62 protein-coding genes and 1 pseudogene (2 of these 63 only partly in view) are annotated in these 53908 nt (G+C 63.7%); 32 read left to right on the top strand and 31 right to left on the bottom strand.

Annotated features, from left to right (window positions below; all coding sequences use genetic code 11):
• Nucleotides 1-772, bottom strand: the 5' portion of a protein-coding gene (locus tag FGL95_RS01705) for a cation diffusion facilitator family transporter (RefSeq protein ID WP_169584440.1). The gene continues 215 nt to the left of window position 1, outside the view; 772 of the gene's 987 nt are visible here — the first part of the coding sequence; the start codon lies at nucleotides 770-772; the stop codon falls past the left edge of the window.
• 41 nt (nucleotides 773-813) lie between these two features.
• Here FGL95_RS01705 and FGL95_RS01700 point away from each other — a divergent pair, with 41 nt between their 5' ends.
• Nucleotides 814-1449 carry a DUF1345 domain-containing protein gene (locus FGL95_RS01700; RefSeq protein WP_206071376.1) on the top strand — a complete coding sequence of 212 codons (636 nt, stop codon included), beginning with the start codon at nucleotides 814-816 and terminating at the stop codon, nucleotides 1447-1449.
• 13 nt (nucleotides 1450-1462) lie between these two features.
• On the opposite strand, the gene FGL95_RS01695 is transcribed toward FGL95_RS01700, so the two are convergent.
• Nucleotides 1463-2050: a TetR/AcrR family transcriptional regulator gene (locus FGL95_RS01695; protein WP_169584439.1), complete on the bottom strand. Its 588-nt coding sequence runs from the start codon at nucleotides 2048-2050 to the stop codon at nucleotides 1463-1465.
• Nucleotides 2051-2199: 149 nt separating this feature from the next.
• On the opposite strand from FGL95_RS01695, the gene FGL95_RS01690 reads away from it, so the two are divergent.
• The 6 genes from FGL95_RS01690 to FGL95_RS01670 all read left to right on the top strand — a co-directional run bounded on the left by FGL95_RS01690 (nucleotide 2200) and on the right by FGL95_RS01670 (nucleotide 6414).
• Nucleotides 2200-2610: an STAS domain-containing protein gene (locus FGL95_RS01690; RefSeq protein WP_338079677.1), complete on the top strand. Its 411-nt coding sequence runs from the start codon at nucleotides 2200-2202 to the stop codon at nucleotides 2608-2610.
• 39 nt (nucleotides 2611-2649) lie between these two features.
• The gene (locus FGL95_RS32700) at nucleotides 2650-2772 is read left to right on the top strand and encodes a hypothetical protein (RefSeq protein WP_277351725.1); all 123 of its coding nucleotides are present in this window, start codon (nucleotides 2650-2652) and stop codon (nucleotides 2770-2772) included.
• Nucleotides 2773-2934: 162 nt separating this feature from the next.
• Nucleotides 2935-3657 (top strand): Abi-alpha family protein, encoded by a 723-nt coding sequence (locus FGL95_RS01685; RefSeq protein WP_169584438.1) that lies wholly within the window; start codon nucleotides 2935-2937, stop codon nucleotides 3655-3657.
• A gap of 43 nt (nucleotides 3658-3700) precedes the next feature.
• Nucleotides 3701-5125 (top strand): DUF445 domain-containing protein, encoded by a 1425-nt coding sequence (locus FGL95_RS01680; RefSeq protein WP_169584437.1) that lies wholly within the window; start codon nucleotides 3701-3703, stop codon nucleotides 5123-5125.
• A 109-nt stretch (nucleotides 5126-5234) separates the two neighbouring features.
• The gene (locus FGL95_RS01675; RefSeq protein WP_169584436.1) at nucleotides 5235-5852 is read left to right on the top strand and encodes a hypothetical protein; all 618 of its coding nucleotides are present in this window, start codon (nucleotides 5235-5237) and stop codon (nucleotides 5850-5852) included.
• Nucleotides 5853-5868: 16 nt separating this feature from the next.
• Nucleotides 5869-6414 (top strand): type 1 glutamine amidotransferase domain-containing protein, encoded by a 546-nt coding sequence (locus tag FGL95_RS01670; RefSeq protein WP_169584435.1) that lies wholly within the window; start codon nucleotides 5869-5871, stop codon nucleotides 6412-6414.
• Here the strand turns inward: FGL95_RS01670 and FGL95_RS01665 are convergent, their stop codons facing one another.
• From FGL95_RS01665 to FGL95_RS01650, 4 genes are read right to left on the bottom strand one after another with little or no spacing between them, the layout of a single operon-like run.
• Complete coding sequence (locus FGL95_RS01665; protein WP_169584434.1) at nucleotides 6415-7959, bottom strand: AMP-binding protein; 1545 nt, start codon at nucleotides 7957-7959, stop codon at nucleotides 6415-6417.
• Nucleotides 7956-8834 carry an SDR family NAD(P)-dependent oxidoreductase gene (locus tag FGL95_RS01660; RefSeq protein ID WP_169584433.1) on the bottom strand — a complete coding sequence of 293 codons (879 nt, stop codon included), beginning with the start codon at nucleotides 8832-8834 and terminating at the stop codon, nucleotides 7956-7958. The genes FGL95_RS01665 and FGL95_RS01660 overlap by 4 nt, the downstream gene beginning before the upstream one ends.
• Nucleotides 8831-9439: a TetR/AcrR family transcriptional regulator gene (locus tag FGL95_RS01655; RefSeq protein WP_169584432.1), complete on the bottom strand. Its 609-nt coding sequence runs from the start codon at nucleotides 9437-9439 to the stop codon at nucleotides 8831-8833. Before FGL95_RS01655 ends, FGL95_RS01660 begins: the two co-directional genes overlap by 4 nt.
• Entirely contained in the window at nucleotides 9436-10530 is a 1095-nt protein-coding gene (locus FGL95_RS01650) for a lipase family protein (RefSeq protein ID WP_169584431.1), read from the bottom strand. Before FGL95_RS01650 ends, FGL95_RS01655 begins: the two co-directional genes overlap by 4 nt.
• Before the next feature lie 149 nt (nucleotides 10531-10679).
• Between FGL95_RS01650 and FGL95_RS01645 the strand changes: the two genes are divergently transcribed.
• Nucleotides 10680-12053 (top strand): NAD(P)-binding protein, encoded by a 1374-nt coding sequence (locus FGL95_RS01645; protein ID WP_169584430.1) that lies wholly within the window; start codon nucleotides 10680-10682, stop codon nucleotides 12051-12053.
• Here FGL95_RS01645 and FGL95_RS01640 read toward each other — a convergent pair.
• Complete coding sequence (locus FGL95_RS01640; protein WP_338079676.1) at nucleotides 12050-13654, bottom strand: Na+/H+ antiporter; 1605 nt, start codon at nucleotides 13652-13654, stop codon at nucleotides 12050-12052. The two genes, FGL95_RS01645 and FGL95_RS01640, sit on opposite strands and share 4 nt — an antisense overlap.
• 42 nt (nucleotides 13655-13696) lie before the next feature.
• Here FGL95_RS01640 and FGL95_RS01635 point away from each other — a divergent pair, with 42 nt between their 5' ends.
• The 6 genes from FGL95_RS01635 to FGL95_RS01610 all read left to right on the top strand — a co-directional run bounded on the left by FGL95_RS01635 (nucleotide 13697) and on the right by FGL95_RS01610 (nucleotide 19402).
• The gene (locus FGL95_RS01635) at nucleotides 13697-14623 is read left to right on the top strand and encodes a LysR substrate-binding domain-containing protein (RefSeq protein ID WP_169584429.1); all 927 of its coding nucleotides are present in this window, start codon (nucleotides 13697-13699) and stop codon (nucleotides 14621-14623) included.
• 22 nt (nucleotides 14624-14645) lie between these two features.
• The gene (locus tag FGL95_RS01630) at nucleotides 14646-15146 is read left to right on the top strand and encodes a glucose-6-phosphate dehydrogenase (RefSeq protein ID WP_169584428.1); all 501 of its coding nucleotides are present in this window, start codon (nucleotides 14646-14648) and stop codon (nucleotides 15144-15146) included.
• A 124-nt stretch (nucleotides 15147-15270) separates the two neighbouring features.
• Entirely contained in the window at nucleotides 15271-16452 is a 1182-nt protein-coding gene (locus FGL95_RS01625; RefSeq protein ID WP_169584427.1) for an NAD-dependent formate dehydrogenase, read from the top strand.
• Between the two features lie 86 nt (nucleotides 16453-16538).
• Nucleotides 16539-17513: an FUSC family protein gene (locus FGL95_RS01620; RefSeq protein ID WP_240962634.1), complete on the top strand. Its 975-nt coding sequence runs from the start codon at nucleotides 16539-16541 to the stop codon at nucleotides 17511-17513.
• Nucleotides 17510-17905, top strand: coding sequence for a thioesterase family protein (locus tag FGL95_RS01615; protein ID WP_169584426.1), 396 nt, complete (start codon nucleotides 17510-17512; stop codon nucleotides 17903-17905). Before FGL95_RS01620 ends, FGL95_RS01615 begins: the two co-directional genes overlap by 4 nt.
• Nucleotides 17906-18106: 201 nt before the next feature.
• Entirely contained in the window at nucleotides 18107-19402 is a 1296-nt protein-coding gene (locus tag FGL95_RS01610; RefSeq protein WP_169584425.1) for an HNH endonuclease signature motif containing protein, read from the top strand.
• A gap of 66 nt (nucleotides 19403-19468) precedes the next feature.
• Here the strand turns inward: FGL95_RS01610 and FGL95_RS01605 are convergent, their stop codons facing one another.
• Nucleotides 19469-19984 (bottom strand): OsmC family protein, encoded by a 516-nt coding sequence (locus FGL95_RS01605; RefSeq protein WP_169584424.1) that lies wholly within the window; start codon nucleotides 19982-19984, stop codon nucleotides 19469-19471.
• A gap of 81 nt (nucleotides 19985-20065) precedes the next feature.
• Nucleotides 20066-21007, bottom strand: coding sequence for an AraC family transcriptional regulator (locus tag FGL95_RS01600; RefSeq protein ID WP_169584423.1), 942 nt, complete (start codon nucleotides 21005-21007; stop codon nucleotides 20066-20068).
• Between FGL95_RS01600 and FGL95_RS01595 the strand changes: the two are divergent.
• A pseudogene (locus FGL95_RS01595) lies at nucleotides 20924-21742 on the top strand (alpha/beta fold hydrolase); the annotation flags it as partial. The gene FGL95_RS01600 and the pseudogene FGL95_RS01595 overlap by 84 nt on opposite strands.
• A gap of 210 nt (nucleotides 21743-21952) precedes the next feature.
• Here FGL95_RS01595 and FGL95_RS33090 read toward each other — a convergent pair.
• On the bottom strand, nucleotides 21953-22270 hold the full coding sequence (locus FGL95_RS33090) for an STAS domain-containing protein (protein ID WP_476726933.1): 318 nt from the start codon (nucleotides 22268-22270) through the stop codon (nucleotides 21953-21955).
• 246 nt (nucleotides 22271-22516) lie between these two features.
• Between FGL95_RS33090 and FGL95_RS01585 the strand changes: the two genes are divergently transcribed.
• Entirely contained in the window at nucleotides 22517-24037 is a 1521-nt protein-coding gene (locus FGL95_RS01585) for a catalase (RefSeq protein WP_169584421.1), read from the top strand.
• A gap of 30 nt (nucleotides 24038-24067) precedes the next feature.
• Here FGL95_RS01585 and FGL95_RS01580 read toward each other — a convergent pair whose 3' ends face one another.
• Nucleotides 24068-24442 (bottom strand): ANTAR domain-containing protein, encoded by a 375-nt coding sequence (locus tag FGL95_RS01580; protein WP_169584420.1) that lies wholly within the window; start codon nucleotides 24440-24442, stop codon nucleotides 24068-24070.
• A gap of 308 nt (nucleotides 24443-24750) precedes the next feature.
• On the opposite strand from FGL95_RS01580, the gene FGL95_RS01575 reads away from it, so the two are divergent.
• Entirely contained in the window at nucleotides 24751-25161 is a 411-nt protein-coding gene (locus tag FGL95_RS01575; RefSeq protein WP_338079675.1) for an STAS domain-containing protein, read from the top strand.
• A 3-nt stretch (nucleotides 25162-25164) separates the two neighbouring features.
• Here the strand turns inward: FGL95_RS01575 and FGL95_RS01570 are convergent, their stop codons facing one another.
• From FGL95_RS01570 to FGL95_RS01550, 5 genes are all read right to left on the bottom strand, one after another.
• Nucleotides 25165-25791 carry an SAM-dependent methyltransferase gene (locus FGL95_RS01570; protein WP_169584419.1) on the bottom strand — a complete coding sequence of 209 codons (627 nt, stop codon included), beginning with the start codon at nucleotides 25789-25791 and terminating at the stop codon, nucleotides 25165-25167.
• Entirely contained in the window at nucleotides 25788-26501 is a 714-nt protein-coding gene (locus FGL95_RS01565; protein WP_169585186.1) for a PIG-L deacetylase family protein, read from the bottom strand. Before FGL95_RS01565 ends, FGL95_RS01570 begins: the two co-directional genes overlap by 4 nt.
• Nucleotides 26502-26530: 29 nt before the next feature.
• Nucleotides 26531-27484 (bottom strand): acyl-CoA dehydrogenase family protein, encoded by a 954-nt coding sequence (locus FGL95_RS01560; RefSeq protein WP_169584418.1) that lies wholly within the window; start codon nucleotides 27482-27484, stop codon nucleotides 26531-26533.
• A complete protein-coding gene (locus FGL95_RS01555) occupies nucleotides 27481-28155 on the bottom strand; it encodes a glycosyltransferase family 2 protein (protein WP_169584417.1) in 675 nt (224 codons plus the stop codon). The genes FGL95_RS01560 and FGL95_RS01555 overlap by 4 nt, the downstream gene beginning before the upstream one ends.
• Nucleotides 28156-28237: 82 nt before the next feature.
• Nucleotides 28238-28708, bottom strand: coding sequence for a winged helix-turn-helix transcriptional regulator (locus FGL95_RS01550; RefSeq protein WP_169584416.1), 471 nt, complete (start codon nucleotides 28706-28708; stop codon nucleotides 28238-28240).
• A gap of 79 nt (nucleotides 28709-28787) precedes the next feature.
• On the opposite strand from FGL95_RS01550, the gene FGL95_RS01545 reads away from it, so the two are divergent.
• Complete coding sequence (locus tag FGL95_RS01545; RefSeq protein WP_169584415.1) at nucleotides 28788-29465, top strand: nitroreductase; 678 nt, start codon at nucleotides 28788-28790, stop codon at nucleotides 29463-29465.
• Nucleotides 29466-29480: 15 nt separating this feature from the next.
• Here the strand turns inward: FGL95_RS01545 and FGL95_RS01540 are convergent, their stop codons facing one another.
• The gene (locus FGL95_RS01540; RefSeq protein WP_169584414.1) at nucleotides 29481-29840 is read right to left on the bottom strand and encodes a hypothetical protein; all 360 of its coding nucleotides are present in this window, start codon (nucleotides 29838-29840) and stop codon (nucleotides 29481-29483) included.
• A 3-nt stretch (nucleotides 29841-29843) separates the two neighbouring features.
• Nucleotides 29844-30518: an HAD family hydrolase gene (locus tag FGL95_RS01535; RefSeq protein WP_338079673.1), complete on the bottom strand. Its 675-nt coding sequence runs from the start codon at nucleotides 30516-30518 to the stop codon at nucleotides 29844-29846.
• Between the two features lie 142 nt (nucleotides 30519-30660).
• Between FGL95_RS01535 and FGL95_RS01530 the strand changes: the two genes are divergently transcribed.
• From FGL95_RS01530 to FGL95_RS01510, 5 genes are all read left to right on the top strand, one after another.
• Nucleotides 30661-30924, top strand: coding sequence for a hypothetical protein (locus FGL95_RS01530; RefSeq protein WP_169584137.1), 264 nt, complete (start codon nucleotides 30661-30663; stop codon nucleotides 30922-30924).
• A complete protein-coding gene (locus FGL95_RS01525) occupies nucleotides 30921-31634 on the top strand; it encodes a HemK2/MTQ2 family protein methyltransferase (protein ID WP_169584413.1) in 714 nt (237 codons plus the stop codon). The genes FGL95_RS01530 and FGL95_RS01525 overlap by 4 nt, the downstream gene beginning before the upstream one ends.
• Before the next feature lie 43 nt (nucleotides 31635-31677).
• On the top strand, nucleotides 31678-31827 hold the full coding sequence (locus tag FGL95_RS01520; protein ID WP_169585184.1) for a CDGSH iron-sulfur domain-containing protein: 150 nt from the start codon (nucleotides 31678-31680) through the stop codon (nucleotides 31825-31827).
• A 17-nt stretch (nucleotides 31828-31844) separates the two neighbouring features.
• Entirely contained in the window at nucleotides 31845-32849 is a 1005-nt protein-coding gene (locus tag FGL95_RS01515; RefSeq protein ID WP_240962632.1) for an iron-containing redox enzyme family protein, read from the top strand.
• Between the two features lie 62 nt (nucleotides 32850-32911).
• On the top strand, nucleotides 32912-33793 hold the full coding sequence (locus FGL95_RS01510; protein WP_169584411.1) for an NAD(P)H-binding protein: 882 nt from the start codon (nucleotides 32912-32914) through the stop codon (nucleotides 33791-33793).
• A 4-nt stretch (nucleotides 33794-33797) separates the two neighbouring features.
• On the opposite strand, the gene FGL95_RS01505 is transcribed toward FGL95_RS01510, so the two are convergent.
• The 4 genes from FGL95_RS01505 to FGL95_RS01490 are packed head-to-tail and all read right to left on the bottom strand — an operon-like array spanning nucleotide 33798 to nucleotide 37008.
• Complete coding sequence (locus tag FGL95_RS01505; protein WP_169584410.1) at nucleotides 33798-34496, bottom strand: CPBP family intramembrane glutamic endopeptidase; 699 nt, start codon at nucleotides 34494-34496, stop codon at nucleotides 33798-33800.
• A gap of 2 nt (nucleotides 34497-34498) precedes the next feature.
• Complete coding sequence (locus FGL95_RS01500; protein ID WP_169584409.1) at nucleotides 34499-34972, bottom strand: nitroreductase family deazaflavin-dependent oxidoreductase; 474 nt, start codon at nucleotides 34970-34972, stop codon at nucleotides 34499-34501.
• A 10-nt stretch (nucleotides 34973-34982) separates the two neighbouring features.
• Nucleotides 34983-35762, bottom strand: a complete 780-nt coding sequence (locus FGL95_RS01495) for an Abi-alpha family protein (protein ID WP_169584408.1) — start codon at nucleotides 35760-35762, stop codon at nucleotides 34983-34985.
• A 10-nt stretch (nucleotides 35763-35772) separates the two neighbouring features.
• Nucleotides 35773-37008: a DUF445 domain-containing protein gene (locus FGL95_RS01490; protein WP_169584407.1), complete on the bottom strand. Its 1236-nt coding sequence runs from the start codon at nucleotides 37006-37008 to the stop codon at nucleotides 35773-35775.
• A gap of 74 nt (nucleotides 37009-37082) precedes the next feature.
• Here FGL95_RS01490 and FGL95_RS01485 point away from each other — a divergent pair, with 74 nt between their 5' ends.
• Entirely contained in the window at nucleotides 37083-39227 is a 2145-nt protein-coding gene (locus FGL95_RS01485; protein ID WP_169584406.1) for a thiamine pyrophosphate-dependent enzyme, read from the top strand.
• Nucleotides 39228-39409: 182 nt separating this feature from the next.
• On the opposite strand, the gene FGL95_RS01480 is transcribed toward FGL95_RS01485, so the two are convergent.
• A complete protein-coding gene (locus FGL95_RS01480; RefSeq protein WP_169584405.1) occupies nucleotides 39410-39805 on the bottom strand; it encodes a hypothetical protein in 396 nt (131 codons plus the stop codon).
• A gap of 22 nt (nucleotides 39806-39827) precedes the next feature.
• Between FGL95_RS01480 and FGL95_RS01475 the strand changes: the two genes are divergently transcribed.
• Complete coding sequence (locus tag FGL95_RS01475; protein WP_169584404.1) at nucleotides 39828-40025, top strand: hypothetical protein; 198 nt, start codon at nucleotides 39828-39830, stop codon at nucleotides 40023-40025.
• Complete coding sequence (locus FGL95_RS01470) at nucleotides 40019-40339, top strand: peptidoglycan DD-metalloendopeptidase family protein (RefSeq protein ID WP_169584403.1); 321 nt, start codon at nucleotides 40019-40021, stop codon at nucleotides 40337-40339. The genes FGL95_RS01475 and FGL95_RS01470 overlap by 7 nt, the downstream gene beginning before the upstream one ends.
• Before the next feature lie 8 nt (nucleotides 40340-40347).
• Here the strand turns inward: FGL95_RS01470 and FGL95_RS01465 are convergent, their stop codons facing one another.
• Nucleotides 40348-41880, bottom strand: coding sequence for an HNH endonuclease signature motif containing protein (locus tag FGL95_RS01465; RefSeq protein WP_169584402.1), 1533 nt, complete (start codon nucleotides 41878-41880; stop codon nucleotides 40348-40350).
• 4 nt (nucleotides 41881-41884) lie between these two features.
• Nucleotides 41885-42130, bottom strand: a complete 246-nt coding sequence (locus FGL95_RS01460) for a hypothetical protein (RefSeq protein ID WP_169584401.1) — start codon at nucleotides 42128-42130, stop codon at nucleotides 41885-41887.
• A gap of 174 nt (nucleotides 42131-42304) precedes the next feature.
• Here FGL95_RS01460 and FGL95_RS01455 point away from each other — a divergent pair, with 174 nt between their 5' ends.
• From FGL95_RS01455 to FGL95_RS01435, 5 genes are all read left to right on the top strand, one after another.
• A complete protein-coding gene (locus FGL95_RS01455) occupies nucleotides 42305-43132 on the top strand; it encodes an ABC transporter permease (RefSeq protein WP_169584400.1) in 828 nt (275 codons plus the stop codon).
• Nucleotides 43129-43911: an ABC transporter ATP-binding protein gene (locus FGL95_RS01450; RefSeq protein ID WP_169584399.1), complete on the top strand. Its 783-nt coding sequence runs from the start codon at nucleotides 43129-43131 to the stop codon at nucleotides 43909-43911. The genes FGL95_RS01455 and FGL95_RS01450 overlap by 4 nt, the downstream gene beginning before the upstream one ends.
• Nucleotides 43908-44900 carry an ABC transporter substrate-binding protein gene (locus FGL95_RS01445; RefSeq protein ID WP_338079672.1) on the top strand — a complete coding sequence of 331 codons (993 nt, stop codon included), beginning with the start codon at nucleotides 43908-43910 and terminating at the stop codon, nucleotides 44898-44900. The genes FGL95_RS01450 and FGL95_RS01445 overlap by 4 nt, the downstream gene beginning before the upstream one ends.
• 211 nt (nucleotides 44901-45111) lie before the next feature.
• Nucleotides 45112-46359 (top strand): diguanylate cyclase domain-containing protein, encoded by a 1248-nt coding sequence (locus FGL95_RS01440; protein WP_169584398.1) that lies wholly within the window; start codon nucleotides 45112-45114, stop codon nucleotides 46357-46359.
• Nucleotides 46360-47307, top strand: a complete 948-nt coding sequence (locus tag FGL95_RS01435) for an antibiotic biosynthesis monooxygenase (protein WP_169584397.1) — start codon at nucleotides 46360-46362, stop codon at nucleotides 47305-47307.
• On the opposite strand, the gene FGL95_RS01430 is transcribed toward FGL95_RS01435, so the two are convergent.
• Both FGL95_RS01430 and FGL95_RS01425 read right to left on the bottom strand, forming a co-directional pair.
• The gene (locus FGL95_RS01430) at nucleotides 47295-48071 is read right to left on the bottom strand and encodes a class I SAM-dependent methyltransferase (RefSeq protein WP_169584396.1); all 777 of its coding nucleotides are present in this window, start codon (nucleotides 48069-48071) and stop codon (nucleotides 47295-47297) included. The two genes, FGL95_RS01435 and FGL95_RS01430, sit on opposite strands and share 13 nt — an antisense overlap.
• 42 nt (nucleotides 48072-48113) lie before the next feature.
• Entirely contained in the window at nucleotides 48114-48695 is a 582-nt protein-coding gene (locus FGL95_RS01425) for a TetR/AcrR family transcriptional regulator (RefSeq protein ID WP_169584395.1), read from the bottom strand.
• A 107-nt stretch (nucleotides 48696-48802) separates the two neighbouring features.
• On the opposite strand from FGL95_RS01425, the gene FGL95_RS01420 reads away from it, so the two are divergent.
• Complete coding sequence (locus tag FGL95_RS01420) at nucleotides 48803-50050, top strand: serine hydrolase domain-containing protein (RefSeq protein ID WP_169584394.1); 1248 nt, start codon at nucleotides 48803-48805, stop codon at nucleotides 50048-50050.
• Here FGL95_RS01420 and FGL95_RS01415 read toward each other — a convergent pair.
• The 4 genes in view from FGL95_RS01415 to FGL95_RS01400 are tightly spaced (at most 1 nt apart) and all read right to left on the bottom strand, a layout consistent with a single transcriptional unit that may run on beyond the window.
• Nucleotides 50043-50852: a MerR family transcriptional regulator gene (locus FGL95_RS01415; RefSeq protein WP_240962631.1), complete on the bottom strand. Its 810-nt coding sequence runs from the start codon at nucleotides 50850-50852 to the stop codon at nucleotides 50043-50045. The genes FGL95_RS01420 and FGL95_RS01415 overlap by 8 nt on opposite strands.
• Complete coding sequence (locus FGL95_RS01410; RefSeq protein ID WP_169584393.1) at nucleotides 50852-52369, bottom strand: flavin-containing monooxygenase; 1518 nt, start codon at nucleotides 52367-52369, stop codon at nucleotides 50852-50854. Before FGL95_RS01410 ends, FGL95_RS01415 begins: the two co-directional genes overlap by 1 nt.
• Nucleotides 52366-53295: a ferritin family protein gene (locus FGL95_RS01405; protein ID WP_169584392.1), complete on the bottom strand. Its 930-nt coding sequence runs from the start codon at nucleotides 53293-53295 to the stop codon at nucleotides 52366-52368. Before FGL95_RS01405 ends, FGL95_RS01410 begins: the two co-directional genes overlap by 4 nt.
• A 1-nt stretch (nucleotide 53296) precedes the next feature.
• Nucleotides 53297-53908, bottom strand: the 3' portion of a protein-coding gene (locus FGL95_RS01400; RefSeq protein ID WP_169584391.1) for an SDR family NAD(P)-dependent oxidoreductase. It continues 240 nt past the right edge of the window; 612 of the gene's 852 nt are visible here — the last part of the coding sequence; its start codon lies beyond the right edge, outside the window; the stop codon is at nucleotides 53297-53299.

Here is a 53908-nt window from a genome sequence, read left to right as displayed (position 1 = left end):
GAAAGCTGACCCGTTCGATCTCATGGTGGTCGAGGAGTGCGGCAAGGACGACGTTGCGCGCGAGCGGAGTGACCGCCTCGCCGGTGAGGAAGTCCATGTTGCGTCTGATGAGGAACACCGCGACACAGCCGAGCAGCAGACCGACAACGATCGAACCGACCGCGTCCCACGCAGCATTTCCCGTGAGTTGGTGCGCCAGGATGCAGGACGCCGCGACGCCGATGCCGATGAGCGCGGACAGGTCCTCCGCGAAGACCGCGCGCAACATCGGATTCGAGGTCACCCGGACGTAGCGCAGTGGGTGGATTCGCCGCTTCACCGCGCCGGACCGTGCCTCCCGCAAAGCTTGCAGGAACGAAGTGCCCTCCAGCACAAAGGAAACCGCGAGCACGGCGTACGCCCACCCGTACGACGACCCTTCTTCGCTACCGTCGGCCAGCGACTGGATTCCATGCCAGATCGAGACCGCCGCGCCGACCGTGAACAGCCCGAAGGCAGCGAACATCGACCAGATGTAGCCCACGCGTCCGTAGCCGAGTCGGTGTTCGGTGTCGGCAGGCTGCGCGGCCTTCCTGGTGCCGATGAGCAGGAACACCTCGTTGCCCGTGTCCGCCCAGGAGTGCGCGGACTCGGCAGTCATCGACGCGGACCCGGTGACGACAGCCGCGACGGTCTTCGCGACGGCGATCAGAAGGTTCGCGCTGAACGCGAGGATGACGGTCAGGCGGCTCTCGTCATTCGAGGACGATGTATTTTCCGGAGACGTGCTCATGTGAGAAAGCTAGTCTGCCTGCACACATTACAGTCGTAACGATGACGACCATGCTGCCGAGATCGGCGATCGCACGCCTCGCCGGTGCGGTGATCGGGGGAGCAGCGACCGGCGTAGGAGTCGGCTCGTGGACGAATGCCATCGTGGGAGCCCTCGCCGGCATCGCCACGGCCGGAGGGATTTTCGTCGTCGCCGGATGGCTTGTGTTGTGGCCGATGGATGCCGAGAGCACTCGCCGCAACGCCGGGCGAGAGGATTTCAAGCCTCGTGTCGACGAATTGGTGGTTGTCGTCGCGGCTTTGGGCGGACTCATCGGTGTCGTCCTGTTGCTGCTGTCGGGCAAAAACGGAGACAGTCGCGCCGCGGCCGGTATTGCGGTCGCCGCAGTGGCGTTGTCGTGGGCCGGCGTGCATCTGATGTACGCCGCGCGATACGCCTATCTCTACTACTCGGACACTCCTGGCGGAATCGACTTCAACTCCAGCGATCCACCGGCCTACCGTGACTTCTTCTACTTCAGCTACAACCTCGGCATGACCTATCAGGTGTCGGATACGTCCGTCTCGAACACGATGATCCGCTCGGTCGCGTTACGGCATTGCCTACTGTCCTACGCCTTCGGCACCGTCATCCTTGCCACCACGCTCAACCTGGTCGTCGGCATCGTGACCGGTTGAGACCGGGAGCCGGTTACCGGTGCTGTTCGATGAGCGTTCGGCCCATTGCTTGGGCGCGCTTGGCGGCATCGAGATCGCCCGCGGTCGCCGAAATGATCGACCCCTTCATCAGGATGTGCCACGACTGCGCGAACTCTTCGGTGTGGCGTAGGCCTGCCTGAACAGCTAGCTCGCGCACCATGTTTCGAATGTTTTCCAAGTGAGCGATGCTTGCCCGGCCTGCCGGGTGGTCTGCGCCCATCTCCAACAGAACGTTGATGAAGGAGCAGCCTTCGAAATTGTCGGAGTAGCGAAACCACTCGTCGAAGACGTCGAAGATGGCCAGCAGTTGCGCCTCGGGCTCGTCTGCCAGTTCCTGGGACCGGGCATTGATCAGTCCGTAGGTCCACAGCTGTTCGCGGCGCTCGAGAAACGCAACGACAAGATCGTCTTTGCTGCGGAAGTGGCGATACAGCGTGGCCTTGGCGACGCCGGCGACAGCGATGATCTCGTCCGTCCCGACGTCGCGGATTCCGCGCCGGGAGAACAAATCGTAGGCACAGGAGAGGATCCGCTCGCGAGCCGTCGGTTGTGCAGGCGCTTGCACCACAGCTGCCTCCATGTGCAAGATCGTATACTAGACAGACCGGTCTGGCTAGGATATCCTTGACGCGGAGCCGCAGGCCTACTGCTTTCGCAGTGTGGCGTGAGCCCGGTGATTTATTGAGTGATCGCCGTTATGGAGTAATCACTCGCGCCCGGAGGTTCACTGTGTCCTCAGATTTCCGCCAGCCCGACAACACCGTCGAGACCTCTTTGATGATGGTCGACGGGGTGACCGTACTCGCGGTTGCCGGCTCGCTGGATCTACTCACCATGGCAGAGTTTCAAGACGCGGTCGATTCGGCACTCGACACCGAACCCGTAGCGCTGATCATCGACCTGACCGAGGTGGAGTTCCTGGCGTCGGCAGGGATGTCCGTATTGATCTCCGCTAGTCGCGGGGCAGCCCACATCCCATTCGCCGTTGTCGCGGACGGTCCGGCGACCAGCCGCCCGATTCGGTTGACGGCACTCGACACCGTCTTCTCGCTGACCGCCACGCGCGAGGAGGCAGTGCGCAACTGCACGCCCCGCCCGAGCGACATCGCGGCCGTCGATCCAGCCCAGGTCCATCAGTGACCACGTTTGGTGGCAACCGCCGGCGGGTACCTGTTGCACATGCCTGACGACCCGATAATTTGGCCCGAGCCCAGCTCGTTGCACGACTGGTGGGCGCGAATTATGTTCGACGGCAACGACGTCGAGACCGCAGACGACGCGGAGCGGCAGCCGAGCCGCTAGCTCGCCTCTTGTCGAGTACCGGTTGAACGATCTCAGCCGAGGCGTCGATCCCAGGCGCAGTAATCGAATCGTATTCATCTGCAGTTTGATTCACCGGGGTCGAGCCGCGCTTCAAGCTACGCTCAGGAGGGCTAGAAAGAGCGGCAAAGAAAGGCCTCCGCAATGACGCGTGACGGTGAATCCAAGTCGGTTCGGGGATCGCTGGGCAACGTGGCTCGTGCAGGTGTCTGGAAGGCGATCGACCTGCTCGGCGACCGACCGTCGACCGAAAAGTCGGCCGAGTCGAAAGGGGAATCGACCCCGGTCGAAGACAAACACGACGCAGACCTTCGCGCTTACGGCGCCAGGCTTATCGCAATGTCACAAAAGCCGGATTACGAAGCGGGCGGACGGCATCCCGCGTTCACACATATCCTCGACCAGTTGCATCCGGACGAGGCTCGAATCGTGCGCTTCCTTGGCAAGGCCGGCGTGCAACCGGCCATCGATATTCGGACCAAGACGCTGTTCCAGATCGGCTCCGAGCGCCTTGCCGCAGGCATCAACCTGATCGCGGAGATGTCCAGTTGCCGCTGGCCGGACCGCGATCAGCACTACCTCGTCAATCTCGAACGGCTCGGAATCGTCAGGTTCTCGACCGAGCCGGTCGAGGATTTCCGAAGGTACTCGCTACTCGAGGTACAGCCGCGCGCGATGGCGGCGATCGAGAGCGTGAAGTCCGCCATCAGCATCTATCGCAGCATCGAATTGTCGGAGTTCGGCAGGCAGTTCTGCGACGCGTGTTTCGACATGACCGGATACACGGCGGGCGGGTGGGACAAACACGAACGCGGCGACAGGACGATCGGGTCCGGACCTCCGAAGCCGAAGTTGCACAAGCACTGATCTCTGTCCGAGCATCCACCGATGAGAGATATCGAGAATTGACATGGCCACTATTGCTGCCGGGCTGTTCCTCAATTGGGAAGAATTGACGGGGCAGTCGAAATTCGTCGTCGACCTCGTCAGCATCCCGATTTTCAGTGCTTTCGCGGGTCTCATCACCAACTGGACCGGCGTGATCATGTTGTTCGCTCCCGTTCATTTCACCGGGTTCTACGTCCCCGGTCTGAAAAGGATATTTCCTTTCCTGCCAAGGAAATTGCAGATCCTTCCGACGTTCGCACCGAATGGAATTCTCGGATTCCAGGGATTCATTCCCTGTCGTGCCGAGAAGATGTCGAGTCTGATCGTCGACAAATCGATCTATCGCATCGGCGGGATCGGAGATTTCTACAACGAGCTCGACCCGGACAGTCTCGCCGAAACCATCGCCAACGCCGCCCGTCCCGATATCCGTCGGTTGACCACCGAGGTCATCGAAAAGCAGCACCCGCAGTTGTGGAGCACGCTGCCGTATCCGGTCAAGGAACAGGTGATGCGGACGGTCGACGACGATCTGCCAGCGCTGTCGAAACGCGCATTCAAGAAGATCGGCGAGAACATCGATCAGCTCCTGGATGTGAAGTTGATGACCGTCAACTACCTACGCAAGCGGCCCGACGTCCTCGTCTCGATCATCAAGGGCATGGCCGTTCCCGAGCTTCGGTTCATGGTCCGCATCGGGTTGCTCGGCGCGCCGCTCGGCGTCATCCTCGCGCTGTGGCTGTCGTTGCTGCACTACAGCAGCGACCACGTCAAGCACGCTCACGAACTCGATCCGAGCGCGGCGTACATCGAATTGCCCGGCATCCTGAATTCGATTCTCCACTTCCTACCCAGCTGGTTATGGGTGCTTGTCGGCGCCGCGATCATCGGCATCATCGTCAACATCATCGCGATCAAGGTGGTGTTCGAACCTGGCGAACCACAGCCGCGCTACAAGTATTTGTGGAAGCAAGGGTTGTTCGCGCAACGGCAGCACGAGGCGTCCGCAGAACTTGCGCAGATGCTGTCCGTCGAGGTGTTGACGGTCACGAATTTCACCGACGAACTGCTGAACGGCGCGGGCGCGGACAAGACGCGGGCCTACGTCGAGGAAGCGGTCGCCGAGGAGGCTGAGCGGATACTCGGGCCGTTCATGGTGATGGCACGCAATTCCTTCGGTTTCGTCGATGTCGAGGGCCTGGAGCGGGGTGCCGGGTTGGCAGTCGTCGATTTCGCTCCAGCGGTGCTGTACAGCCCAGAGTTGAATGCGGACAAGGCGAAAGCCATCGATACCTTCGCCACCGCGAAATTCCGTGAACTGCCGCCCGACGACTTCGGTGAAATGCTCTTCTCGGCGATCGAACAGGACGCCTGGCTGCTCTATGCCCACGGTGGCTTACTCGGAATCCTCGTTGGCGCAGTGCACATCTTGATCTTCGGAGCGTGAACCAACCCTCGTGAGTCTTTTAGGAGTCCCTGGACTCCTAAAAGACTCACGAGGGTCGGTGGTGGTGGTGCAAGGTTTCGACCTTGTCCAGTTCGGGTATTTACCGGTGATGACGGCTTTATCTCATGCGGACTTCGCGGCGAACCTGCTTGCCGCCGCAGCGTCGGCAGACCGTGTGGCGCAGGTGATTACACGGTTCGTGGACGAACCCATCGAGATAGGGCCGATTGCTATCGGTCCAGGTGGCGTCTGCACTGCGTCTGCGGTCGGCACCCCGTCGAAGGTGGTCGTCGCGCCGTTCAACGACGCAGGCTGGGATTACCTCGTCGCGGCGCCCGTCGCAATGGAGGTCTCGGTTCGAATCGCGGGCAGAGAGTTGGCATACGCCATAGACATCGTCGTGCATGCGCGCATCCGGCTGGTGCTCGAAGCGCCGTGCACAGTCCTCGTCGACGTCGATGGCGTCGAGTCATCGGACGTCACCGTGAACATCGATCCACGCGGGGTCTCGTCGCGATTGCTCGGTTGGCTCGGCAATGTCGGGTCCGTCGTGGAAGATCGCGTCGTCGCCTACTTGAACGATCTGTTCGAGAGCCCGGCGATGCACGCAGTTCGGCGAATCGACGTGGCGGAAATGATCGATCGCGCGTGGCTGAACGGCGCAGTGTTCGCGGCAGAAAGTCGCGACCCCGCACAGCTGGCCGATGTTGTGGCACGAGCAGGATGACTGGAGAGGTTTTCGAATGGATACGTTGAAGGGACGTCGTGTTGCGATTCTCGCGACCGACGGCGTCGAGCAAGTGGAGCTCACCGACCCTCGCTCCGCTGTCGAGGACGCCGGGGCCACAACGCAACTCGTCTCTCTCGAAGCCGGCGAGATTCAGGCGATGAACCATGATGTCGAGATCGCAGACAAGTTCACAGTCGATCGAGTTGTCAGTGACGTATCGGTCGCCGATTTCGACGCGCTCATTCTCCCCGGCGGAACAACCAACCCTGACAAGCTGCGGCAAGACAGCGCGGCGGTCCAGTTCGTCAAGGACTTCGTGAACGCTGGGAAGCCGGTCGGCGTCATCTGCCATGGCCCATGGACCCTCGTCGAGGCCGACGTCGTCCGCGGGCGCACCTTGACGTCGTACCCGAGCGTGCGAACCGACATCCGCAATGCCGGCGGAACGGTCGTCGACGAAGAGGTGGTGACGGACAACGGTCTCGTGTCGAGCCGCAACCCCCGCGACCTCCCCGCGTTCTGCAAGAAGATCGTCGAGGAGTTCGCCGAGAAGCAGTGATCAGATCAGCTCGCGCCTGAGAATCTTCCCTGACGGGTTGCGGGGGATCTCCGACACCACGTGGATGTCTCGAGGCTGTTCGAAACGAGAGACGTTCGCCTTCAAGTAGGTTCGGAGAGTGTCGACGTTGCCGCCGCGGAGTACGACGAACGCTGCGAGTCGCTGCCCGTACTGCTCATCGGGTACGCCGACCACCGCGTTGTCGGCAACATCAGGATGGCGAGCCAGCGCGTTCTCCACGGCTTGGGGGTAGACGTTCTCGCCGCCGGAAATGATCATGTCGTCCTCGCGGCCGACGATGAAGAGCCGCCCCGCATGGTCCAGATAGCCCATGTCGCCGGTGCTCATCAGGTTCGCGACGATCGCCTTCGCGCCACCGGTGGTGTAGCCGTCGAAGGTCATGCCACCGCCGACGAAGATGCGCCCCACGACGTTTGCGGCAACCGGACGGCCCGCAGTATCGAGAATCCGAACCGGCGCTCCCGCAACAGGTTTGCCGACAGTACCCGGTGCGGCACGCAGATCGGCAGGGACCGCGAAGGTGCCGATTCCGACTTCCGACGACCCGTAGCCGTTGTAGAGAATGTCGCCGAACGCGTCCATGAAGTCGCGCGCCAGAGTGGGGTCGAGCGGCGCGGCGCCGGAGATCACCACACGCAGTGACCGCACCGGGTTGCGGGCACGGACGTCCTCGGGCAGGTCGAGGATGCGGCGCAGCATGATCGGAACGACCGCGACCGCGTCGGCCCGCTGGATCGACGCCTGGGCGAGCGCTGCCTCGGCATCGAACCGTCGGCGAAGTATCAGCGTGGCGCCCAGGGTCGCTCCGAGCATGACGATCGCGAAGCCGAAGGCATGAAACAGCGGAACCGCGATCACGATGCGCCCGCCTGCTCGCAGCCGGGTCCGTTCGAGGATCGACCCGGCGATACCCAAGATCGGGCTCACTTTTGGCGACCTGGGCACGCCTTTCGGTGTGCCGGTCGTTCCCGACGTCAGCACGATGATTCGGCCGGCGTGGGACGGGTGGTTGCGGGGCCGGCGTCGGGTGACTCGCTGATCGCCGACCGGCGTCGCACCGGCGGCGCGCAGGGTCTCGTCGTACTCGTCGTCGCAGACGATGATCCTGATCCGATGTGCGGCAATAGTTTTCGCCAGCACGTCGGCGCTGAAATCGGTGTTCAGGAGCACGACGTCCGCGCCTATCGCGCTGGCCGCGAATACACCGTGCAGGAAGCGTCGTCCGTTGCGGCACAGCACACCGACGGCGTCGCCCGGTCCGAGGCCGTAGTCGACGGACAAGGTGGCAGCGAGGGATTCGGTGCTCGTGTAAAGCTCGCCGTAGGTGGCGGCTCCCTCGTCGTCGATCACTGCCGTGCGGTTCGGCCACCGTGCCGCGGCGATGCCGAGAACGGTCGCGGGGTTGGAACCGTGGCGCCGCAGTGTTTTCGCGACGCGGTACATCGCACGTGGGGCAACCGGCTTCAGCAGCCCGGTCCGGGCGAGTGCAGGCACCGTGGTCGCGGCGACATCGAGGGCGATCATCGGCCGGCTCCTGTCGCGCTGGCGGTGTCCGTCGAGAACTGGTACATCAGGCGCATCGCAACTTCGAGCGGTCCGCGGGCGACAGCGGAACCGACCTCGGCCGGCCACACCCACCACGGTTCGACGTCGCGCGGGCGTTCGACGATTGCTTTGACCACGATGTCGGCCGCGTCGTCCGGATGCAGGCCGGGCAGCTTGCGCATGATGGGAGTCGGCGCGCTCATCCGTGTGTAGATCAGTGCCATATACAACGAGCTGACAGCGATGCCGTCTGTGCGCAATTCCGGACTCACGCTGCGCAACCACGTGTCGAATGCACCCTTCGACGCCTGGTAGGCACCCCAACGCGGACCTGGGGCAATTCGCACGCCGACAGTCGATACATTGATGATGTGGCCGCCGCCGTTGTCACGCATCGGCGGAATCAGGGCTAGCAGCAACCGAATCGGTCCGAGGTAGTTGATATCGATCGTCCGCTGGAAATCCTGTGGGCGGTCGTACTGCAGCTCGAGCGAGCGGCGAATCGACTTGCCCGCGTTGTTCACGATGATGTCGAGCGCACCGTGTTCCTCCGTGATCAGCTTCGCCAACTCGGCGACGGCGACCTCGTCCGTCAGGTCCGCCGCGTAGGTCATGGCGTGTCCGCCTGCAGCGTTGATCGACGCGGCAACGTCGTCGAGTTTCGATGCGGTCCGCGCAACCAGGAGGACGGTTGCGCCTGCCGCGCCGAGCTTACGTGCGGTCGATTCGCCGAGGCCGAACGATGCGCCGGTCACGAGCACGGTTTTGCCGCTGACGGCGCGGCGTAGCGCGTCGGGGTCCGACAATCGTGGTGGGTTGACGACGCGATCGAGTAGTCGGTTGGCGAGATTCATTCTGATTTCCCTTCGGGTGCGAGACCCCGCGCGAAAGTCCGTGCGGTGAATCGGACGGCTTCGTCCCAGGTATGTTGGTGCAGTTGGTGCCGGACGCCGGTGAAGTGGTCGCAGAGTCCGACGATGGACGACCACATGACGGTCAATGCGAGGTCGGCCTCCGCAACGCCGGTTCGTTCGACGATCACGCGGAACGCGGCGAGCAGCCTGCCTGCGGACTGCACGAGACGGTCACGAACCGAGGTGTCGAGCTCGTTGTTCCCTAGCATCGCGACGAGGTCGACGTCTTTGCCGAACTCGGTGTAGACCTCGCGGTACGCCGAGGCCACGTGGACGAAGAGGTCTTCGGCGTTCGTTGTGGTGTCCAGTGCCGGGGCGAGTTCGCTCAGCATGGCGTCGAGCCGGTCGGCGTACATCGCAGCGAACAAAGCCTCCTTGTTCGGAAAGTACGTGTAGACGGTGCCGAGCGCGATGCCGGCGCCGCGGGCGACTTCTCGCATCTGAAGCGCCGCAAGGCCTTTGGAGAGCAACAGGGTCCGTCCGGCGCGCAGGATATCGTGTCGGCGGGTTTCGCGGTCGCCCCAACGGGTTCGCGTCGTCGTCATCGCCGCCCGGCCTGTACGAGATGGCGTGCCAGGAAGGCGAACGCAGCGGGAGCAAACGAGATTCCGCCCGTGATGTGTTCACGGATCGGCATTGTTCGCAGGTGCACATCAGCGCCGCCATCCCGCCACTCGCGGAACAGGTTTCGGGCCTGCGAGTAGGGGATGACCTGGTCGTGAGTCCCGGCCCCGATCAGCACCGGCGCCTTCGGCGCGATCGATCCGAGCCGGTTGTCCTGCAGGCGTGCGAGTACCTCCGGGATTTCGTAGGGCGACTGCGTGACGTGGTCCAAGAGCCGTTTCGAGGACATGGCTGCGCCGAGTGGGACTGCCCGAGAAATGTGAGTTCTGCCGAATCGTGCGACGGCTCGATGCCCGCGGCGGTTGAGGTATTGATAGACGTCGATCTCGGGGTAGGCGGCGTTGAGTCCGAAGATGCCGTAGATGAGTAGGAACGCGAACAGCGAACCGTCGAGTGCCGAAATCATGGCTTCGAGGTCCGCGGGCGCCGCGCCGACGGCGCCGGCCACGATCGGAAGGTCCGGCGCATAGGTCGGCTGCAGTTGCAGGGCCCAGCCTGCAGCGTTGCCGCCTTCCGAGTAGCCGAAGATCGCCAGCGGTCCGTCGGGGTCGAGTTGGGCTTCGGTGAGTTGCCTGGCTGCGCGCATGCAGTCCAGCACCGCCGGGCCCAGTGCCCGGCCGATGACGTATGGATGGTCACCTGGTGTGCCGAGGCCGGGATAGTCGGTCAGCGCGATGGCCCAGCCTCGTCGCAGCGCACTCGCGATGACGCTGGCCTCGTATTCGATCCCCAGCGCGATTTGCCGGGAGGGCGCGCTGTATTTCGACAGTCCCTGAGTGCCGATGCCGTATCCGATCAGGGGGCGGGGGCCCGCATATGGGGTCGGTGGCACGAGAACCATGCCGGTGACTGTCGTCGGTCGCCCAGTCGCCGTCGTGGACGAGTAGCGAATCTTCCACGCGCGGGCGGGCATTCGGACCCGGGGGACCAGGTATGCCTTCATCCGTTCGGCCGTGATCAGGTGGCCGGGTCGATGGGCGCCCGACGTCGGTGCATACGACTCGGCGGTCATCCCTGCACCACGGTGTGCAATATGAACATGGTTCAGAATGTACACGAGGGCAGCACGGCCGTCGAGTGTCGGTGGCGTGACCACCCGCCCTCGTGAGTCTTTTTGGAGTCCCTGGACTCCAAAAAGACTCACGACCGAGGTGTATTAGCGTGAGCAGCGTGGAGGCCGACTACTTGGTCGTTGGGGCGGGCGCCGCCGGGATGGCGTTCACGGATGCGTTGACAGCCAACGCGGATGTCACAGTCGCGGTCGTCGATCGTCGCCACGACGTGGGCGGGCATTGGCTGGACGCGTATTCCTTCGTCCGTCTTCACCAAGCCTCGGTGTTCTACGGGGTGGCATCGACGCCGATGGGTGCCGGTGAAATCCAAACTCGCGGACCCGAAGTCGGTCTACACAAAAGGGCGACCGCCCCCGAGATCTGTGCCTATTACGCGGATGTCCGCGATCGGCTGCACGCGACAGGAAGGGTCACCTTCTACCCGAACTGCGACTACCTCGGCGACCGACAATTCGTCTCACGCCTGTCGGGCAAGCGGCACACAGTTCCCGCCACCTGTCGCATCGTCAACGCGCACTACCTCTCGCCGCAGATACCGGCGAACACTCGCGCGCCGTTCGACGTAGCCGAAGGAACCTCGCTCGTCACCGTCAACGACCTGGTGAAGATCGGCGGAGCGCCCTCGCAGTACGTCATCGTCGGCGCGGGCAAGACATCCACCGACGCGTGTATCTGGTTGCTGGGCAACGGAGTCGATCCCGACGCGATCTGCTGGGTCCGCCCGCGCGACCCCTGGATGCTCAACCGCGCCACAGTGCAGCCCGACCCTGCCGTCATCTTCGGAATGGCTGCAGACACCGTCGAGGCCGCCAGCGCAGCGTCATCCGCGGACGACTTGTTCCTGCGTTTGGAGGAAGCGGGCGTGATGCTCCGCGTCGATCGGTCGGTGACGCCAACGATGGCGAAGACCCCGACCCTCGCTCAATGGGAACTCGACCACCTGCGCAGCATCGAGAATGTCGTCCGACTCGGTCATATCCGCCACGCCGAGCCAGGAAAGCTGACGCTCGACAAGGGCGAAGCCACGATCGTGCGCGACGCCGTCATCGTCCACTGCGCCGCATCCGGGCTACAGCAACGACCGCTCGTCCCCATCTGGCAAGACGACGCAATTACGTTGCAGCCCATCAGGACTGGCTTTCCCTGTTTCGGCGCGGCATTGGCAGGCTACGTCGAGGCGACGCGCGAAGACGACGCTGAGAAGAACCGACTCTGCCCGCCGTCGCCGTTCTCGAACACGCCGACCGACTGGGCGCTGATGCAGGTGCTGGGATACCGCGCGGCGACGTCGTTCAGCGCAGCGCCTGACATCAAGGCGTGGGCCGACGGGGTCGCGCTCAACCCGTCTCGCATGCCACCGAATACACCCGCCACGCCGGACCTGACCGCTGCCCTCGATCGCTACCGCGCACAGGTAGTACCTGGCATGGCAAGGCTGGCGGAGCTTGCCGGACTGACCTAGCGGTCCGGCAGTGTGCGTTCCTCATGGTCGAGTTCGCGACGCAGGATCCGCAGGCTGGAGTCTGGAAGCCGCCCCGCATCGCGCCAACGCAACAGCTCGCGCTGCTGGGCGTCGATGATCGCTCGGCGTGCGGCGAGTGAGGTTTCGTAGCCAGGCGATCGCTTGATCTCGCCATCGTCGGACACCGCCAGCGTCTCGATACGTGCGCGATACCGCTTGGCGCGTGCATGCAGGCTTGCCCGCAACGCGTCGGCCAACGGCGGACCGATCTCCTTCTGAGCAAGTAGGTCGTCCACGGTCGCCAGTCCGGCTTTGACGGTCGCCAGCCGCGCCTCGTCACGAAGTTGTTCTGCCTCCGCGGCATTCGCGCGCAGCCCGAGCTTGCGCAGCAGGGGAGCGAACGTCAGCCCTTGGCCGACGAGCGTTACGAGCACCACCATGTAGGTGCAGAACACCAGCAGGTCGCGGTGCGGGAACGGCTCGCCGCTGTCGACGGTGAGCGGAACCGCAGACACCGCCGCAAGCGAGATGACCCCACGAGTTCCGGCCCAGCTCAGCGCAATCAGCTCGCGTCCGCCGAGACGCTCGCTCGGTCCGGATCCCAACCGCGCGTGCAGCCACGACGGCACCCACTGCGTGAACAACAACCACAGCGGGCGGATCACCAACACCGCCCCGACCGTCACCGCAGCTGCCGCGGCGACGCTGGCGGTGTCGTGATCCTGCAGACCGCGTAGCACGTCCGGCAGCTGCTGACCGATCAGCAAGAAGACGAACCCTTCGAGCAGAAATGCAACGAGCTGCCACACTGCGCCGGTTTGCAGTCGCGACGCACCCGTCTCGCCTCGCCCGGCGTCGTGGCCGACGAGCAGTCCAGCGATCACCACCGCCAGCACCCCGGAAGAATGAATCTCCTCCGCAAGCAGATACGCGACGAACGGAGCCGCCAGGGACACCGCGTTACCGATCAGCGGGTCGGTGAGCACTGGACGCGCGGTACGGATCGTCAACGCCACCACGGTGCCAACTGCGACGCCGCCGACCACGGCGAGCGCGAATCGTCCGGACGCGTCTGCCCACGAGAACGTGCCACCCACCGCGGCAGCAACGGCGACCTGGTAGGTCGTCAGCGCCGAGGCATCGTTGAGCAGTCCCTCGCCGGCAATGAGTGTGCTCAAACGCGGGGGCATCCCCGCGCGGCGCCCGACCGACAACGCGGCGACCGGGTCCGGTGGCGCGACCGCGGCGCCCAACACCATCCCCACCGCCAACGGCATTCCCGGCACGACGAGAGACACCAAGGCGCCGACCGCGAAGGACGTCAGCAACACGAGCACAACCGACAGACTCACGATCGGGCGCATATTGGCCCGGATCGCCAGCAGGCTCGAACTGCGCGCCGTGCTGTACAACAGCGGGGGCAATACCAGGACCAGCACGATCTCCGGGTCGAGCTGCATCGTCGGACCTGGAAGAAAGCCGATCACGAGACCCGCCAGCGTCAGCAGGATCGAGAACGGCACACCGGTCCGGTCGCCGACTCCGCGCGCTGCGGCGACAACCCCCAGCATCACGAGCACGAACCATAGTTGCGTGATCACGGAGAGTCAGTGTCCACGATCGGAGGCATGGTCGAATAGGGCGTGCTGTTTCGCCAGCTCGAATACTTCGTTGCGCTCGCCCGTGAGCGCCATTTCGCGCGCGCTGCGAACGCCTGCTACGTGTCGCAACCGGCATTGTCGGAGGCCATCCGGAAGCTGGAACACGAGCTGAAGGTCCCGTTGGTCCGGCGTGGGCGCACCTTCGAAGGCCTCACACCCGAAGGCGAGCGCCTGGTGCTGTGGGCGCGTCGCATTCTCGCCGACCGCGACGCTCTCGAACAAGAGGTCGCCGCGCTGCAGACCGGTCTCACCGGTGACCTCAGGCTCGGCGTTGTTCCCGCTGCGTCCACGACGATTGCCCTGCTCACCGATCCGTTTTGCGCCGAACATCCACTGGTCCGGGTGCAGCTCGAGACGAGTCTGCGGTCGTCGACCATCATCGATCGGATCCGCAGGTTCGAATTGGATGCTGGTGTGATCTACCTGGACGGTCAGGACACCTCGGACCTCCAGGTCACACCGCTGTACGACGAGCGGCACGTGGTCATCGCGAGCAACGATTTGCTGACCGGCTATACCGACTCCATCAGCTGGTCCGATGCTCTCGAGCTGCCGATGTGCTTGCTGAACAACGGAATGCGCGGACGGCAGCTCATCGACGACGCGTTGGCCGTGCACGGCCTCGCGGCGTCACCGCAGATCGAAACGGACTCGATCGTCGCGCTCCTCGCTCACGTAGGGACCGGCAGGTGGGCGAGCATCGTCCCGCAGACCTGGATCGCGACCTTGCCTGCGCCTACGGGTGCGCGCGTGCTCCGGCTGGCCGACCCCACAGTCACGGCTCGGATCGCTCTTGTCACCAGCTCCTCCGAGCCCGGCTCGGTCCTGACCCGTGCCTTGGTCCACACCGCGCGGAGCGCAGGAATCGGCATTGCTTTGGACGGTGACCCAGCGGCGTCGGGCGCGTAAGTTACCAGGGGGAGGCGCAGCGATGAGCGAACGACTGTTCAACTTCTTCGACGAGGTCATGCAACGCCACTTTGGCCTCGGGTCCGAGTCGTATCCACGGGCGCGGCGAGCCGATGTCGAGAAGTTGCTTTCCGACGACACTCGAAGACGCGTCGCGGAAGCCCGGACCGCGGCACTGGAATGGGCCAACACCGAAAAGATCAGCGGCAACGCCGCAATCACGTCGGATCGGCTGATGATCACGCCGTACGGACTGTTGTATGCCGCCGGGTTGAGCGGGTCGAGCGCTCGGCAGACCTTGTTCTATCTCGCGGCGCCGCCCGAGCTTTTCGAGTCGATCGTCGAGCTGACCGATGCGACCCTTCTGCCGCAAGGGTCCGCGGCGGTGGCGGTCGACGACCGCTTCGGTCACGAACTCACCTTCCCTTGGCCGCTCGACGCACCACTGCGCCGGTTGCTCGACGAGCATCAGGTGCTGTGCCTGGATCTCTCCGAAGAGGGCCACGCCGCGCACCCCTCATAGGCGGCGCCTATCAACTGGTCGAAACCACGTCTTGGACGTCTTCGTCGTATCCCGCGAGACTGAAATTGCTTCAGGGAACAACGAATTCAGCGGCCGGACGGCCGCGCTCACGTCAGGAGTGACCATGGCCAAAATCTTGTGTGTCCTGTACCCGGATCCAGTCACGGGGTACCCGCCCGTGTACGCCCGCGATTCGATCCCTTCGCTGGGCAACTATCCGGATGGACAGACGCTTCCGACGCCGTCGGCGATCGACTTCACGCCTGGCCACCTGCTGGGCTGCGTCTCGGGTGAGCTGGGCCTGCGCACGTTCCTCGAAGCCGAGGGGCACGAGCTGATCGTCACCTCCGACAAGGACGGTCCGGATTCGGTGTTCGAGCGCGAACTGCCGGACGCCGATGTAGTCATTTCCCAGCCGTTCTGGCCCGCGTATCTGACGGCTGAGCGAATTGCCAAGGCGCCCAAGCTGAAACTGGCGCTGACTGCCGGTATCGGCTCCGATCACACCGATCTCGATGCCGCGATCAATGCTGGAATCACCGTCGCCGAGGTCACCTATTGCAACAGCATCAGCGTTGCCGAGCATGCGGTCATGCAGATTCTGGCGCTCGTGCGCAACTTCCTTCCCTCCCACGAGTGGGTTGCCAGCGGTGGCTGGAACATCGCCGATTCCGTGGAGCGCGCCTACGACCTGGAGGGAATGGACGTCGGCGTGATCGCCGCCGGCCGCATCGGTCAAGCGGTACTGCGGCGACTGGCGCCGTTCGGCGTTCGGCTGCATTACTTCGACACGCGCCGCCTGCCGATCGACATCGAGAACGAGCTGGGGTTGACCTTCCATCCCGATGTCGAATCGCTCGTCAGGTCGGTCGACATCGTCGATATCCACGCTCCGCTGCATCCGCAGACCTACCACATGTTCGACGCGGACCTGATCAACTCGATGCGCCGGGGCTCCTACATCGTGAACACGGCGCGCGCCGAAATCGTCGTGCGCGATGAGATCGTAAAGGCGCTGCAGTCAGGTCAGCTGGCGGGATATGCAGGCGACGTGTGGTACCCGCAGCCGCCGGCCGTCGACCACCCGTGGCGGACCATGCCGCACGAGGCCATGACCCCGCACGTGTCTGGCACGACGCTCTCCGCACAGGCGCGCTACGCTGCCGGAACGCGCGAAATTCTCGAGGACTTCTTCGCGGGCAACGACATTCGCGACGAGTACCTGATCGTCCGGGGCGGTGAGTTGGCAGGCACCGGTGCGAAGTCCTACACCGCTGGCGGTGCCGCCAGTCCCGGCAGCGCGTAGTCCGACCCCCCACCCCTCGTGAGTCTTTTAGGAGTCCCTGGACTCCTAAAAGACTCACGACCCCTCGTGTAGATCGGAGAAGCACATTGCGCGCGGTCCACCCGGCGAACGATCACCTGCACGCGGGACGAGTTGCCGTCGGACTGGTTCTGCCCGGGGTCGCGCTGCTCATCGCCGGTCGGCCGGACCTGCTCATGTACGCCGTATTCGGATCGTTCACGGGCATGTACGGGCGGGCCGAATGCCACCGGCAACGTCTGAGGCATCAGGTGCAGGCGACCGGAGTGCTGCTGACCGGCGTCGCGATCGGACTGTTGCTGTCCGATCGCGACGCCCGTCCGTGGGTTCTCGTGCTGGTCGAGGTCGGTTTCGCCGCGGTCGGGTCATTGGTGACGGACAAGTTCGGTCTCAGGCCCGAGGGCCCGTTCTTCGGCATCTTCGCCCTCGGCGCGATCGCGATCGTTCCCGCTGGTCACGTCGCGTCCTGGGTCGCATTCTCGATCTGTGCTGCAACAGCAGTGCTCAGCATCGTGGTCGGTCAATTCGGTTCTCGAAGTGGTGAATCCGGCACGACGCGGGACGAACTGCGGTTGTCGGATGCGGTGTATCAGGCAACGCGCTACGGGCTCGCGTTGTCCATCGCCGGCTCGGCGGGATTGGTGCTCGGCATCGGTCACATCAACTGGGCCTTGGCCGGCGCGGCGGTGCCGTTGGCCGCCACCGACTCGCGTAGCCGGGTGTATCGCGGCATCCACCGCGTGCTCGGCACGGTAGCGGGGCTCGGCGTCACCGCGGCGCTGCTCCTGCCCGATCTCCCGCCGAACGTGCTGGCTGTCTTTGCGATTGCCCTGCTGTTCCCGACCGAGTTGTTCATGACGCGCAACTACGGATTGGCGATCGGCTTCTTCACGCCGCTGATCATGCTGATGACCGAACTCGCTGACCCGACCGAGCCGTTCACGCTCCTCACCGACCGAGTAATCGGCACTCTCGTCGGGGTCGCTGCGGGGATTATTGTCGCAGTCCTCACCCATCAGCCTCGAGGAGTGTATGCGCGATGACCTTGCGCCCAGATTTGTCGGCCGAGTTCGACGTGGAAGTCGGCGACGCCGACACAGCACTCGCATTGGGTAGCGGCAATCTCGAGGTTCTCGGTACCCCACGTGTCGTCGCGCTGATGGAGCAGGCGACGGTCCGTGCAGTCGCGGGGGACCTTCCGGCTGGACAGACCACAGTCGGCGTCGAAGTCGTTGTGCGGCACAGACGGCCGAGTCTGCTGGGCGCGCGCATTCGTGTCGTCGCGCGTCTTGGGGAGGTCGCTGACAAGAGACTCCGGTTCGACGTCGCGGCTTACGAAGGCGACGCGCTCATTGCAGACGGTACGGTCCGGCGGGTGATCGTCGACCGCGAGAAGTTCATGAACCGATCGGTTATCGGGGGCCGAACAGGCTGAGCAGGATATCCAGCAACGTGCTGATGGCGAAGAACTTGACTTCGCTATTCGCGGTATTCGAGCGGCTCATGGCATCCGGCTTTCTCTCGTTGGGCGGTGTGAGATAACTGTGCGCGTGTGCCCTTTACGCACGCTTACCGAACGCTGAGGTGGCGCCGCCTGGGTCTTGACTCGTACGTATGTTCTACGTAAAATGGGAGCATGGGGTTGGGGGAGGTTCTCGAAGCGATCGGCATGCTCGACACGGTCGAGCCGTGGCGCTACTCCACGACCGAACTCATGGCCGTCCTGCCCACGTTGTCGGGGGCGATCCATTCGTTGGAGGCGTTGCGGGTCGCGTTGGTCGCCGAACTGGACAAGCACGGTGTGCCCGGTGGGCTCGGCGCCACCTCGACCGCGACGTGGTTGGCCAACCGCACCTCGCTCTCGCCCGGGGAGTCGAACCGGATCCTCAGACTCGGGGTCGCGTTGGACGGCCATCCCGATATCGCGGCGGCGTATCAGGCGAAGTTGATCAATGCCGACGCGGCGCGGTTGATCGTGGCGTTTCTGGAGAAACCGCCACCGGGGATGCCGGTGGAAGCGGTGGACTCGGTGCGGGCGTTTCTGCTCGACGCCGCCAAAGGCGGGGATCTGCGGGAGTTGCGGGTGCATATTTCGCGGTTGCGGGAAACGTTCGAGGCCGACGAGACCCCGGCCAGTGAGGACACCGACCGCAACGAGTTCTACGCCTCCACCACGTTGAACGGGCGGATGGCGGTCAAAGGGGACTTCGATGCCGAAACCGGGGAAATGCTGCTCGCAGCGTTGTCACCACTGTCGACACCACGCCCCACCGACGAAGCGGGTCCAGACAACCGGACCCCGGCGCAACGCCGGGCGGACGGGTTCACCGAGATCCTGCGTCGCTACCTCGACTCCGGTGAAAGCCCCGACGACGGCGGCGAACGACCACACCTGCATCTGCACATCCAGGTCGATGACCTCGCAGCGGTGGAGAAAATCGAGACGGAGTCAACCGGCCCGGACAATGCGTATTTCTTCGATCTGTTCGGCAAGACCGGTGTGGGTCGGATGCCGTGGATGGGTGCGATGAGCATCGAAGGAGCGCGGCGAATTGCCTGCGATTCTGTGGTGCACCCGATCGTGATGGATGAGAACGGATCGCCATTGAATCTGGGCCGGAGTGTGCGGACGGCGAATCGGAAACTCCGCCGCGCCCTCGGTGCTCGCGATGGTGGGTGTGCGTTCCGGGGCTGCGGGCGCCCGGCGGCGTGGTGCGACGCGCACCATATTCAGCATTGGATCGATGGCGGGGCAACGGATCTGGACAACCTGGTGCTGCTGTGCCGGTTCCACCACCGACTGATCCACCACAGCGAATGGGAGGTGGTGATGGGTCGAGACCGGCACCCGTGGTTCATCCCACCCGCCAGGATCGATCCGTTGCGAAGACCGGTCGCGGCGCACGGCCGCGCGAATCCGCAAGCGGCGTAACACAACTACATAACCACAGGCTCTGCATCGGACCACCAACCGATGCAGAGCCTTCGTGCGTTGGGGTCAGGACGCTGAGATCGTCACGGGTACAGCGGTTTCGAGTGTGTGCCCGACCGGCGAGGTGGCTGCCACCTTGCGGTGCAGCTCGGCGATCGCGTCGGCGTCGGCATCGGAGTCGAGATCCACGGTTGCGCGGATCGACGAGAAGCCGGCGTGGCCGTCCGCGAGGCCGAGGAATACGTGCAGATCGAGGTCGCCTTCCAAACCGATTGTCAGCGACTTGATTTCGATCCCTGCCACCGATGCGTTGGCGGCGTATCCGACGGCAAGGCAGCTGCCGAATGCACTGAGAAGCAGTTCGACGGGGTTGGGCGCGGTGTCGCTGCCACCCAGCGTCGGTGGCTCGTCGGAGGGGACTGGTTCGAACGCGCGAATCTTGGCCTCGGACTGGAATGCTCCAGACCAGCTGACCTCGGACGACCAGGTGGTCTGAGCCTTCTCCGGATGCGCGGAAATCGCGTTGACGAGCCCCGTCACGGCGCCGAGGTCGACACGGTTGAGCTGCAGTGTTGTCGTCATGACGACTCCAGAATCTGTTGTGGGCGTTGAGAGTTCGCCTCAGACGCTATGTAGCGGCCCTGGCGGCCGCAACAATTCTGCTCAGCGCGATTCCAGGTCCCGCAGCTCGCGCGGACTGGATCCGAACCGCTCGTGGAACGCCGCACCGAAGTTGCTGAGGGACGAAAAGCCCGACGCGAAAGCAATGTCGGAAATGCTGAGATGCCGCAAGCTCGAATCGAGCAGTCGCCGTCGAGCTTGGCGAAGGCGCGTTTCGCGGATCAGTTCGCGTGGCGTCGTTCCAGCACGCTGCAGCGCCAGCTGGACTTGACGCAGTGACCAACCCAAGTCGCGCGCGATTGCGGCGCCGTTGATGCTCGGCTGATCGGAGTTGAGCCGCACATAGCGCCGGACCGAGGCTTCGACAGCGGAGAGACCGGTCTCGGCCGTGCGATCCCGACCGGTGAGCGCGGACGTCAGTTCGACGGCCTGTTCGCAGGCGGTCTCGAAGTCGCTCGCCGTGAAATGTTCGCGCTCATTTGCGAGCGTGCGAACCATCGAGTCCAGCACGACGCCAAGACCTTTGCTTAGGTCGAATGTCGTTGCGGTAGTATCGAATCCGTGGGCCCGTGCGGCGGGAATCGTCAGCACGATGGCGTGCACACCGCCGCCGTGGAGAAGCTCGAACGGCGATCGAATGGAAATCAACCCGCCCATTCCTGGTCCCAGGGTGACGGATCGGTCGTCTTCGATGATCGAGAGTTCGCCTCGATGGGGGATCACCAATTTGTAGTCGTCGAGGGGATCGCGGCGAATCTCGTTGCTCGACCGCACGTAGTCGATGCCGTCGGACCAGAACTCGACCAACTGGAAACCCCGTGCGCGTTGTACCTGCGTCGCGCCGTGGAAGTCGCTGCCACCGGGGTAGCGGTAGTCGAAGAGGCACTGGTTCTCGCGGACATGGTCGGCCCAGAAATCGGCGCGCTCGCGTGGATCGAGATCGAGCGTCGTCGTCCGATTGTGGGTGTATTGATCTGTGTTCATGGTGCCGCCTCACTCACCGACCACAGTAAGCGAACCGGCCTTGCGCATGCGAGTGTGTTGTCTGCGCGTTCGAGGAAGTCTCCGCTGGCATCTCCCGCCTACCGTCACACACACAACGACAACTGCGACAGGAGATCCGCCATGGCGACTATCGAGGTGAACGGGACGACGTTGGCTTACGACGAGGCTGGACCCAAGGATGCGCCCGCCATCGTGTTCAGCCACTCACTGTTCTTCAACCGGCGCATGTTCGACTACTACCTCGAGAACTTCTCGTCGGACTATCGGGTCATCACCTACGACCACCGAGGCCAAGGCGAGAGTGCGCAGGCGCCGCTAGAACAGCTCGATATGGATACGTTGACCGACGATGCCGCTGCGTTGATCGAGGCGCTCGACCTCGGACCGTGTCACTTCGTCGGCAACTCGATGGGCGGCTTCATTGCGCTGCGGCTCGCGGCGCGCAGACCCGATCTGTTGCGTTCGGCGGTCGCGCTCAATTCGTCGGCCGAGGAAGAGCACCAGTTGGCCGCATTCGAGCCGCTGGTCGAAGCGGCCAAGGCAAAGGGAACGGCTGAGCTGATCGACGTGCTGATGTACATCATGTTCGGCGATACGTCCATCGCGGAGGAGACGCCTGCGGCGAAACAGTGGCGCCTGCACATGCTGTCGCTGCCGAATTCGATCGGCAATTCTGCGCATCAGGTCATCCATCGGCGCTCGATCGTCGACGAGCTGTCGTCGACCACCGTGCCGGTGCTGGCCATCGCCGGTTCCGAGGATCGCCTACCCGCCGCCGATCTCGTCGGAGAACATCGCCACTGCTACCGGCGGTCGGCACGTCACGATCGCGGCTGCCGGACACTCGGTGAGCGCGGAGCAACCGGAGGTCGTCGCACAGCATCTACGAGAGCATTTCGCGCTCGTCGACGCGCGCTGACCGTTCTACTGTCTCGCGGCCAACCGCGATTGACAGGCAGCGACAGCCTCGGTGCGGGTGGCGTAGACCGACAGCACAGTGTCCAGTGCGGTCAATCGGATCGGGCGAGCAGTTGCCCGAGCCCCCGCGACGACGGCGAAGGGTATGTCCTTGCCAGTCTCGTGGCTGGTCGTGACCAGGACTTGCATACCCGCTGATGCGAGGAACTCCACGCCGCTCAGATCGATGACCAGCGCGTCCGGCTGGCTATCGAGAACGCCTCGAACGGCCTCCCGCAACGTGGGAGCGGTGAGCAAGTCGACGTTCCCCGCGACGTGCAACACCGTGGTGTCGTCGACCTTGCTGATCGTGGTCGACATGTCGTCGACCGGCTGCAACTGAGTGGTTATTTCCGCTGGATCTGCGCACATTACGAACCTCCTGGTCATCGTCAGTCGGCTCAACCAGAGAAGTTTTTATCACGACCGGACGGGTCTGTACAGCACCTCTTCTGGACCCCTTTTGTCATAGGTTCCACGCACCGCATTGTGGGTACTCCGAAGTCATCGGACGACGTCAGGAGAAACCCGATGGCAGATAGCAATTTCAACTCGACCACTACCGACGCAGGAATCCCGGTGGGCAGCGACGAACATTCGCTGACTGTCGGCCCTGGCGGGCCGATCCTGCTGCAGGACCACTATTTGATCGAGCAGATGGCGCAATTCAATCGGGAGCGAATTCCGGAGCGTCAGCCGCATGCGAAAGGTAGTGGTGCATTCGGTCATTTCGAAGTGACCCAAGACGTCAGTGCGTATACCCGCGCGGCGCTCTTTCAGCCCGGTGTCGCCACTGATCTCGTGGTCAGATTTTCGACGGTTGCGGGGGAGCGAGGGAGCCCGGATACCTGGCGCGATCCGCGAGGCTTCGCGATCAAGTTCTATACCACCGAAGGCGTGTACGACATGGTGGGCAACAACACGCCGGTCTTCTTCATCAAGGACCCGTTGAAGTTCCAGCATTTCATTCGCTCGCAGAAACGGCGCGCGGACAACAACTTACGTGACCACGATATGCAATGGGACTTTTGGACGTTGTCTCCCGAGTCCGCGCATCAGGTCACGTGGTTGATGGGCGATCGTGGCATTCCGCGGACGTGGCGGCATATGAACGGCTACACGTCGCACACCTACATGTGGGTCAATGCCAGCGGCGAACGGTTCTGGGTGAAGTACCACTTCAAGACCGATCAGGGAGTCGAATTCTTCACGCAGGACGAAGCCGATCAAATGGCATCTGCGGACACCGATTACCACACGCGCGACCTGTTCGAATCGATTGCCCGTGGTGATCATCCGAGTTGGACGCTGTTCGTCCAGCTGATGCCGTTCGACGAGGCTGCCGACTACCGATTCAACCCGTTCGATCTCACCAAGGTGTGGCCGCACAGTGACTATCCACTGCACGAGGTCGGCCGCATGACGCTGGACCGCAATCCGACGGACCATCACACCGAGATCGAGCAGGCGGCGTTCGAACCGAACAATCTGGTTCCCGGCATCGGTCCGAGTCCCGATCGCATGCTGCTCGCGCGGATGTTCTCGTATTCCGATGCGCATCGCCATCGCATCGGTGCCAACTACAGGCAGCTGCCCGTGAACGCGTCGAAATCCCCCGTGAACAGCTACAGCAAGGACGGGGCGATGCGGTACGAGAAGGTGTCCGACCCCGTCTACGCGCCCAATTCGAAGGGTGGGCCGAGTGCCGATACCGAGAACTTCCGCGACCCTGGCTGGTACTCCGAAGGTGAGATCGCGCGCAGCGCGTACGTTTCGCACCGCGAAGACGACGATTGGGGCCAGCCCGGCACGCTGGTCCGCGACGTGCTCGACGACGCTGCTCGGGAACGGTTGGTGGACAACATCGTTGGTCATCTGCTGAATGGTGTGTCCGAACCGGTGCTCTTCCGCGCGTTCGATTACTGGCGCAAGGTCGACAAGTCGCTCGGCGACAAGATCGAGCAGGGAGTGCGCGCGAAAGCGGATCAGCCGGATCCGAAGGTCGATGAGCAGGGCAATCCCGCACGAACGAGCATGCAGGAGAAGGCTTGATCGATCAGCCGACTGCGGGATAGCCCGCAGCTAGCCCGCGAGGGTGGGAGTGTCCTCCTCGGGCGACGTCGAATCGGAATCGGAGCCTCGCCGCGAAATGATCGTGGCGAGGCTTCGTGGCGTTGCTCGGCGAGCGGTCTCGAATCCGTCGTCGAGCACGCGGCCCCATTGCTGATATGCCGCTGCGACCGGCGCACACATCGTGGCTACGGAGCGCTGAGCGTCCGCCGCCAGTTCGAGCAACCCCCGAGCGAGCTGAACAGGGCTCAGGTGGTGTCGCATTGCCGCATCGAGGAGTGTGTCGAACGCTTGGTCCGGGCGCATCCGATACAGCCGCCCAAGCAGCGCGCTGGCAGATGAGAGTACGTCCGCGTCGTCGGACTCTGAACCATGCGGCGACGTCATAGGCGCTCCAGTCGAAGGAAAGCAACGATCTACCTTGAGAAGGCCGCGCTGCTGGACCGGATAGCTAGAACTCAGTCTACCGGACCTTCGTTGGTTCGACGGCAGCCGCCACTGCTGCAGCGCGGGCGAATCGACGCGAATACCGCGACGGCGGAACGCCTTATGTCTGTACAGTCCACACTGGCTATGCTAGAAAATACCCCGGTTGAGCCCACAGCCGTACCTCGCAGCAGCGTGCGCCCGGTAAATGTGCGTGACACCGACGAGCCGATGCTGCGATCGACATCGATCACGACGGGAGGTTCGTAGTGTCTACCCCAGGCAATTCCTCGAACGATCGCGCCGCGCGTCAGCGCATACCGGCTGACGACCTCACGACGTCGACGATCGTGATCGACGAGACCACTATCTTGGCGGTTGCCGGGATCCTCGACTTGCTGACTGCAGCCGCGTTTCAGGATGCAGTCGATTCCGCCCTCGATACCCGACCGGCAGCGTTGATCATCGACATGTCCGATGTCGAATTTCTTGCATCCGCGGGGATGGCGGTGTTGGTGAACGCGAGTCGGAGGGCCACCGACATCCCATTCGCGGTTGTGGCCAACGGTCGGGCGACCAGTCGTCCGATCCAACTGACCGGGCTCGATACCGTCTTCGAACTGTGCGGCAGTCGCGAAGACGCCCTGCGGATCTGCAAAGACCGCCTCGCCAACCCATGACCGCTACTCGACCAGACCTTCGGCTGTCGCAACCGAGGTCGCCTTGTCGCCGGCGGTGAAGACGTCGATCAGCATGTCCTCGTCGGAGTACGCGCTCACCTTCGTCAGGCCGCACGCAACTCGCACGATCGCATGGACCGCGTCACCGGACAGTGGATAGTCGGCCACTTCGTGGCGCCAATGGACGCAGATCAGGGTGCCGCCCGGTTCGAGCTGCTTTACGACGTCTTCGATTGCGCGGCAAAGAGCTTGCGCATCGAGGTAATAGCAGACCTCACTGAGGACGATGAGGTCGAAGCGTCCCAGGGTCCATTTCGAGCCCAAGGCCCACGAGCGAACATCGACCTCGCCGTCGGCATCGGACGCGTGAATCCGCTCGCGGGTTCGGTTCAAAGCTGAGTGGACGACATCGGTCGCGACGACCTCGTCGCAGCGACGGGCTAGGTGTTCGGTGAGAACTCCGATCGAGCATCCCGGCTCGAGTCCGCGCTGGTAGCGGCGTTGCGGCAACGCGGCGAGCGTCAGCGCGTACTTTCGTTGCTCGTACCAGCGCGTCTCAAAGCTCCATGGGTCGTCGTGGTCGGCGTACAACCGATCGAAATATTCCGCGGGGAGCGAGCGTCGACTCATACGAAAACCGTCTCCGTCGAACGGAGCAGGCGGGCGAGAACATGCGGAGGCAGGATCGTATCGTCGTCCGGCGGCGCATCGATCTGGCTCCGAAAGCGGCTGACAGCCAAGGCTTTCGCGTGCCGAATCGGCGGCGGCAGCCGGACCGTCCGTGCTGTCGACCACGGCACGGCGGCATCACCCGGGTCGGCCCAATGCCACATCCACACGGGGTACTCGATGAAACGCGTACGGGTCTGTCGACACGCGCGTTCGCACGCTCTTCCGGTCGCGTCGTGGTCGGGGTGACCGTCGTCGCGCCACGGTCCGGCGCACCAGGTTCCGGTTGGTTTTGCGGCCAGTTCGCCTGTCAGCAACGTCTGGAGTTCGGATTCCTTGGCGGTGACGCCGCCGTCGGGTATGCCCAGCCGGGCGATGGGCGGCGAGAGGCCCAATTCGACTAGCGCGCAGCGTAATTCGTCTGGGCGTAGCGCAGCCAGCGTGTGTGCGGGCAACAGGTCGGAGTCCGGATATGCCGCCTCGCCGTCGGTGACCGCGATGATGCTGACCGGAATACGCGCGGCCGCAGCCAGCGCCATGAGTCCGCCGACGCCGAGTATTTCGTCATCGGGGTGTGGTGCCACCACCACGAGATGGTTGCAGCCGAGCAGTGAAAAGGTGGGAAACGACAGTCCCCATCGCTGCCACGCGGCTTCCGGTGTGCCCGGCATGCCGATCGGAGTCTGCGCGAACCGTAGGTTCACCACGGCTGCTCCAACGCGGCGAGATCGTGCCCGAGGGCGGCGAGGTCGCGCTCGGCGTGGCTTTGCCGCAGATAGACCGTTAGGTCCGCGACCCGATGCGCATGAACTGCGTTGCTGCACAACGGCGCCGGCCCCAACGCACGTCCCACGCGGTCGAGCACTTCGGCCGCCGATCGTTCGACGGTCGCCCGCACCGACCTGGCCCGAATCCGTGCATATCCATACTCGTCCGTCGGGTCGGCGTCGATAGCCGCTGCTGCTGCTTTGAGAGTGTCGCGCGCAGTATGCAGAGCCGCGGCGACCGCGCCGAGATGCGCCGCGGTGTGCTCGTCACCGCCGCCGCGCCGCGCGTGCCTGTGCAGTTCGTCGGCAACCGAGCACGCTCCGCCGTACCAGCAGGCGGCGACGCCGATTGCGCCATGCCAGAACCCGGACCTGGTCAGATAGGCGCCGGGGGCGCCGATCGGTGTTGCGTCCGCGTCAGCGAATTCGACAGCACCGGAATCGCTTTCCGCCATCCCGACTGCATGCCAGGTATCGGGAACTGCGGTGGCCCACGGCTTTCTGAGGTCGACGGCGAACAATCGTCGTCCCTCCGGGACGCGCGCCGTCACGAGGGCGTGCGTGCAGATCGATGCGCCCGAGCACCACGGTTTCGTGCCGTTGAGCACCCAGCCGTCCCCTTCTCTGGTGGCTTCGAGGACAGGGGAGGGCGGCTCGGCGGCCCACACGCCCCACAGTTCGCCGGGTAGAGGCGTGGATTCGTCGAACTCCGCGAGGATTGCGAGTGCATCGCAATGGGCCTCGGCGAGCCTGCCGAGTACCACGTTGCGTCGCGTGATGTCAGCCAATTGCTGCCAGCGCGACCACGTCTCGCCGGAGCCCGGCAACGGCAGCCGCAGGGCGCCGCGTAGTTCGAGGTCGGCCAGTTGGTCAGCGATCGCACTCATGATGCGGCGTCCAGGTGAAGCTTGCGCAGATGATCAGCGAAGCCGCCGTGCGCCCGGCCGTGCAGTCGCGCCGATGTGCTCACTGGCAAATTCGACGCCCAGGTGATCGGAACTCCGGCTCGCCCAAGGCGATCGACCAGGTCCACGTCCTCCCTTGTAGGTAGCGCATTGAATCCGCCGATCGACCAGTAATCACGCGCCGCGACACCGAGATTTGCGCCGTGGATGTGGTGATGTTGGCGGCCTGACCGGCGTGCATACCCTGCCTCGTATCGTCTTCGAACCCGCTCGCCGAGGTGTGTCCAATCATCGACCTGCACGGTCCCACAGACGACGCGTGCGCCTTGCCGCGCGTGATCCCAATGGCCGCGTAACCACTCGCGCCCGACGGTGCAGTCGGCATCCGTTGTCGCGAACCAGGTTTCGGGCGACGTATTGCGACTGGAAGCGAACCCGACCGAGCGTGCCATCCCTACGTTTCGATCGTCGATCGCGACGACGGTGTCCGCGAGGTCGAGTCCGTCACGCGATCCGTCGGTGCACGCATCGAGTACAACGATCACCTCGACCGGCACTGGAGCCGCATGCCGCGCACGATCGATGCTCGCCAGACACTGGGGGAGTCGGCTCGCCTCATTGTGAGCAGGTACGACAACGACTATTCGGTCCATGCGGCTCGTATACCCGCAAGTGCTCGTTGCGTAACCCAGCTACGGGTGGTCCGCCATAAATCCACGGCGTACGGTCCGTCGGCTAGCCGGCCTCGACGGCCAAGAGGCCGGGTCCGGGAGTGGGTGTGACGTCGCGGGCAGTGATTTCGCTTCCGCACGAATCACATTCGAGCCGTACATGCGCTTCCCCCGTGCCGTGCGGGCAGCTGCGGTGCAGGTAGTGCACCGGCGGTCCGTCGGGTGCCATGTAGGTGTCGCCCCAGTCCCGGATAGCCATGAGAATCGGGTAGATGTCGTGACCTTTGGCGGTGAGCCGGTACTCCTCGTAGGCGCCGTCGTCCGGCTTCTGTTTGATCAGGATCTCGTGCTCGACCAATCGGTCCAGGCGGTCCTGGAGGCGGCTACGGGAAATGCCGAGCGTGTTCTGAAAGGCGTTGAAGCGTCGGATTCCGGAGAACGAGTACTTGAGGATGAGCAGCGTCCAACGGTCGCCGAGGATCACGAGCGGACGCGTGATCGAACACGGTTGGTCGGCGAGTTCTTCGTAGCGCATGGGTCCTATCCTACCGGCTGGTTTCAAAATGAGACCAGTCTGCTAGTCTCGAAATGAGACCAACTTCGAAGGAGCTCCGATGGACCATTACGCCGCCCTGAGTGCAATCCTCGACGACCGATCGTCGTGCAGGCAGTTTCTGCCGGACCAAGTACCTCGCGACATGATCGAGCAGCTCTTACAGCTCGGGCAGCGAACGCCTTCCTGGTGCAACACGCAGCCCTGGCAGGTCGTCGTCACGGAAGGTCCAGCGACGGACCGATTCCGCAAAGCCCTCGTCGAACATGTCCAATCTGGCGTCGCGCCTTCGCCTGATTTCGCGTTTCCGGGCCAGTACACGGGCGCTTTCCGGCAGCGTCGTAAAGACTGCGGCTTGCAGTTGTACGACAGTGTCGGCATCGCCAAAGGTGATCACGATGCAACGATGCGCCAGGCCCTCCGCAACTTCGAACTCTTCGATGCGCCGCACGTCGCGATCGTCACTACCGAAGCCGATCTCGGTGTCTACGGTGCGGTCGATTGCGGTCTGTACATCAACACGTTCCTGCTCGGAGCCCAGAGCCTGGGCCTTGCGGCGGCGCCACAAGCCGCTCTCGCCTCGTATTCGCCTTTCCTTCGCGAGTACTTCGAGCTGCCGGACAACCGTCAGGTCGTAGTCGGCATCGCCTTCGGCTACGCGGACCGCGACCATCCGATCAACCAATTCCGCACTGCCCGAGAAACTCTCGACAATGTGGTGACCTGGCACACCGACTGACGCACAGCGCAATCGTTACGCAGTCAGACCGGTTGACTGGTCGAAGTGTTGCAGGAGGTCGTAGGCGGCGCGTTCCACCTCTTTGTGGCGCCACTCGGCGGCACGGTAAATGCAGGCGATGAGCCCTGAGCGGTGGATGCGCCGAAAATCGCCGAAGACGAATGCGTGCCGGGCTTTGGTCTCGGGATTGGCACCCACAGTCAACCCGAGGAACCAGCTGCCGTACTCGTCCCAGGAATGCTTCGCCAGGTATGCGTTCTCGTCTTCCGCACTGGGTTGGGAATCACCCCAGTTGCTGTCGAGCACGTACTGGCGACTGTCGATCAGTTTGCGTGCGTGCTCCACCGCTGCGGGATTGACTGTGTAGGCCGCCATGGGTCACAACCTCCCGATCGGGCTGTCGTCGAGCTGCTCCAGTAATTGTGCGGGATCATCGAAGACCGCGGCTGCACCAGCATCGAGCAACTTCTGCGCCGGACTGCCACCGGTGCGCAGCCCGACGAATGTCACTCCCGCTCGCGCGCACGCTTTGGCATCCCATTTGGTGTCGCCGACGAAAACGGCGTGCTTGGCGGAGACGCCGGCCCTTTTCAGTGCGATGCCGACGATGTCAGGATTCGGCTTCGCGGTGTCGACGTCCTCGGCCGAGGTCACGGCCGACACGATGTCGTCTACTCCGAGGACTTTGCGGAGAATCGACAGCTCGGCGTCCGACGCTGAGGTCGCTAGGACTATCTGCAGGTGACGGGCCGCAATCGCCTCCAATAGTTCGTGCGTTCCGGACAGCGGCCGCAACAACGACGCGGACTCCTCGTAGTAGCGGGTGTGCAGCTCTTTCGCGCGCCCTTTGGTGTCGTCGGTCGCGTTCGGCAGCAACGCGTCGAGCAGTAGTCCACCGTCCAAGCCGATGGAGTCGTGAATTCGCCAGGAATCGACTGCTTCGCCCACCTCGTCGAATGCTCGCGACCAGGTGGTGACGTGCAGATAGTTGGAGTCGACGAGGGTTCCGTCGATATCGAACAGTACTGCGGGCTCGGATCCAGTTTCGCTCACCTGACAGGGGTACCCGATGAGCGCAGGCGCAACCTCGGTTTGTTTTTCATTACTCCCGGGTATTCGGAGAAGGAGATCGTTGCCTTGGTGTTCCGCCAGGTTCGGTCTACCCGAACCCGACGACGCGAACAGGTGGACCGCGATGGTGAAACGATGGACTAGAGCAGAACGCGGCATCGATCCCGCGTTCCCCGATACAGCCGGCGCGTGGGTCGGATACGTTGTCATGATTGCCGCCGTGGCGATTGCGTCGATCGCCTTGGTGGCGTTCGCGTACGGCTTCGCAGGGTTGGGAGTGGTGGCTGTGATCGGTTCGATCGCAAGTTTCGGGCTAGCAGCCCTGTTGTTGACACGGGCCGGCAGGGTCAATGTCAACCGCTACCTCGATCCTGATCGGCTCGCATGACCACCGCGCCCGAGCGGTCCGATGCGACGCTGGAGACCGACAATGCACCCGCGACCCTGCCACGAGTATTCGTGCCTCCGGGTGTCTATCAGCCGCAAGAGGATTCGTGGCTGATCGCCCAAGCTATTCGCGACATAGCAATATCGGCTGGTACGGCCGTGCTGGATTTCTGCACCGGCAGCGGTGTTTTGGCGCTCAGCGCGGCCGAACGTGGCGCGACTGTTGTTGCGCTTGATATTTCACGAACTGCCGTGCTCACCGCGCGGGTCAATGCGCGCCTGCGACGGTTGCCGCTGACTGTGCGTCGCGGGAATCTGCACCGCGCCAAGGCGTTCGGACCCTTCGACGTCGTCATCTCCAATCCGCCGTACGTCCCCGCCCTCGCGACGGACTCGGCCGCACCCTTTGCTGAGCGTTGGGACGCCGGACCGGACGGGCGGGCGGTTCTCGACCCGCTCTGCGAGGCGGCGTGGGATCTTGTTCGCCCTGGCGGGTCCATCCTCATCGTGCACTCGGCCTTCAGCAGCGCGGAGCAGACATTGGATCGATTGCGAGCCAATGGATTCGACGCTGCGGTCGTGCGCCGCGCGATGATTCCGTTCGGATCGGTGCTGCGGAGCCGACGGACGTACCTGCAGTCAGTAGGCTTGTGCGACCCGGGCTGCGACGAAGAAGAGTTGGTGGTGATCCGTGGCGACAAGCCAGAGTGACGAAGCCGATACTCGGCGGGTCCAGATTGTGCGCGGCGGTCCGATGCTGATCGAGGGCCCCGTCGATATGGTGCTCGACGACGGCTCCCACGTGTGCTCTGATCGTTTTCTCGTTGCAGTGTGCATGTGCAAACGCAGCAAGATCTATCCACTCTGCGATACCAGCCATCGCAGGCGAAAGCCCACGCAATGAAACCCTTTGGAACGAGCATGTCCCCACATCTGCCCCGACCGCGTGGCCCCATCTCGCGCGCCGTAATCCGTGCTCTCGCAACACGTAAACCGGGCGATGTCACATTCGCCACCCCACCCGAACACATCGACCCGTTCAGCGCGGATGTGCAGGTTGCACTCACCGCGTGCTACGAGTTGCACTATCGCGGTTTCGAAGGCGTAGACGCCGATTGGGAGTGGGATCCTCAGCTCATCGGACTTCGCAGCGCGCTGGAGAAGCCTTTCCTCGCCCGCCTGCGCGCTGAGGTCGGGCCACGCGACGACATCGACGCCACGCTCGATTCGCTGTGTATCGAACCGGCGGACGGCGAAGGCTTCTCGTACTACCTCCGCGACGTCGGCACGTGGGAAAACTTCCGCGAATACTTCGTCCACCGGTCGATGTATCACCTCAAGGAAGCCGACCCACACGCTTGGGTGATTCCGAGGCTCACCGGCCGGGCCAAGGCCGGGATCGTCGCTGTCGAGTTCGACGAGTTCGGCGGCGGCCGAGCGGACCGCATCCATTCCCAGCTGTTTGCCGACCTGATGCGAGCCGCGGACCTCGAACCCGCCTACCTCGCGTACGTCGACTCCGCGTCGGCCGAAGCCCTTGCAGTCGTGAACTTCATGTCGATGTGCGGCTTGCGCCGGGGGTTGCGCGGCGCGATCGTCGGGATCTTGGCTGCGGCTGAAATCACGTCGTCACCGGGCTCGCGCCGGACTGTCGAAGCGCTCGAACGCCTGGGCGCACCGCAGGCGTGCATTCACTTCTACGCCGAGCACATCGAGGCCGACGCCGTGCACGAGCAAGTGATGCGCAGAGAGGTCGTGGCCGGTCTCCTCGAGCAGGAGCCTGGTCTCGCCGCCGATGTCGTATTCGGCGTCGTCGCGTCCGACATCCTCGAAACACGTTTGACAACAGCCGTTCTCGATGCGTGGCGGAGCGGCCGCAGTTCGTTGGAGCCGATCAACGACCACTCGGCGTTGGGCGTAGGTTGAGCGGGCCGAGCAATGGGTAACTCCCTCGATATGACTACGTACGAGTCTGGCGGCGCCACCCCATGACCACAATTCTCGTCACCGGCGCCACCGGCTTCATCGGCAAGCGCCTTGTGCCAGTTCTACTCGAGCAGTCGATGACGGTCCGCGCCATGACGCGGCATCCGGAGACCTACAGCGGACCAGGTGACCCGGTCTTCGCCGACGTCCACGACCCGAAGACGCTCACCGAACCGCTTGCCGGTGTCGACGTCGCGGTCTATCTCGTCCACTCGCTCGACGACCCTGACTTCGAGCGCAAAGATGCCGATGCCGCGCGCGCGTTCGGCGCCGCAGCCGCCGCAGCGGGTGTGAAGCAGATCGTGTACATGGGCGGGCTCGGCGACGACCACGACACTCTGTCGGCCCACCTGCGGTCTCGGCGTGAGGTGGAAGGCCTCCTCGGGGAAGCGGGTGTCCCGGTCACCGTCCTCCGGGCGGCGATCGTCGTCGGTGCCGGCGGTATTTCGTGGGAGCTGACCCGTCAGTTGGTGAAGAATCTGCCTGCCATGGTGGTGCCCAAGTGGGTGTCGACCCGGACGCAACCGATCGCTATCGACGACGTAATCCGTTATCTCGCAGGAGTTATCGGGCGCACCGAGGCTTTCGGGAGGGTATTCGAGATCGGGGGACCGGACTCGATGACGTATCTCGAGATGCTGCAGGTCGCGGCCAAGATCGCCAACGGGCGGAGCATCCCGATCTTGAAGGTCCCGGTGCTGACGCCGACCCTGTCGTCGTATTGGCTGGCGCTTGTCACCGACGTCGATGTGACGACCGGGCGGAACTTGATCGACTCGATGGGCATCGAGGTCGTCGTCACCGACCGTGCGATCGAGGAATTGGTGCCCGGCGCGCCGATCTCGTACGAGGAGTCGGTCCGTCTGGCTCTCGCAGACGCGTGACCGCCTAGCCGAAGAACAGCGGCAAGAGGAACAGCATCAACGTCGACCAGGTCACGTGGGTGAGAATCGGCGCAAGGATGCCCCCGGTCGCGCGGCGCTGCAGCCCGACGACCACCCCCAACAACAGCGCCGCGAACGACAACGCCACATTCCCGGTCGCGAGGGTGGCGATCGCATAAGCCACGGTCGTGACCGGAACCGGGTACCGCGTTGCCGCGGCGTAGACGGCACCGCGGAAGAACAACTCCTCGGCAATTCCGGAGACGACGGTGATGGCCACCAAGATCGGTCCGGCGCCTTGATCAGCGTGGTCGAGCACCGACTGCACTTGGCCGTAGACGAATGGAATCTGGCGCACGACAAGCGCTCCCACGATGAACACTGCTGCCAGCGCTGCACCGATCACGATCGGCGTGACAATTGGCCGCCGTGTCCCCGACGCGTATGCAATGCGGCCAAGATGCAGCGGACCGGACGCGAACGCACCGACTGCCCAGACCAAAGCCAGTCCGGAAGTCGCCGGGTAGAACCAGACACTGCCGGGGTCGAGTCGGAGGGAAAAGCCGAGCACCACGCCCCCGATGATCAGGAACACCACGGTCACGATCTGCCGCCGTCGCAAGGCTTGCGGCGTCATCCGTTGATCGCGCGGCACCACGTCCCACAGGGCGCTTCGGAGCCATCCTCCGATCGACGTCGTCATTCTTACGGATTCGCGCGAGTCAGGACGAAAACGGGAATGAGGCGCTCGGTTCGGGTCTTGTACAGGTCGAAGTTGGGCCACACGGAGACCAGCACGTTCCACAGTTCATCTCGCTCGGGGCCTTCGACTTCGCGCCAGGTCACCTCGATGTCTTCCTGGTCGAACGCGATTGTGGCGCGCTCGGATGCGCGAAGGTTGTGCACCCACACCGGCATTCGCTCGTCACCGAAGTACGAACCAGCTACCAGCCATTGACCTTGGTAAGGCACGCATAGCAGGGGAGTGGTTCGGATGACACCACTCTTGCGACCGGGAACACTGAGCATCAGGTTGGGCAGTCCGGCAACGTCGAGCAGGCTCAAGCGCCCACCGCTGAACCGTTGGAGGCGGCTGTCGCTCTTCTCGATCAGCGGTAGTGCTTTCGGCATCCAGGAGATAGCGCCGATCTTGACGGCGAGCGGAGTCAGTAGTCCCATGCGGTCAAACCTATCGGTGGTCGGGTGTTGGCTCGTCGCGCTGGTCCGGCACCTGGTAGTCGTAGGTGTCCGGATCGGCGGCGTTCCACAGCGCACGACCGAGTTCGCTGAGGGTGATCGATCGCTTGATGTGCTTCTCCGACTTCATCTTCAGCTTCCCGATGATCGAGTCCGCGGTCGCCGATTTGTCGGCAGCTTCGATCTCTTCATAGGTCTCGAGGATCTCGTATTGCTCTCGCAGCGAATCGTCCTCTGGTCCGATGTCGACGAGGCCGAGGGTCTCGAGATGTTGGACGTAACTGGTGACGGCACGGGGCAGCCGGATACCCGCGTCGGTTCCGATGGTGGTGGCGTAGTTCAACAGCCGCCGGTCGACCGAACCGGGCGAGCCGATGCCGACGTGGATGATCGGTCGGGGGCGGCCGTCGGCAAGGGCATTGATGATGCGTACTTCGTCGGGGACGAGGGCGAGAAGCAGCCGCTTGTAGTTGGCAGTTTCGGCTTGCGCGGGGCTTTGCCGGACAGAGCGTTCGAGCATCTCCTGCACCATCGACCGCACCGAGGTCCGTGGGTCCGGTGGGGCGGTGAACGATTCGTCGACGTGTTCGGTTGCGCCAGGATAGATATCGAACTTCGGGCGTTCGCTGTCCTCGCGGATGAGCTGGCGAAGGATCGATTCGGTCAGCGCAAGCGGCCGACGCAATGCGGAACCGACGAGTCCGAGTAGTCCGTCGGCCACCGCTATGACGGGTAGTCGGCGTAGCTCGTGGGGTCCTGACTTTTCCGTCATCGGGCGGTCCTCATTTCGCGAACATGATGATGATGCCGTCCTGCAGGAAGCCGGCGACCGTGCCGAGAATGGCGCCGGTGGAAATCAACGTCCATTCGTCCTGTTGAAAGGCTGGGCGCAGGACGCCTTCGAATTCTTCGGGCGGAAGCTCCTTGAGGCGGTCGGCGAGAACGTGCCTGATGTCGAGCGTGTCTTCGAGGTAACCCTCTGCGTGCGACATTGTTTTGGGGAGCTCGGCCATCACCTTCTCCGCCATGATCGTCTTCACTTTGGCGAGATTGTCGGTACCGACAGCCACCCGAACGAGCGGCTTCGCGAAGCCGAGTTCGTCGTCGATCATCGCCCCGATGTGCTGCTGCAGGATGAGGAAGAAGCGGTCCGACTGCGGACCGCGAAGCAATGTGTCGATGACCGCGTGCGGGGTAAGCACTTTCGCGGCGATGAGGTCGGCGAGTTCCTCGGAAACCTCGTCCTGGTACTTCAGGAACAGGCCCTGCCAGGTGAAGATGCCGAGGTACTTCTTCGGTCGCTTGGGGTGAAACAGCAGACCCTTGATGCAGAACCAGTCCGTTGCGAAGCCGTTGACCGCACCCATCACCGGATTGACGATCGGCGAATGCAGGATCAGGTAGAACGTGAGCTGGAGCAGGCCGATCGCGAAGCCGGCGACAAGGCCGAACCGCCTGATGAACGCCCACTCGCGCTTGCCTGCCTGCCTGAACACACGTTGCAGAATGGTCTTGTCGTACACCAGAGTTCGGGTTGCAAGGGACTTCAGGTCGAGGACTTCCTCGACGTTCTGCCCAACGTCGAACATGATGCCTTCGATTGCGGCCGGAGCACGTTCCCGGAGGCGGCGTCTGATGTCGTCTTTCACGAAACCAGGCATGTTGCCCCAGACCTCGGGCTGGGTCGACGCCGCGACCTGCTGAATGACCGCGTCCATCGATTTCATCAGCGGCTCACGGATTTCCGACGCGAAGCGGTCCGGATCGATGCTGGCCCAGACATCTTTGGGCGTGATCAGGTCGCCGATGATTTTGTTGGTCGCAACACTGGCCATGTGCGCAGCGCGGAGCGGAATGATTCCTTGCCAGCCGAGCGGAATCTTGCCCAGCCGAACGCCTTTGAAATCGATGGGCTTGAACATCATTTCGATGGCAACGACTTTGGTGACATAGCCGATCAGGGCGGCCAACAGCACCACTGAGCTGTAAGGCAGCCAGTGCTCGCTGAATTCGGTCACAATGTCGGACAACACATGAGCGGGTTCCCCTATTCGTAGCGGAACTAAACTCTCGTCGCACCTACGCTGGGCGTATGGCCGAGTCGATCGACACACGCTTTGCACCGTCGGTGCAGGTGGTGCGTGCTGGGGGTCCGGTGCGTTCCGGCAGCGAGTCGGTCCGGGATGGGTCGCGCCTGAGTGTCGGACGGTGCCTGGAGCTTTTCGACGCGCAGCTCGGCAGCAGGCACCTCGACTTGGTCGCGCGCGAGCTTCGCGCCCGTGGTGCCGGCTTCTACACGATCGGCTCGTCCGGGCACGAGGGGAACGCGGCGGTCGCGGCAGCGCTGCGACCCACCGATCCGGCGTTGTTGCACTATCGATCCGGGGCATTCTTTCTGGAGCGAGCGCGTCAGGTCGGCGGCAGTAATCCGTTGCGCGACGTGCTCTTGGGCATCGTTGCGTCTAGCGAGGAACCGATCTCGGGTGGGCGGCACAAGGTGTTCGGTCGCTACGACCTCGCCGTCATCCCACAGACGTCCACCGTCGCGTCACATCTGCCGCGCGCAATGGGTGTGGCGTTCGCGACTGAGCGGGCCGGGAAGCTGGGAGTTGCTTCGGCCTGGCCACGCGATTCCGTGACCGTCTGCAGCTTCGGCGACGCGTCAGCGAATCACTCGACCGCGGTGGGGGCGATCAACACCGCCGTGTTTGCCGCGTACCAGGAGCTACCCATTCCGTTGTTGTTCGTCTGCGAGGACAACGGAATCGGGATCAGCGTGACGACGCCGAAAGGCTGGATTGCCAGCAATTTCTCCCATCGCGCAGGGCTCGAGTACTTCGCGGCTGACGGGTGTGACTTGGCAGCAGCGTTCGATGCCGCTGCGGCGGCGGTGTCGTGGGTCCGCGCGCATCGTCGTCCCGCATTCCTTCATCTGCGGACGGTCCGGCTCATGGGACATGCCGGCTCAGATCTGGAATCGGCGTACCGCACGCCTGCTGCCATCGCCGATGACGAGGCTCGCGACCCTCTGCTCGGCACCGCGCGGTTGTTGGTCGAGGCGGGGCGGCTTTCGCCGGGTGAGGTCGTAGAGCGATACGAAGCGAAGCGGTCCGAGGTGCGGGCCTTGGCTGCGGAGGTGGCTGCTCGGCCTCGGCTCGACAGTGCAGCCGCGATAATGGCGCCGTTGAAGCTGGTCGCCGTTGAGTCGATTTCGTCGCGTGCTGGCTCCGACGGTCCGCTCACGGTGGCACAGGCGATCAATGGAGCGCTGGCCGAGGTTCTGGTCGAGTACCCGCAGGCGCTGCTCTTCGGCGAGGACGTCGCGCGCAAGGGTGGCGTCTACGGCGTCACCCGTGGGCTGATGAAGAAGGCCGGTCCGGCGCGGGTGTTCGACACCGTGCTCGACGAGCAGTCGATACTCGGACTTGCTCTGGGCGCAGGGATTTCGGGTTTGCTGCCGATTCCGGAGATCCAGTACCTCGCCTACCTGCACAACGCAGCCGATCAGATCCGTGGTGAGGCAGCAACTCTCGCGTTCTTCTCCAACGGTCAGTACCGCAACCCGATGGTCGTCCGCGTTGCGGGGTACGGCTACCAGAAAGGGTTCGGCGGGCATTTCCACAACGACAATGCGGTCGCCGCGTTGCGCGATATCCCAGGCATCGTTGTCGCCTCGCCGTCGCGGCCCGACGACGCGGCCGCGATGTTGCGGACCTGTGTCGCAGCGGCACATTCTCGCGGCGCGGTGTGCGTCTTCCTGGAACCTATTGCCCTGTATCACGTTCGGGATTTGCACGAGGAGGGTGATGGATTGTGGCTCGCACAGGATGACGGCGCCCACGTCCCGATTGGATCGGCCCGCACCTATGGTTCCGGTACGGACCTCACCATCGTCACCTTCGCCAACGGGTTGTTCATGAGTCTGCGCGTGGCGGCGAGGCTGCGGCGGTCCGGTCTCGATGCGCGGGTCGTCGACCTACGTTGGCTCGTTCCCCTGCCGGTCGAGGATCTGCTGCGCGAGGCGCGGGCGACCGGGCGAGTGCTGGTGGTCGATGAGACCCGCCGGTCCGGGGGAGTGTCGGAGGGCGTTGTTACGGCACTGCTCGACGCAGGGTTCGATGGTCGAATCGCCAGGGTAACAAGCGAAGACAGCTTCATTCCCCTCGGCGACGCCGCGGACAATGTGTTGCTCTCCGAAGAGACGATCGAGGCCGCGGCGGTGCGGCTCATTCGCTAGCGGCGGACCGCGTCGCGTGGAACAATCCGGACACACTCGACATCGATCGGCGAACGAAGGACCCTTCCGATGCGACGGTTCAGCGGGTAATTGTCAGCCTCGTGATCGTTTCGGCGTGCTTGAGTGGCACGTCGACGACGACAGGCAGGACTCCCGTTCGGGGCCGCTCGAGGACGAGACGTTCACACCCCCTGATCGTCTCGACTTTGAACCCCGACCCGATCCCCGTCAAAGGCAGCGACGGCAAGGTTCACGTGAGTTACGAACTCGCCGTTCTCAACACGGCGCCACGGGATGCGACGATCACGCTTGTCGAGACGTTGGCCGACGGCGCGGACGGCAAAGTCGTTGCGACGATCGACCGCGATGAAGTCGTCGCGCGATCCGTAATCGTCGGTGACTACAAGTTGCCGCCGATCCCAGCGGCCACTTTGCCTGCGGGACGCACAATGCTGCTCGTCATCGACGACGCGTACGCCGAGCGGTCCGATGTCCCGGCGAAGTTCGTGAATCGCCTCGCCTCGACTCGCGCCATTGCCGCCCGACGCAGGGGAGCGGTACGCCATCGACTGGTTCAAGGCGGACCTCGCTGTCAAGCCTATGTACGACGACGACGGTGGGCTCGGCACGTTCCGTGGCGACCGCACTCGCAACGAGAGCTTCCTGGCCTTCGATCAGCCGCTGCTTGTCGTGGCGGATGGAACGGTGGTTACCGCTGTGAACGACGTCGTCGATGGTCCGCCTCTGGTGATTCCCGGCGCATTGACGGTCGCCGAGCTCGGCGGGATCACGTGGTGATCGACATCGGCGACGGTCGTTATGCGTTCTACGCGCATATCAAAGGGGGGTCGGTGAAGGTCAAGCCCGGCGACAAAGTCACGAAGGGCCAAGAGATCGCTCGCCTCGGCAACACGGGAAGCGCAACGGAAGCGCACCTGCATTTTCAGGTCATGGCGGGCACCCAGCCACTCACTGCAATGAATCAGCCCTCCCAGTTCGAGAAGTTCACCCTGCAGGGCACCGCTGAATCGGACGGCTTCGTTCCCGCCACCGACGCCGGTCCGCGCACGGACGAACTGCTCCTCATAAGAAGCGTCATCAGCTTCCCGTAGACCCTTCATCAGAAGGGTGCCGGTTCGTCCGGCTCGTTAGTTGGTGGGGCCGGGAGTTCGGGGTTCCGGGTGACGGTGAGTTTCGGTTTGAGGCGTGCCGGTGGGACTGCGGTGAGTCCGCCGCCCGGTGTGGTGATGAAGTGTTCGCCGTGGCTGCTGGTCCAGCGGATTCGGCTGCCGGGCAGTGCTTCCGCGCGCCACAGTTTCAATGTTTTGAGGGTGTGGTGGAGTTGGCAGAGGCATTGCAGGTTTTCCGGGAGGGTGAGTCCGCCGTCGGGTGGGTTGGTTTGGTCGAATTCTTCGATGTGGTCGAGTTGGCACTTGGCTGCGGGCACATTGCAGCCGGGGAAGCGGCAGTGCTGGTCGCGGGCGCGGACCAACGCTGTTGTTTCGGCGTTGGGTCGGTAGATGAACGCCGTTTTCGGTAGTCGCAGGCTGGTCGGTCCTTGGACGCGGCCGACGGGGACTGGGATGTGTCGCTGGACCGTCGGTGGTGGGGCTGCTGCTGGCTCGACCGGATCTGGTTGCACCGCTGCGGGTTCGGGGATGACACCGGCGTTGTGTCGTCCGCCGCGGGCGATGAATTGGGTGGTGGGTTCGCGGTCGATGAGGCCGTGTTCTTCGGCGAGGTGCAGGCATTCGGTGAGCATCACTTGCCAGGTGCCGTCGTCGGCGAGGGTGCGAGCGAGGTCGGGGTCGATCGGTCCGTAACCGTCGAGGTAGGCGGGGTTGGAGAGCAGTCCGAGCAGGGTGGCGATATCCACGGTCACTTGGACGAGGGGTGTGCGGCGTTTGTCGTTGGGGGTGTGTGTGGCGGTGCAGTCGTCGCGTCCGCAGGAGCAGTCGAGGTGGGTTTCGCCGTGCATGAGGGCCATGAACGCGTCGGCCATGCGGTAGTCGCGTCCGCGTGTGTCGTGTGTGCAGACGGTGTCGGCGATTTCGGTGAGCCGTTGCATCACGGCTTCGGCTTCGTCGGGGTTGACGTGGGCTTCGATGACCGAGAGGGCGTCGCCTCGACGGCGGCGCACCCGACGGAACTGTTGTTGTTCTTTGCGGAGGGCGGCGTATTCGTCGGGGCTGGTCCGGATCAAGGTTTTGTCGATGGCGCGGGCGAGCGGACCGGGTGAGAGCCGCAACGCCGAAGAGAGGATCTCTTCTTCGGCTTTGTCGAGGGTGTCGTGGGTGAATCCGGTGGTGGCGCGGCAGATCCGGGCGACGCGGGGGTAGTCGAGTTCACCGGCGGCGAAGGCGGCATTCACCCGAGGGAGTCGCAACCGCAAATCCATGCCGACGCCGGCGAAGGTTTCGGCGGTGGTTTTGGAGACGCCGAGGCGGACGGCCATTTCGGCGAGGGCGTTGTTGCCGCAATCGATGATGTCGCCGGTGGCGAGTTCGGCGTCGCGTTCGATCCAGTCCGACCAGAAGTGCCCGGCGGCGGTGATCTTGGCGTGGGCGGCTTTGTTCTCCGCCACAGACGCGGTGGCCATGTGGTCGAGCAGTGAAATGGACTGTGCAAGAAACGATCCCCCGATATCGAACATATGTTCAGTGTACCGGAGGGGTCCGACAGAGACCAGGAATTTGTTGGCTCATCGAGTGAACTGCGGTCGGGCGCTCGGCAGAGAGTTCGCCGGTGGCGAGTTCGGCGTCGCGTTCGATCCAGTCCGACCAGAAGTGCCCGGCTGCGGTGATCTTGGCGTGGGCGGCTTTGTTCTCCGCCACAGACGCGGTGGCCATGTGGTCGAGCAGTGAAATGGACTGTGGAAGAAACGATCCCCCGATATCGAACATATGTTCAGTGTACCGAAGCGGTCCGACAGAAACCAGGATTTTGTTGGCGCTGAATGGATGGCGTAGCAGACCCCTTTGGTCAGGAGGGGGAGATGGCATCCCGCTGATTTCAAATCTCGTGTGATTGGTCGGGTTCGGCGAAGATTCGGACCAATCAACCAGATGAGGAGTCAGATGTCGGCCGATATCACCAGTGTGTCGATTCCCAGGATCGAGACACCGCGATCGGCGCCGTTCTACCGTCGTTCGGGGTTTCTGCGCGCCTTGGTGCCGGTGGGGCTGTTGGTTGCGTGGCAGTTGATAAGCCAGAGCGGGCTGATCTCGGAGCGCAAGCTTCCTGCGCCGTCCGTGGTGTTCGAGGCTGGGCTCGAGGTATATCGGTCGGGTGCACTGGGCGATGCGCTGTTCGTCTCGGGTCAGCGGGCCGTACTGGGGTTCGCGATAGGTGCGGTGCTCGGGATCGGACTCGGAATCATCGCAGGCACAAGCCGACTGGGCGAATACAGTGTCGACCCGCCGCTGCAGATGTTGCGCACGATCCCGCTGTTCGGGCTGATTCCGTTGTTCATCATCTGGTTCGGGATCGGCGAGGAGCCGAAGGTGTATCTGATTGCGCTGGGCGTGCTGTTCCCGCTCTACCTGAACACGTATGCAGGGGTCAGGCACCTCGACCCGAAATTGCTCGAACTCGGATATGCATTGCGCCTGGGCCGAATCGAACGGCTCTGGACTCTCGTGATCCCCGGTGCGCTCCCGCAAATCCTCGTCGGCGTCCGGCAGAGCCTGGGCATCGCATGGCTGTCGCTCGTCGTCGCCGAGCAGATCAACGCCAGCGCGGGACTTGGGTTCATCGTCAACAATGCACGCGAGTTCTTGCGGACCGACATCGTCATCTTCGGCTTACTGCTGTATAGCCTGCTCGGCCTCATCACGGATTCCATTGTGCGCGTTGCAGAAGAGCGTGCACTTCGCTGGCAACCGAAAGCTCGAGAAAACCTATGACGACCACACTTCCGTCGGCAAAGAACAGCACCTCGGCCGCTGCGGCTCGAATCACCGGATTGGGCAAGAGCTTCGGTGACCGCGTCGTCCTCGACGGCATCGACCTGAACATCGAACGCGGCGAAGTCGTCGCTCTCGTCGGTCGCAGCGGATCGGGCAAGTCGACGCTGCTGCGAATTCTCGCCGGACTCGCGAAAGCGGACAGCGGACGGGCCGCCGTCGACGGACATCCGACGCTCGCTTTCCAGGAACCGAGGCTGGTGCCGTGGCTGTCGGTGGTCCGCAACGTGGCACTCGGCAGTCCTGGCCGGCGCAATCGCGCTGCAGCCGAGGCGAAGGCACGGGCCGTGCTGGCAGAGGTCGGACTCGAGGACCGCGCAGACAGCTGGCCGCTCACTCTGTCGGGTGGCGAAGCTCAACGGACCGCGTTGGCGCGAGCCCTCATTGCGGAACCGACGTTGTTGCTGCTCGACGAGCCGTTCGGCGCGTTGGACGCACTGACTCGGCTTTCGATGCACGACCTGCTCCTGCGGCTGTTCGCCGAGCGTGGTTTCGGTGTGTTGCTGGTGACCCACGACGTCGCCGAGGCGGTGACCCTGGCCGACCGAGTACTGGTGCTCGACGCCGGCCGCATCGTCGAAGACGTCGTCATCGACCTCCCGCGGCCACGCGCCCATTCGTCCCCCGACGGCGCCGTGTACGCGGCGAGGCTGCTGCGCCTGCTGGGCGTGGCCGAGCCGACAACCCAACAGTCAACCGAGAGAAAGCAATTCCCGTGAAACTAAGATCGACACGATCGAGGCTCGGCCTCGCAGTCCTTGCCGTCAGCACCCTCGTCCTAGCCGCGTGCGGGGACGACGGCAAGACCGAGGCTGCCCCGTCGGGCCCAGTCGACCTGTCGACCGTCACGCTGAAGGTCGGCGATCAGAAGGCGATCTCGATCGAGGTGCTGCTGAAGGCGTCGGGTCAGCTCGACAATCTCCCCTACAAGGTGGAGTTCTCGACGTTCACCGCTGGACCGCCCCTGATCGAGGCCGCGAGTGCCAACGGCATCGACTTGGCCCAAACCGGGAACACGCCCGTCATCTTCGGCGCAGCCTCCAATGCCGATATCAAGATCATCGGAGCACTCGAAGCGACTGGCAAGGGCGACGCTGTGCTGGTGTCGAAGGACTCGCCGATCAAGTCCGTCGCCGACCTGAAGGGTAAGAAGGTCGCGGTAACCAAAGGCAGCTCTGCAAACGCGAATCTCCTTCTCCAACTGAAGAAGGCGCGGCTCTCGCTGGGTGACATCGAACCCATTTACCTCGCCCCTGCCGACGGCTACGCGTCGTTCCGAAGTGGCGACGTCGACGCCTTGTCGATCTGGGATCCGTACACCGCGATCGCCGAACAGGAAGTCGGCGCACGTTCGATCGCGAGCGCGGAAACAGCGGCGAACGGCTACAACTTCTGGGCAGCGTCGGCCAAGGCCGTCGGCGACGCGGGCAAGGCCGCGGCCATCAAGGACTTCCTGACCCGCTATGCCGCGGCGACCAAATGGTCGTCGGAAAATCTCGACGTCTGGTCGGCCAAATACGCCGAACTGACTGCCATCAGCCCTGACGCGTCGAAGGTCACCTGGACGCGGTCGATCAAGTATCCGACTGCACTGACCGACAAGATCGTCGCCTCCGAGCAGGAGATTGCCGACGCCTTCACCGATGCGAAGGCCATCCCAGGCAAGGTCGACTTCGCGAAATTCGTCGACAAGAACTTCTCCGACTGACCCGTCGCCACCGGGCCATGGTTGCCCGGCGACGACCACGCCGAATTGACGCCGCGCCCAACGCGCTCGTCCACCTGTCGTTCGTGACGTAAAATGCGGACAACGTTTTGCACGGTGACACTCGGCCGAGAGTTTGGGGAAACATTTGGATCGCGACGAGGCGATGCGTCGCGCTAAGTCCTGGTGGTCGGCCGTTTCGGATTTGGGAAACGTGCCGCTGTCGACTCGGGACGCGCAGGTGGTACTGGCCGACCTGATCGGCGAGTTGTCCGCTGCTCTGGACGCCGAGAACTTCGACCCCACGATCGCCGAGCGCGCCGGAGCGACCTTCGTCGGCATGCGGCTGTCCAATCCGAAGGTGCTTGCACGGTCTGCCAACGTCTTCGCCGGGCTCGACCGTAAGGTCCAGAGCCTGATTCCCGATGGCGTGAGCAACCGGTCGGCCGCGCTGTTCGGCTCCTTCGGCCACGGCTACGCGGCAGCGCTGCGATCGAGCATTCTCGCCGACCAACATGCGCTACACCACGCGATGTCCGTCGCCCGCAGGCAGACGCAGGATGCGTTGCGGCTCAGCGATACTCGCTTCCGTGCGGTGTTCGAACATGCGGCGGTTGCTATCGCGATCGCAGATACCGACGGCGTGCTGATCGACGTCAATCCGGCGCTGTCGACCATCTTCGCGACCCGCGCCGAGAAGCTGCGTGGGACGAAGCTCTCGGATCATCTGCACCCTGATGATCGAGGTCGGTTCGACGAGGTGTGCGCCGAGCTCGTCGCCACAGGCGAAGGCACTGTTCGCGTCGAAACCCGGTTTCCGCGCAAGGGCAAAAACGATGGCTGGGCACTGTTTGCGATCACCTTGATCAAAGGCGTCGACGGGCACGACGATTACGTCCTGGCCAGTGGCGAAGACGTGACGGACCGCCGCGCGTTGCAGGCCGAGCTCTACGACCAGGCGCGGCGCGACCCACTCACGGGCCTGCCGAACCGGCTGTTGTTGCGGGAGGCCCTCGATACCGCTATCTCCAGCGCCGCACCCACCGATCGAATCGGCTTGTGCTTCCTCGACCTCGACGGATTCAAAACGATCAACGATCGGTACGGCCACGGCGCAGGCGATCGCCTGCTCGCCGCAGTCGCGTCGAGGCTTGGCAAGCAAGCCGCCGAGAACGGTTACATCGTCGCGCGGCTCGGTGGTGACGAGTTCATTGCCCTCATACCGGTTCCTGCGGAACCCGCGACCGTGCTCGCGGCAGCGCAAGGGATGATCGCCGCGCTGGACGAGCCCTTCGAAGTCGAAGACCATAAAACGACCGTGTCGGTAAGCATCGGGGTGCTGGTGCCTTCGGTCGCTGGCGCGGACCCCGACAAGTTGCTCGATTCTGCAGATGCAGCGTTGTACCGCGCGAAAGCCGACGGCGGCGGAGTGCTGTTCATACACGACCCCGGCAACCCGTAGATGGCTGCCGCGACAGTCGTCACCATCTTTCATCGCACTCGAGACCGAGCGGCCTTCCTCGACTGGGCGGACGAGATTGTCCGCGCTGCAAAGAAATTCAGCGGCTTCAGGGATGCTCAGACTGTCGCGCCCGAATCGGTCGACCTCGATTGGGCGACCGCCGTCAGATTCGACGACGAAACCGCGCTGCACGCGTGGCTCGACTCCGCGGCCAAGCGAGAGGTGTTCGCGGACGGAGCGACGCGGGGGTTTCTCGGTGCAAACGCCGATCTGATCTTGGTACCCGGGTGCCTGCCGCCGGGGACCGCGGTGTTCAGTCATGCGGTCGCGCCCGGCCGGGAACAGCATTTCGAAGACGTCCAGTCGCGGCTTGCGGCACAGATTGCGGCCTTCTCCGGCGCCGAGGGCGTCGCACTGCTCGGTCCGCGCGATGACGGTCGATGGTTCGCGGTGCTGCGGTTCCGTACCGATCGCCAGCTCGCAGACTGGCTGGGCTCGCGGGAACGGTCCGAAGCCCTGCCCGAGCTCAGATCGGAACTGACCGAAGACTTCAAGGTCGTCGTCAGCAGCACGCCGTTCGGCTCGATCCTGCGGTTCGCGAACGGTAAGGCGCAGGTCACGCCGCGGTGGAAAACCGGCATGCTGATCCTGCTCGTGCTCTACCCGACCGTCATGACGCTGTCGAGGTTTCTGAATCCGGTGCTGATCGACCATGGCGCGCCGCTCTGGCTCTCCACATGGCTCAGCGAGATCGTGAGCGTCGGGCTGTTGACGGGGGTGCTGATGCCGTTCGCCACCCGGCGGTTTCGCCACTGGCTGGACCCGGTCGACGGCTCCGGGCTCAAAGTCACCGCCATCGGCATCGCGATCGTCGTCGTCGCATACGCCGCGACACTGACCCTCTTCGCATCCGTCCGCTGGTTGCAGTTCTGGGACTATCCGCGCTGAGCAACCGCTAACTCGGCGCGTAGCTGCATGAAGCGGAAGAAGCCCGGCTTGCCGACCACTGCCTCGTAGCGCGATACGACCGCGTCGACGAAGGCGGGAACGTCGGCCGGGTCGATGCGTGCGGTCCAGTCGGCGAATCCGACTGTGCACCATTGCGCGAACGCTTCGCGCGAGCCGAAATCCCATTCGCGATCGACGACGTCGGACGAGGTGACGGTCAAGCCGGCGGACCCGACGATGGTCGCTAGGGCAGTGGGTTCGATGTGCACGAACGGGGGAGTGAAATCGGTGAATGCGCCGGACCACCGCGGATCGGCGCTGACGTCCATCGCGACCTGCTCGACGCTGGGTCGTTCACTCGCACAGACGAATTGGACCAACACTCGACCGGTCGGGACCAACGCGTTCGCGATATTGCGGTACGCGGTCTCCTGCGCGCGGACCCAATGCAGGGCGTTGAACGAGACGACGAGATCGAACTCGTCGGCATAGGTCATCGTCGTCACGTCACCGACCGCGAAATCAACGTTAGGGGGTTCGCTCGCCTGCACCGCAGTCTCGATCATGCGCGGCGAGGGGTCGACGCCGAGTACGGACCCACGAGGTAGCCGACCGGCGATGGACCGTGTGATGTAACCGTCGCCGCACCCGACGTCGAGCACTCGCTCGTCGCCACGAACCTGCACGGCGGCAAGCGAATACTCCGCCATGGTTCGCTGGAGTGCACTGATGTGGGCATAACCTGCACCGTCCCAGTCAGCCATCGTTGCTCCGGTTCATGTTGCGGGCGGGATTGCTTACGCAAATCATTCCAGATCGATTCGATCACGTAGGCCACTCCATACGACGTCGAACACGTATTGCGCTGCGCGTTCGGGAGTGACGTCCGGCTTGCTTTCGCGCCAACGCGCGATCTGGTCGCACGCGCCGATGATGACCAACGCGAAGGCTTCGGGTTCGCGCTCGTCACGCGGGTGGCCGTATTCCTGCATCATCGCCGCGGTGAAATCCGCCTGCTGTCGGCGCAATGCGTCGACTTCGTCGGCTACGACGCCGCTGCCGAGGGTGGCGGCATGGTTCATCAACGACCAGGCGTCTCGGTGCAGATCGGTGTATTCGAAGAATGCCTGCAATGACCGGCGAAGCGCGTCTTCGGGTCCGCTCGAACCCGCCACAGCGGCCTGCGTCGCCTCGAAGAGTCCAGTTCTGGCCTGGGCGAGCACTGCGGACAACACACCGTCTTTCGAGCCGAAGTACTCGTAGATGACGGGTTTGGTGACGCCGACGCGGGCCGACAGTTCGTCCATGGTCGCCTTGCGGAAGCCCCGTTCGGCGAACAACGTTTCGGCGAGATCGAGAATCTGTGCCTCGCGATCGGGTCTCGGCATGCGCCGCCTCGTCCCGTGGCGTTTCGTCGTGTGGCGTCTCGTCATGTGACCGATCCTACTTCAAGTAGCCTACCGGGAGTAACCTACTTCTGGTAAGTTATGGGTTCATGAGCATCATCCAAGATCTGGTTGCCACAACCCCGCTCGGCGTCCGAGTGCCGGTGCCGTTTCGGCTAGGGGAAGTCACCACTCGCGGCGTCGAGACTCCGCCCGAAGACTTGGACTTGTCGCCGAGGGCGGTCAATCGGGTCTGGACCGCAGTCGAGGGGCTCTACCGAACGGGACTGCATCCGGGAATGAGCCTTGTCGTTCGCCATCGCGGCCAGGTCGTACTCGACCGCGCGATCGGGCATCGACGCCTCGATTCCGACGAGCTGATGACGACGGACACGCCTGCGTGCTTGTTCTCGTGCTCGAAGGTGGTCACGGCGCTGATCATTCACAAACTCGTCGAGCAGAACGCGCTCGCACTCGACGACACCGTCGCACAACACATTCCGGAGTTCGCGCAGAACGGGAAGCAGGACGTGACCGTGCGTGCGCTGCTGACCCACCGCGCCGGAATCGCCAAGTTGCCGGCCGAAATTGCCAACGCGGAAAGCCTGTTCGACAACGATCGCGTGCTGGCCGCGCTGTGTGCGGCGCCGCTGTCGAACGCCGACCGGCAGGGCTATCACGCGTCGACCGCCGGCTACGTCCTCGGCGAGGTGGCGCGACGAGCGTCCGGCCGTGACCTCCACGAACTTCTGCGATCGACGATCACCGAACCGCTTGGTACGCCGAATGTCACCTACGGTGTTCCCGTCGATCGGCGCGACGACGTCGCGTTCAGCTACTCGACCGGCCCGAAGCGGCTGCCGATCATCACCCCGATGCTGACCCGCTTGCTCGGCGGACCGCCGGAAGAGATTGCGCCTGCGATGAATTCGCCGCAGGGCATGGATGCGGTTATTCCAGCGGCAGGTGTCTTCGCAAGCGCTCGCGACGCGAACCGCATCTTCCAGATGCTCGTCGACGGCGGAACGTGGAACGGTCAGAAGATCTTGTCGCGCAACACGATCGACATAGCGACCACCGCAGCCGGACCGCTCGTCTTCGACGATTCGCTGCCAGCGCCGATCCGGTTTTCGCCGGGCTTCATGCTCGGCGAGCGGGTCGCCAGTTTGTACGGATTCGGCACACCCGATGCGTTCGGCCACCTCGGTTTCACGAACATCGTCTGCTGGGCCGATCCATCACGTCAGCTGTCGGCGGCGTTCATCAACACCGGTAAGGCCGCATCGCCTGAGGCGTTCATCGGCATGGCCGCCGTCACTGCAGCTATCAGCGCAGCCGTCCCCGTGCAGGTCAGCTAGGCGTTGTCGGCACGCCGTGCTTCGCTGCGGCGGCCGCCAGATAGTCGCCGAGTTCGTCCTTCAGCGTCTTGTCGAGCGCGATAGCCAAGCGGTTCTGGACGGATGCGACGCCCAGTTCGCGAAGATCGTTGAGCATCGCTGTCAACGCGGCGATATCGTCGTCGGTCTCCGGCAACCAGCCGACGCCGTGTTGCCGGGTGATCTGCGTTTTCGCCTCGGTGATCATCATCTTGGCGATGTCTTCGACATGTTCGGTGATACCGGCGAACAGGTCGATGATCCGACGCAACTCGAAGCCGTAGCCGTGCAGATCGCCGAACGTATCCAGCAACTTCGGTTCGGTGAACACGACATTGTCGCCGTGGAGGCGCACAAGTCCCATCTCGGCCAGTCGCTGGAGAAGTTCGGTATCGCCGCTGCCCAGGAAGTTTTCGACGAGCTCGCGCGGAACCTCGAATGGTTCGGTCGGCTCGCTGTTTCCCCAGGTAGCGGTGACCGCATGCTGCAGTCCGAGGATTTCGGTGAGGTTCTTGCCGGTCTCCCAGCTGGTGATGAAATCGGCGATGTGCGCCGTAGTGAAGCCGCGCTGGAGCAACGCGTCGATGATCTTGAGCCGCTCCAGATGGCTGTCGTCGTAAATGAGAGCGCGGCCGTCCTTCTTCGTTGACGGAGGAAGGAGGCCGCGTTCCACATATGCACGGACGTTGCGAGTTGTCGTTCCGGCGGCGCGCGCCAGTTCGTCGATGCGGTATTCCACCATCTCGACCAACCCCTTGAACGCGCGTGCCGGAAGGACCGACATTAGCCGAGCGCTGGGGCAGCGCGTTGTACCGGCGTCGTTCGCGGCTTGTCGACCTGTGTGACGACGTAGTCGCGCAAGTCGAACTTCGCCAGCTGATTCGCGAACTGGGTGCCGAAGCCCGGGAACATCGACGGGTTGAACCCGTCCTCGGTCAGGTACCAACTCTTGCAGCCGGAGTTCCAGGTTGTGCTCGATAGGCGCTTCTGGAGCCGCTCGTTGTAGCTGTCCTGCAGATCCCGACGGACGTCGATTGCGCCGAGGTCTTGGCCGACGATGGTGCTGATCGCGTTCGTCAGGTAGTCGATCTGCGCTTCCATGTACACGAGTGCCGAGTTGTGCCCCGGACCCGAGTTCGGCCCGAACGTGAAAAACAGATTCGGATAGCCGGACACAGCCACGCTCTTGTATGCGTATGCCCCGCCCCGCCATTCGTCGGCGAGCACGCGACCGTGGCGACCGACGACCGGGATCGGCGTTCCCGTCTTCGAGACGTCGAAGCCGGTTGCGAAGACGATGCAATCGAATTGGTGCTCGATGCCTTCGGCGGTGCGAATGCCTTTCTCCGAGATCCGGGCGATCGGCCACGTCACCAAGGTGCAGTTGTCGCGCGTCAAGGCGGGGTAGTAGTCACTCGACATCAGCAGCCGCTTGCAGCCGGCGCGGAAGTCCGGGGTCAATTGCCGTCGCAACCACGGATCCTTGACCTGAGCGCGCAGGTGCGCTTTGCCTGCGAGCTCGACTACCCGGGTCAGCGGCGTATTCCACACAACGCCGAGTGCCACCGACTCGTGACCCCAGAACCACGCTTGTCTGGCAAGCGATTCGGTCTTCGGGACGTCCTTGTACAGCCGCTTCGTGATGGCATTGGTGCGGCGGTTGACCCGCGGTAGGACCCAGCCGGGCGTGCGCTGGAAGACCTTCACCGACGCGGCCTGTTCGACCAGTTCGGGAATGATCTGGACCGCGCTGGCACCGGTGCCGACCACGGCGACCTTCTTGCCGGTGAAGTCGTAGGAGTGGTCCCAGCGTGCGCTGTGGATCTTGTGGCCCTCGTAGTCCTCGATGCCGCGGATCGCCGGAAAACTGGCGTTCGCCAGGGGACCGGAGGCGAGCACGACGGTCCGTGCGCGGACCTTGCCCTTGCGGCCCTCGACGCCTATGTTCCACAGCCCGGCTTTGTCGTCGAACTCGATGCCGGTGATGTTGTGCGAAAACCGGAGATAGGACGCCAGGCCGAAGTTCTCGACCATGTGGTCGATGTAGCCGAGGATCTCCGCACTTCGCGAATACGTATGCGACCAGCCGGGATTCGGCGCGAAACTGTACGAGTACAGGCGTGACGGGATGTCGCACGCCGCGCCCGGGTAGGTGTTGTCGCGCCAGGTTCCACCGACTCGAGCATCGCGCTCGAAGATCGCGAAGTTGGTGATTCCCTTCTGTTTCAAGCGAATAGCGGTGCCGATGCCGGCGAAGCCGCCACCGATGATTGCCACGTCCAATGGCTTCGCGGTACTCATGCTGCCGGCTCGTAGGTCAGTTCCTTCGACCACGTGGGCTGTGCGCCCAGGAGTCGCTCCGGAATGTGCGCGGTCAGTTTGACGAGCGCATCGGCAAGCAAGTGGTACGGGTGATTGCGGTTGATGACCATGCTGCCGTGGTACTTCACGATCTGATACATCGGCAGTCGGCGGGCGAAGGCGCTGCGCTCACCGACATTCTTGTATTTCCGCATTGCGCCGTACAGTTTCTCCTCGTCGACGCCCATCTCGACGATGTTGTCGCGCATCTTGTTGAGAAGCGGTACGTAGCTGAAGATTCCGATCATCAGGGTCGGGTTGAGCCAGCCGCCGACCAGATCGATCGCCAGTTTCCGAATGCGTGCATGACCGAGCAGATCCATCACGGCGTAGTCGGTCGCGAGGTGGCGCGACTCGTCGGAGTTGATCTTCCGGAACACATCTTGCGCAACCGGGTCGGGGACCTCGTCGGTGATGAACTTGATCAAGGCACCGTCGAGCGCGACCTCCAGCATCGGAATCACCGTGCCCAGGAAGGACATCGACATTCCATCGGCGTACTTGTCGAGGAAATCGATGACCAGCTTGACGTTGATATTGGGTTCGGGAATCTTGTCCCCGTCGAGCATGCCCCACCGCTTCATCAGTGCGAGTTCGGCGTTGGCGTGCTTCTGCTCTTCCGCATGGAAGTGGCGGTAGATGTCTTTGAGGGTTTCGGTCGGGGCCTTCTTGGCCATCGCGGCGAATCCGCGGGCACCCACGTTCTCGATCCACATCAGGTCTGCCATGAATGGCTTCAACTTGGCGTGCAGTTCGGGGGAGATCGTCTCGGCGCCGGGTTCGTCCCAGTCGATGTCGGCCAACGCCCACTGGCGATCCTTGATCTTTGCCAGCATGTCGTCGAAATCGAACGTCGTTGTCGTCATGTCAGACTCCTGTCTTCTCTTGGGGAACAACCTGATTCAGTAAGCCGAGCGCGTACGTGTACTGCGCGGGCAAGTGGCGCTTGAGGTGCCAGACCACGTTCGCGTCCACTTGTGGAAGGACGTAGAGGCGGCCCTTGTCGTTGGCGTCCAACGTGGTTCGTGCGACGCGTTCGGGGGAGAAGCCGGTCCAGCGCATCAGCCGGTCCGCGAGTTGCGACGACTGTGCGGTGATCCGTCCGTCGCGAGCGACGTTGGTCTTGACGAACGTCGGGCACAACACCGTCACCTTGACGCCGCTCCCGTGCAGCTCGGCGGCCATCGTCTCCGACAGCGACATCACGGCGGCCTTCGACACGTTGTACGGACCCATCAGCGGCGCGGCCGCGAAGCCTGCGGCGGAGGCGACGTTGATGATGCCGCCGCGGCCGGCCTTGCGCAGCTGCGGTGCGAAGAGTTCGCAGCCGTGTACGACGCCCCAGAGGTTGATGCCGAGTGCCCATTGCCAGTCGTCGAGGCCGATGTCGCCGACCGGCTTGCCGCCGATTCCGACGCCTGCGTTGTTGATCACCAACGACACCGAACCGGCGAAGGTCATCTCGGCATGCAGGGCAAG

Origin of the sequence: Antrihabitans stalactiti (assembly GCF_012932915.1) — a bacterium.
Taxonomy (GTDB): domain Bacteria; phylum Actinomycetota; class Actinomycetes; order Mycobacteriales; family Mycobacteriaceae; genus Antrihabitans; species Antrihabitans stalactiti.
This window is presented reverse-complemented; position numbering and strand designations above follow the sequence as displayed.

Bases quoted from the DNA above. Each gene is read 5' to 3' on its own strand.
- FGL95_RS01660 (WP_169584433.1), bottom strand. From the start codon at position 8,834: ATGAATCTCGCCAACCGACTACTCGATCGCGTCGTCAACCCACCACGA.
- FGL95_RS01560 (WP_169584418.1), bottom strand. From the start codon at position 27,484: ATGAGTGCGATCGCTGACCAACTGGCCGACCTCGAACTACGCGGCGCC.
- FGL95_RS01530 (WP_169584137.1), top strand. From the start codon at position 30,661: ATGGTGAAACGATGGACTAGAGCAGAACGCGGCATCGATCCCGCGTTC.
- FGL95_RS01585 (WP_169584421.1), top strand. From the start codon at position 22,517: ATGGCAGATAGCAATTTCAACTCGACCACTACCGACGCAGGAATCCCG.
- FGL95_RS01510 (WP_169584411.1), top strand. From the start codon at position 32,912: ATGACCACAATTCTCGTCACCGGCGCCACCGGCTTCATCGGCAAGCGC.
- FGL95_RS01475 (WP_169584404.1), top strand. From the start codon at position 39,828: ATGTACGACGACGACGGTGGGCTCGGCACGTTCCGTGGCGACCGCACT.
- FGL95_RS01435 (WP_169584397.1), top strand. From the start codon at position 46,360: ATGGCTGCCGCGACAGTCGTCACCATCTTTCATCGCACTCGAGACCGA.
- FGL95_RS01500 (WP_169584409.1), bottom strand. From the start codon at position 34,972: ATGGGACTACTGACTCCGCTCGCCGTCAAGATCGGCGCTATCTCCTGG.
- FGL95_RS01420 (WP_169584394.1), top strand. From the start codon at position 48,803: ATGAGCATCATCCAAGATCTGGTTGCCACAACCCCGCTCGGCGTCCGA.
- FGL95_RS01505 (WP_169584410.1), bottom strand. From the start codon at position 34,496: ATGACGACGTCGATCGGAGGATGGCTCCGAAGCGCCCTGTGGGACGTG.
- FGL95_RS01405 (WP_169584392.1), bottom strand. From the start codon at position 53,295: ATGACGACAACGACGTTCGATTTCGACGACATGCTGGCAAAGATCAAG.
- FGL95_RS01520 (WP_169585184.1), top strand. From the start codon at position 31,678: ATGCTGATCGAGGGCCCCGTCGATATGGTGCTCGACGACGGCTCCCAC.
- FGL95_RS01415 (WP_240962631.1), bottom strand. From the start codon at position 50,852: ATGTCGGTCCTTCCGGCACGCGCGTTCAAGGGGTTGGTCGAGATGGTG.
- FGL95_RS01525 (WP_169584413.1), top strand. From the start codon at position 30,921: ATGACCACCGCGCCCGAGCGGTCCGATGCGACGCTGGAGACCGACAAT.
- FGL95_RS32700 (WP_277351725.1), top strand. From the start codon at position 2,650: ATGCCTGACGACCCGATAATTTGGCCCGAGCCCAGCTCGTTGCACGAC.
- FGL95_RS01485 (WP_169584406.1), top strand. From the start codon at position 37,083: ATGGCCGAGTCGATCGACACACGCTTTGCACCGTCGGTGCAGGTGGTG.
- FGL95_RS01450 (WP_169584399.1), top strand. From the start codon at position 43,129: ATGACGACCACACTTCCGTCGGCAAAGAACAGCACCTCGGCCGCTGCG.
- FGL95_RS01425 (WP_169584395.1), bottom strand. From the start codon at position 48,695: ATGCCGAGACCCGATCGCGAGGCACAGATTCTCGATCTCGCCGAAACG.
- FGL95_RS01670 (WP_169584435.1), top strand. From the start codon at position 5,869: ATGGATACGTTGAAGGGACGTCGTGTTGCGATTCTCGCGACCGACGGC.
- FGL95_RS01680 (WP_169584437.1), top strand. From the start codon at position 3,701: ATGGCCACTATTGCTGCCGGGCTGTTCCTCAATTGGGAAGAATTGACG.
- FGL95_RS01630 (WP_169584428.1), top strand. From the start codon at position 14,646: ATGAGCGAACGACTGTTCAACTTCTTCGACGAGGTCATGCAACGCCAC.
- FGL95_RS01580 (WP_169584420.1), bottom strand. From the start codon at position 24,442: ATGACGTCGCCGCATGGTTCAGAGTCCGACGACGCGGACGTACTCTCA.
- FGL95_RS01515 (WP_240962632.1), top strand. From the start codon at position 31,845: ATGTCCCCACATCTGCCCCGACCGCGTGGCCCCATCTCGCGCGCCGTA.
- FGL95_RS01610 (WP_169584425.1), top strand. From the start codon at position 18,107: ATGGGGTTGGGGGAGGTTCTCGAAGCGATCGGCATGCTCGACACGGTC.
- FGL95_RS01675 (WP_169584436.1), top strand. From the start codon at position 5,235: ATGACGGCTTTATCTCATGCGGACTTCGCGGCGAACCTGCTTGCCGCC.
- FGL95_RS01625 (WP_169584427.1), top strand. From the start codon at position 15,271: ATGGCCAAAATCTTGTGTGTCCTGTACCCGGATCCAGTCACGGGGTAC.
- FGL95_RS01495 (WP_169584408.1), bottom strand. From the start codon at position 35,762: ATGACGGAAAAGTCAGGACCCCACGAGCTACGCCGACTACCCGTCATA.
- FGL95_RS01430 (WP_169584396.1), bottom strand. From the start codon at position 48,071: ATGGCTGACTGGGACGGTGCAGGTTATGCCCACATCAGTGCACTCCAG.
- FGL95_RS01550 (WP_169584416.1), bottom strand. From the start codon at position 28,708: ATGCGCTACGAAGAACTCGCCGACCAACCGTGTTCGATCACGCGTCCG.
- FGL95_RS01545 (WP_169584415.1), top strand. From the start codon at position 28,788: ATGGACCATTACGCCGCCCTGAGTGCAATCCTCGACGACCGATCGTCG.
- FGL95_RS01555 (WP_169584417.1), bottom strand. From the start codon at position 28,155: ATGGACCGAATAGTCGTTGTCGTACCTGCTCACAATGAGGCGAGCCGA.
- FGL95_RS01615 (WP_169584426.1), top strand. From the start codon at position 17,510: ATGACCTTGCGCCCAGATTTGTCGGCCGAGTTCGACGTGGAAGTCGGC.
- FGL95_RS01650 (WP_169584431.1), bottom strand. From the start codon at position 10,530: ATGACCGCCGAGTCGTATGCACCGACGTCGGGCGCCCATCGACCCGGC.
- FGL95_RS01570 (WP_169584419.1), bottom strand. From the start codon at position 25,791: ATGAGTCGACGCTCGCTCCCCGCGGAATATTTCGATCGGTTGTACGCC.
- FGL95_RS01465 (WP_169584402.1), bottom strand. From the start codon at position 41,880: ATGTTCGATATCGGGGGATCGTTTCTTGCACAGTCCATTTCACTGCTC.
- FGL95_RS01605 (WP_169584424.1), bottom strand. From the start codon at position 19,984: ATGACGACAACACTGCAGCTCAACCGTGTCGACCTCGGCGCCGTGACG.
- FGL95_RS01600 (WP_169584423.1), bottom strand. From the start codon at position 21,007: ATGAACACAGATCAATACACCCACAATCGGACGACGACGCTCGATCTC.
- FGL95_RS01700 (WP_206071376.1), top strand. From the start codon at position 814: ATGACGACCATGCTGCCGAGATCGGCGATCGCACGCCTCGCCGGTGCG.
- FGL95_RS01665 (WP_169584434.1), bottom strand. From the start codon at position 7,959: ATGATCGCCCTCGATGTCGCCGCGACCACGGTGCCTGCACTCGCCCGG.
- FGL95_RS01695 (WP_169584439.1), bottom strand. From the start codon at position 2,050: ATGGAGGCAGCTGTGGTGCAAGCGCCTGCACAACCGACGGCTCGCGAG.
- FGL95_RS01460 (WP_169584401.1), bottom strand. From the start codon at position 42,130: ATGTTCGATATCGGGGGATCGTTTCTTCCACAGTCCATTTCACTGCTC.
- FGL95_RS01565 (WP_169585186.1), bottom strand. From the start codon at position 26,501: ATGCCGGGCACACCGGAAGCCGCGTGGCAGCGATGGGGACTGTCGTTT.
- FGL95_RS01540 (WP_169584414.1), bottom strand. From the start codon at position 29,840: ATGGCGGCCTACACAGTCAATCCCGCAGCGGTGGAGCACGCACGCAAA.
- FGL95_RS01655 (WP_169584432.1), bottom strand. From the start codon at position 9,439: ATGACGACGACGCGAACCCGTTGGGGCGACCGCGAAACCCGCCGACAC.
- FGL95_RS01455 (WP_169584400.1), top strand. From the start codon at position 42,305: ATGTCGGCCGATATCACCAGTGTGTCGATTCCCAGGATCGAGACACCG.
- FGL95_RS01410 (WP_169584393.1), bottom strand. From the start codon at position 52,369: ATGAGTACCGCGAAGCCATTGGACGTGGCAATCATCGGTGGCGGCTTC.
- FGL95_RS01685 (WP_169584438.1), top strand. From the start codon at position 2,935: ATGACGCGTGACGGTGAATCCAAGTCGGTTCGGGGATCGCTGGGCAAC.